The sequence below is a fragment of the Streptomyces sp. NEAU-W12 genome (genome assembly GCF_026242095.1).
Classification (GTDB): Bacteria; Actinomycetota; Actinomycetes; order Streptomycetales; family Streptomycetaceae; genus Streptomyces.
The window spans coordinates 178833-236503 of record NZ_JAPJDM010000002.1; the positions used below are offsets into that span (position 1 = coordinate 178833).

Annotated in this window: 44 protein-coding genes, 1 tRNA gene and 3 pseudogenes (1 of these 48 only partly in view); 25 read left to right on the forward strand and 23 right to left on the reverse strand. The window is 71.5% G+C overall.

Annotated elements, in window-relative coordinates; translation table 11 throughout:
• Nucleotides 1-81: 81 nt before the first annotated feature.
• Together ORI94_RS03050 and ORI94_RS03055 are read right to left on the reverse strand one after the other, a co-directional pair.
• A pseudogene (locus tag ORI94_RS03050) lies at nucleotides 82-868 on the reverse strand (aldolase/citrate lyase family protein).
• Nucleotides 814-1268: pseudogene (locus tag ORI94_RS03055) on the reverse strand (ADP-ribosylglycohydrolase family protein); the annotation flags it as partial. The pseudogenes ORI94_RS03050 and ORI94_RS03055, both read right to left, overlap by 55 nt.
• Before the next feature lie 312 nt (nucleotides 1269-1580).
• Between ORI94_RS03055 and ORI94_RS03060 the strand changes: the two are divergent.
• From ORI94_RS03060 to ORI94_RS03070, 3 genes are all read left to right on the forward strand, one after another.
• Entirely contained in the window at nucleotides 1581-2312 is a 732-nt protein-coding gene (locus ORI94_RS03060; RefSeq protein WP_266072124.1) for a VIT1/CCC1 transporter family protein, read from the forward strand.
• A 477-nt stretch (nucleotides 2313-2789) separates the two neighbouring features.
• Nucleotides 2790-7394 carry a glutamate synthase large subunit gene (gltB, locus tag ORI94_RS03065; protein ID WP_266072537.1) on the forward strand — a complete coding sequence of 1535 codons (4605 nt, stop codon included), beginning with the start codon at nucleotides 2790-2792 and terminating at the stop codon, nucleotides 7392-7394.
• Nucleotides 7387-8850: a glutamate synthase subunit beta gene (locus tag ORI94_RS03070; RefSeq protein WP_266072125.1), complete on the forward strand. Its 1464-nt coding sequence runs from the start codon at nucleotides 7387-7389 to the stop codon at nucleotides 8848-8850. The genes gltB and ORI94_RS03070 overlap by 8 nt, the downstream gene beginning before the upstream one ends.
• A gap of 208 nt (nucleotides 8851-9058) precedes the next feature.
• On the opposite strand, the gene ORI94_RS03075 is transcribed toward ORI94_RS03070, so the two are convergent.
• Complete coding sequence (locus ORI94_RS03075) at nucleotides 9059-9958, reverse strand: chitosanase (protein WP_266072126.1); 900 nt, start codon at nucleotides 9956-9958, stop codon at nucleotides 9059-9061.
• Nucleotides 9955-10884, reverse strand: a complete 930-nt coding sequence (locus ORI94_RS03080) for a rhomboid family intramembrane serine protease (protein ID WP_266072127.1) — start codon at nucleotides 10882-10884, stop codon at nucleotides 9955-9957. Before ORI94_RS03080 ends, ORI94_RS03075 begins: the two co-directional genes overlap by 4 nt.
• Before the next feature lie 145 nt (nucleotides 10885-11029).
• Between ORI94_RS03080 and ORI94_RS03085 the strand changes: the two genes are divergently transcribed.
• The 4 genes from ORI94_RS03085 (at nucleotide 11030) to pyk (ending at nucleotide 16741) form a co-directional block, all read left to right on the forward strand.
• Nucleotides 11030-11752, forward strand: a complete 723-nt coding sequence (locus ORI94_RS03085; RefSeq protein ID WP_266072128.1) for a vWA domain-containing protein — start codon at nucleotides 11030-11032, stop codon at nucleotides 11750-11752.
• 156 nt (nucleotides 11753-11908) lie between these two features.
• Complete coding sequence (locus ORI94_RS03090) at nucleotides 11909-12274, forward strand: chorismate mutase (RefSeq protein WP_266072129.1); 366 nt, start codon at nucleotides 11909-11911, stop codon at nucleotides 12272-12274.
• 249 nt (nucleotides 12275-12523) lie between these two features.
• Nucleotides 12524-15121: an aminopeptidase N gene (pepN, locus tag ORI94_RS03095; RefSeq protein WP_266072130.1), complete on the forward strand. Its 2598-nt coding sequence runs from the start codon at nucleotides 12524-12526 to the stop codon at nucleotides 15119-15121.
• 183 nt (nucleotides 15122-15304) lie between these two features.
• Nucleotides 15305-16741 carry a pyruvate kinase gene (gene pyk / locus ORI94_RS03100; protein WP_266072131.1) on the forward strand — a complete coding sequence of 479 codons (1437 nt, stop codon included), beginning with the start codon at nucleotides 15305-15307 and terminating at the stop codon, nucleotides 16739-16741.
• 18 nt (nucleotides 16742-16759) lie between these two features.
• Here the strand turns inward: pyk and ORI94_RS03105 are convergent.
• Nucleotides 16760-17544: pseudogene (locus ORI94_RS03105) on the reverse strand (helix-turn-helix domain-containing protein).
• Between the two features lie 106 nt (nucleotides 17545-17650).
• Nucleotides 17651-17725 (reverse strand) — tRNA-Leu (locus ORI94_RS03110).
• A 103-nt stretch (nucleotides 17726-17828) separates the two neighbouring features.
• Here ORI94_RS03110 and ORI94_RS03115 point away from each other — a divergent pair.
• On the forward strand, nucleotides 17829-18485 hold the full coding sequence (locus tag ORI94_RS03115) for an ANTAR domain-containing response regulator (protein ID WP_042166083.1): 657 nt from the start codon (nucleotides 17829-17831) through the stop codon (nucleotides 18483-18485).
• A 74-nt stretch (nucleotides 18486-18559) separates the two neighbouring features.
• Here ORI94_RS03115 and ORI94_RS03120 read toward each other — a convergent pair whose 3' ends face one another.
• The 8 genes from ORI94_RS03120 to ORI94_RS03155 form a co-directional block, all read right to left on the reverse strand.
• Complete coding sequence (locus ORI94_RS03120) at nucleotides 18560-19276, reverse strand: ABC transporter ATP-binding protein (RefSeq protein ID WP_042166085.1); 717 nt, start codon at nucleotides 19274-19276, stop codon at nucleotides 18560-18562.
• Nucleotides 19273-20181: an ABC transporter ATP-binding protein gene (locus ORI94_RS03125; RefSeq protein ID WP_266072132.1), complete on the reverse strand. Its 909-nt coding sequence runs from the start codon at nucleotides 20179-20181 to the stop codon at nucleotides 19273-19275. Before ORI94_RS03125 ends, ORI94_RS03120 begins: the two co-directional genes overlap by 4 nt.
• Before the next feature lie 5 nt (nucleotides 20182-20186).
• The gene (locus ORI94_RS03130; protein ID WP_266072133.1) at nucleotides 20187-22013 is read right to left on the reverse strand and encodes a branched-chain amino acid ABC transporter permease; all 1827 of its coding nucleotides are present in this window, start codon (nucleotides 22011-22013) and stop codon (nucleotides 20187-20189) included.
• A gap of 5 nt (nucleotides 22014-22018) precedes the next feature.
• Entirely contained in the window at nucleotides 22019-22951 is a 933-nt protein-coding gene (locus ORI94_RS03135; protein WP_266072134.1) for a branched-chain amino acid ABC transporter permease, read from the reverse strand.
• A 173-nt stretch (nucleotides 22952-23124) separates the two neighbouring features.
• On the reverse strand, nucleotides 23125-24360 hold the full coding sequence (locus ORI94_RS03140) for a branched-chain amino acid ABC transporter substrate-binding protein (protein ID WP_266072136.1): 1236 nt from the start codon (nucleotides 24358-24360) through the stop codon (nucleotides 23125-23127).
• Nucleotides 24361-25299: 939 nt separating this feature from the next.
• Entirely contained in the window at nucleotides 25300-25779 is a 480-nt protein-coding gene (locus tag ORI94_RS03145; RefSeq protein ID WP_266072138.1) for a hypothetical protein, read from the reverse strand.
• A 103-nt stretch (nucleotides 25780-25882) separates the two neighbouring features.
• The gene (locus ORI94_RS03150) at nucleotides 25883-26377 is read right to left on the reverse strand and encodes a PaaI family thioesterase (RefSeq protein WP_266072140.1); all 495 of its coding nucleotides are present in this window, start codon (nucleotides 26375-26377) and stop codon (nucleotides 25883-25885) included.
• 71 nt (nucleotides 26378-26448) lie between these two features.
• Nucleotides 26449-28728 carry an FdhF/YdeP family oxidoreductase gene (locus tag ORI94_RS03155; protein WP_266072142.1) on the reverse strand — a complete coding sequence of 760 codons (2280 nt, stop codon included), beginning with the start codon at nucleotides 28726-28728 and terminating at the stop codon, nucleotides 26449-26451.
• 125 nt (nucleotides 28729-28853) lie between these two features.
• Between ORI94_RS03155 and polA the strand changes: the two genes are divergently transcribed.
• Nucleotides 28854-31580, forward strand: a complete 2727-nt coding sequence (polA, locus tag ORI94_RS03160) for a DNA polymerase I (protein ID WP_266072144.1) — start codon at nucleotides 28854-28856, stop codon at nucleotides 31578-31580.
• Between the two features lie 630 nt (nucleotides 31581-32210).
• Nucleotides 32211-32654, forward strand: coding sequence for a hypothetical protein (locus ORI94_RS03165; protein ID WP_266072146.1), 444 nt, complete (start codon nucleotides 32211-32213; stop codon nucleotides 32652-32654).
• On the opposite strand, the gene ORI94_RS03170 is transcribed toward ORI94_RS03165, so the two are convergent.
• Nucleotides 32572-33432 (reverse strand): DUF4184 family protein, encoded by an 861-nt coding sequence (locus ORI94_RS03170; protein ID WP_266072148.1) that lies wholly within the window; start codon nucleotides 33430-33432, stop codon nucleotides 32572-32574. The two genes, ORI94_RS03165 and ORI94_RS03170, sit on opposite strands and share 83 nt — an antisense overlap.
• A gap of 341 nt (nucleotides 33433-33773) precedes the next feature.
• Between ORI94_RS03170 and ORI94_RS03175 the strand changes: the two genes are divergently transcribed.
• Entirely contained in the window at nucleotides 33774-35591 is a 1818-nt protein-coding gene (locus ORI94_RS03175) for a lytic transglycosylase domain-containing protein (RefSeq protein ID WP_266072151.1), read from the forward strand.
• Nucleotides 35592-35754: 163 nt separating this feature from the next.
• Here the strand turns inward: ORI94_RS03175 and hrpB are convergent, their stop codons facing one another.
• Nucleotides 35755-38319, reverse strand: a complete 2565-nt coding sequence (gene hrpB, locus ORI94_RS03180) for an ATP-dependent helicase HrpB (protein ID WP_266072154.1) — start codon at nucleotides 38317-38319, stop codon at nucleotides 35755-35757.
• A gap of 4 nt (nucleotides 38320-38323) precedes the next feature.
• Entirely contained in the window at nucleotides 38324-39154 is an 831-nt protein-coding gene (locus ORI94_RS03185) for a class I SAM-dependent methyltransferase (protein WP_266072156.1), read from the reverse strand.
• A gap of 427 nt (nucleotides 39155-39581) precedes the next feature.
• On the opposite strand from ORI94_RS03185, the gene rpsA reads away from it, so the two are divergent.
• The 4 genes from rpsA to ORI94_RS03205 all read left to right on the forward strand — a co-directional run bounded on the left by rpsA (nucleotide 39582) and on the right by ORI94_RS03205 (nucleotide 43405).
• Nucleotides 39582-41090 carry a 30S ribosomal protein S1 gene (rpsA, locus tag ORI94_RS03190; protein WP_266072157.1) on the forward strand — a complete coding sequence of 503 codons (1509 nt, stop codon included), beginning with the start codon at nucleotides 39582-39584 and terminating at the stop codon, nucleotides 41088-41090.
• Nucleotides 41091-41345: 255 nt separating this feature from the next.
• Entirely contained in the window at nucleotides 41346-42284 is a 939-nt protein-coding gene (locus tag ORI94_RS03195) for a PAC2 family protein (RefSeq protein ID WP_266072159.1), read from the forward strand.
• Nucleotides 42285-42338: 54 nt separating this feature from the next.
• The gene (gene coaE, locus ORI94_RS03200) at nucleotides 42339-42956 is read left to right on the forward strand and encodes a dephospho-CoA kinase (RefSeq protein WP_266072160.1); all 618 of its coding nucleotides are present in this window, start codon (nucleotides 42339-42341) and stop codon (nucleotides 42954-42956) included.
• A 50-nt stretch (nucleotides 42957-43006) separates the two neighbouring features.
• A complete protein-coding gene (locus tag ORI94_RS03205) occupies nucleotides 43007-43405 on the forward strand; it encodes a tetratricopeptide repeat protein (RefSeq protein WP_266072162.1) in 399 nt (132 codons plus the stop codon).
• 43 nt (nucleotides 43406-43448) lie between these two features.
• Here the strand turns inward: ORI94_RS03205 and ORI94_RS03210 are convergent, their stop codons facing one another.
• A complete protein-coding gene (locus ORI94_RS03210) occupies nucleotides 43449-43712 on the reverse strand; it encodes a DUF6343 family protein (RefSeq protein WP_266072164.1) in 264 nt (87 codons plus the stop codon).
• 161 nt (nucleotides 43713-43873) lie between these two features.
• On the opposite strand from ORI94_RS03210, the gene ORI94_RS03215 reads away from it, so the two are divergent.
• On the forward strand, nucleotides 43874-44575 hold the full coding sequence (locus tag ORI94_RS03215) for a class I SAM-dependent methyltransferase (RefSeq protein ID WP_266072166.1): 702 nt from the start codon (nucleotides 43874-43876) through the stop codon (nucleotides 44573-44575).
• Between the two features lie 44 nt (nucleotides 44576-44619).
• Here the strand turns inward: ORI94_RS03215 and ORI94_RS03220 are convergent, their stop codons facing one another.
• On the reverse strand, nucleotides 44620-45300 hold the full coding sequence (locus ORI94_RS03220) for an RNA-binding S4 domain-containing protein (protein ID WP_266072168.1): 681 nt from the start codon (nucleotides 45298-45300) through the stop codon (nucleotides 44620-44622).
• 123 nt (nucleotides 45301-45423) lie between these two features.
• Here ORI94_RS03220 and ORI94_RS03225 point away from each other — a divergent pair, with 123 nt between their 5' ends.
• The 4 genes from ORI94_RS03225 (at nucleotide 45424) to glpK (ending at nucleotide 49775) form a co-directional block, all read left to right on the forward strand.
• Nucleotides 45424-46206: a uracil-DNA glycosylase gene (locus ORI94_RS03225; protein ID WP_266072170.1), complete on the forward strand. Its 783-nt coding sequence runs from the start codon at nucleotides 45424-45426 to the stop codon at nucleotides 46204-46206.
• A gap of 36 nt (nucleotides 46207-46242) precedes the next feature.
• Nucleotides 46243-47250 (forward strand): prolyl aminopeptidase, encoded by a 1008-nt coding sequence (gene pip / locus ORI94_RS03230; protein ID WP_266072172.1) that lies wholly within the window; start codon nucleotides 46243-46245, stop codon nucleotides 47248-47250.
• A gap of 152 nt (nucleotides 47251-47402) precedes the next feature.
• Nucleotides 47403-48236: an MIP/aquaporin family protein gene (locus tag ORI94_RS03235; protein ID WP_266072539.1), complete on the forward strand. Its 834-nt coding sequence runs from the start codon at nucleotides 47403-47405 to the stop codon at nucleotides 48234-48236.
• A 21-nt stretch (nucleotides 48237-48257) separates the two neighbouring features.
• The gene (glpK, locus tag ORI94_RS03240) at nucleotides 48258-49775 is read left to right on the forward strand and encodes a glycerol kinase GlpK (protein ID WP_266072174.1); all 1518 of its coding nucleotides are present in this window, start codon (nucleotides 48258-48260) and stop codon (nucleotides 49773-49775) included.
• A gap of 89 nt (nucleotides 49776-49864) precedes the next feature.
• Here glpK and ORI94_RS03245 read toward each other — a convergent pair whose 3' ends face one another.
• Nucleotides 49865-50821 carry an expansin EXLX1 family cellulose-binding protein gene (locus ORI94_RS03245; protein ID WP_266072175.1) on the reverse strand — a complete coding sequence of 319 codons (957 nt, stop codon included), beginning with the start codon at nucleotides 50819-50821 and terminating at the stop codon, nucleotides 49865-49867.
• Between the two features lie 238 nt (nucleotides 50822-51059).
• On the opposite strand from ORI94_RS03245, the gene ORI94_RS03250 reads away from it, so the two are divergent.
• Nucleotides 51060-52925 carry an FUSC family protein gene (locus ORI94_RS03250; protein WP_266072177.1) on the forward strand — a complete coding sequence of 622 codons (1866 nt, stop codon included), beginning with the start codon at nucleotides 51060-51062 and terminating at the stop codon, nucleotides 52923-52925.
• Between the two features lie 206 nt (nucleotides 52926-53131).
• Complete coding sequence (locus ORI94_RS03255) at nucleotides 53132-53317, forward strand: hypothetical protein (protein ID WP_042166138.1); 186 nt, start codon at nucleotides 53132-53134, stop codon at nucleotides 53315-53317.
• A gap of 12 nt (nucleotides 53318-53329) precedes the next feature.
• On the opposite strand, the gene ORI94_RS03260 is transcribed toward ORI94_RS03255, so the two are convergent.
• Both ORI94_RS03260 and ORI94_RS03265 read right to left on the reverse strand, forming a co-directional pair.
• On the reverse strand, nucleotides 53330-53758 hold the full coding sequence (locus ORI94_RS03260) for a hypothetical protein (RefSeq protein WP_416237760.1): 429 nt from the start codon (nucleotides 53756-53758) through the stop codon (nucleotides 53330-53332).
• Nucleotides 53755-54447, reverse strand: coding sequence for an ATP-binding protein (locus ORI94_RS03265; RefSeq protein ID WP_416237761.1), 693 nt, complete (start codon nucleotides 54445-54447; stop codon nucleotides 53755-53757). The genes ORI94_RS03260 and ORI94_RS03265 overlap by 4 nt, the downstream gene beginning before the upstream one ends.
• Nucleotides 54448-54710: 263 nt before the next feature.
• Between ORI94_RS03265 and ORI94_RS03270 the strand changes: the two genes are divergently transcribed.
• The 3 genes from ORI94_RS03270 to ORI94_RS03280 all read left to right on the forward strand — a co-directional run bounded on the left by ORI94_RS03270 (nucleotide 54711) and on the right by ORI94_RS03280 (nucleotide 56828).
• Nucleotides 54711-55571, forward strand: coding sequence for a helix-turn-helix domain-containing protein (locus ORI94_RS03270; protein ID WP_266072185.1), 861 nt, complete (start codon nucleotides 54711-54713; stop codon nucleotides 55569-55571).
• Between the two features lie 72 nt (nucleotides 55572-55643).
• Nucleotides 55644-55874 (forward strand): DUF397 domain-containing protein, encoded by a 231-nt coding sequence (locus ORI94_RS03275; protein WP_107068400.1) that lies wholly within the window; start codon nucleotides 55644-55646, stop codon nucleotides 55872-55874.
• A gap of 147 nt (nucleotides 55875-56021) precedes the next feature.
• Nucleotides 56022-56828, forward strand: coding sequence for an SAM-dependent methyltransferase (locus ORI94_RS03280; protein WP_266072187.1), 807 nt, complete (start codon nucleotides 56022-56024; stop codon nucleotides 56826-56828).
• A 56-nt stretch (nucleotides 56829-56884) separates the two neighbouring features.
• Here the strand turns inward: ORI94_RS03280 and ORI94_RS03285 are convergent, their stop codons facing one another.
• Nucleotides 56885-57671: the 3' portion of a glutamate synthase subunit beta gene (locus ORI94_RS03285; RefSeq protein ID WP_266072190.1), read on the reverse strand. Its footprint extends 710 nt past the window's final position; only the last 787 of its 1497 coding nucleotides appear in the window; its start codon lies off the right edge, out of view — the gene reads right to left on this strand; its stop codon occupies nucleotides 56885-56887.

Below are 57671 nucleotides of genomic sequence, written 5' to 3' on the forward strand. Positions count from 1 at the left end.
CCCCGGGGGCCCCGGGCCCCGGGCCCCCGGGGGGGGGCCGCCGGGGCCCGCGGGGCCCCCCACGGCGTGTGTGCGGGAGCCTCAGACGCGGCGGGCCGGGGAGAGGACCCGCTGGGCGGCCGCCACCACCGCCGCGTCGATGGAGCGGCCGTCGGACAGCGCCCGGGCGCCCTTCTCGCCGGCCGCCGCCTCGCCGACCGTCTCCGCCCGCTCGATCTCCTCCTCCGTGGGCAGGCAGACGCGCTCGATGACCGGCAGCTGACGCGGGTGAACGGCGGCGCGGCCCAGAAAGCCCAGGGCACGGCCACGGGCGCAGGAGGCGCGGGAGACCGTCCGGGTCGCGGATGTCGGGAGGGACGGACCGGGCGGGCGGGGCCGGACCCGCCGCCCGCGCGGCGACGACCACGCGGGAGCGGGACCAGTCGGGGCCCGCGTCCTCACGCACGCCCAGGTCGGTCCGCAGGTCCTCCTCGCCGATCGAGATGCCGCGCGGGGACGGGTGGGCGGTGGCCGCGTCGCGCGCACGCTCGATACCGAGGGCCGTCTCCGGCAGCGCGTACAGGGCGAGCCCGCCGCCGTGGGCGGACGCGGTCCGCCGTGCGACCCGGACGACGTCGGCGGGCGAGGACACCTTGGGCAGCCGCAGGCCGGCCAGGCCCCCGGCTCGACGGTCCGTGCCCGCGGGAGGGGTCCGGCTTCCCCGGGTGCCCGGCCTTGACGACCTCCGCGCCGGAGTCGCCGCGCCGGAGTCGCCGCGCAGGGGCGCGGCGAGAGGGCCGGCGAAGAGAGGGTGGCGAGGTCCAGGACGCGCAGGCCGGCCGCGAAGACGCCGTGCGGTGCCGCCCGCATCGCCGGCCCGTCGCTCCAGGCGTGGTGGTGCTGGGCGGAGGCCGGGGCGGCCGGCCCCCGGCGGAGGTTCTCCAGGGTGTCGCGCTCGCTGAAGCCGGTCCCGCGGAACCGTCCCTCCGCGCGGTCCGCGACCCACTCGTGCCAGGCCGCCCCGCCCTGTGCCGGGGTGAGGGCCGATCCGTGCCGGGCCGGCAGCAAGCCGGAGAGGATCGCGTACCCGGTGTCGTCCGTGCCCGCGGGGCGCTCCGCCGCGTACCCGGTGATGCGGCCCCACCGGGCGCGGGTCTCGGACGGCTTCATGTGCTCGGCCGGGGCCCCAGCGCGTCGCCGACGGCCAGGCCGAGCAGTGCGCCGCGTGCCCGTTCGCCGTGCCCGAGACAGCCCCCGGGCACGGGGCCGGGGGGAGGCGGGCGGTCGATGCCGTACGCGGCTCTCCTCCCAGGGGCGCCCCGGGAGGCGCGAAGCCCTTTGCGGAACCGTCCCCGGTGTGATGTCCGGCACAGCCCCACAGTCCTCGGTGTCACCCGGTCGACCTCTGCGCGGATCCTCCCGCACGCGAGCGGTGAGATGGACGAAACCGCAGGTTAGACCAGCCTTTCCTAGCTGGCGGCAAGGGATCCGGAGACGTAGATTGGGTCAAGTCGAGAAGTGGAAACTGTCTAAAACCGGGTCTGCTCAGCCGTGGTCGTCGGCGGCTTCGCAGACACTTTCGCGCACTTCCTGGGGACGGCATGGCGATCATCGAGACCGGGGCGACGCTGCACGAGGCGCACCGCGACAACCACACACACCGCGACGTCAGCGGCGGCTGGCTGCGCCCCGCCGTGTTCGGCGCGATGGACGGCCTGGTCTCCAACCTCGCGCTGATGACCGGCGTGGCCGGCGGCTCGGTCGGACAGCAGACCATCGTCATCGCCGGTCTCGCGGGCCTGGCGGCCGGCGCCTTCTCCATGGCCGCGGGCGAGTACACCTCCGTCGCCTCCCAGCGCGAACTCGTCGAGGCCGAGCTGGCCGTCGAGCGACGCGAGCTGCGCAAGCACCCCGAGGACGAGGAGGCCGAACTCGCCGCCCTCTACGAGGCCCGGGGCGTCGAGCCGGAGCTCGCCGCCGAGGTGGCCCGGCAGCTGTCGCGGGACCCCGAGCAGGCCCTGGAGATCCACGCCCGCGAGGAACTGGGCATCGACCCCGGCGACCTGCCCTCGCCCACCGTGGCCGCGGCCTCCAGTTTCGGCGCCTTCGCGCTCGGCGCGCTGCTCCCCGTCCTGCCGTACCTGCTCGGCGCGAGCGCTCTGTGGCCCGCCGTGCTGGTGGCACTGCTGGGGCTCTTCCTGTGCGGCGCGGTGGTCGCCAAGGTGACCGCGCGGACCTGGTGGTACAGCGGTCTGCGCCAGCTCGCCCTCGGTGGCGCGGCGGCCGGTGTGACGTACGCCCTGGGCACACTGCTCGGAACGGCCGTAGGATGAACCGGCCCGGACGACCGTGCTCGCACGGCCCGGTACCGCTGCCCCGACCGGGTGCCGGTACGGCGCCCGGTACGCGCCCGGCACGGACGAGCAGCCCCGGCGCCCCGGCTCCGCTTCCGCGCGAGGGGCCGCACAAGTAGCTGTTACCCGTTGGTTTCGACCGCGTGACGACGGGGCATGAGCCGAAAGCACTGTGGGCAATGAGGCCCACGGCGCAGCCGCGGGAGTGGGTGAAGACGCCCGCCCCCGCCCTCGGACCGGCGGGCACCGATCTGCCCGCCCCGGTCCCCCCAGCTTCCACCGCCAGGCGCGGAACCCCCGCCGCGACCTGCATGGTGTCCACATGGTGGAACGGGATGTCCCGCTTACCGGGAACCGATCCATCGTGTAACCTGCACGAAATTTTGCAGTCACGCAGAGGGCCAACGTCGTCCCTCGGCACTTTGCACATGCCACATGACGACGACGGGAGAGCCGATGCGTACGCCGCGCCAGCCGTCCCAGCATTCCGCGCAGGGCCAGAACTGGTCCTTCATGGATGCTCGCCCTGCCCCGCAGGGCCTGTACGACCCCCGCGACGAGCACGACGCATGCGGCGTCGGCTTCGTCGCCACTCTCACCGGCGAGGCGTCCCACACCCTGGTCGAGCAGGCACTCACCGTCCTGCGCAACCTGGAACACCGCGGCGCCACCGGCTCCGAGCCGGACTCCGGTGACGGCGCGGGCATCCTCTCCCAGGTCCCGGACGCCTTCTTCCGCGAAGTGGCCGGATTCGAACTGCCCGAGGCCGGCGCCTACGCCGTGGGCACCGCCTTCCTTCCCGCGGACGCCACCGACGAGACCGTCGCCCGCATCGAGGAGATCGCCGCCGCCGAGGGCCTGACCGTCCTCGGCTGGCGCGAGGTGCCCGTCGCGCCCGACCTGCTCGGCGCCACCGCCCGCTCCACGATGCCCGTCTTCCGCCAGATCTTCGTGACGGACCACGCGTCCCGGGGCATCGACCTCGACCGCACGGCCTTCGTGCTGCGCAAGCGCGCCGAGCGCGAGGCCGGCGTCTACTTCCCCTCGCTGTCCGCGCGGACCATCGTCTACAAGGGCATGCTCACCACCGGCCAGCTCGAGCCCTTCTTCCCGGACCTCTCCGACCGCCGCTTCGGCTCCGCGCTCGCACTGGTGCACTCCCGGTTCTCCACGAACACCTTCCCCTCGTGGCCCCTCGCACACCCCTACCGCTTCGTCGCCCACAACGGTGAGATCAACACCGTCAAGGGCAACCGCAACTGGATGCGCGCCCGCGAGTCCCAGCTGGCCTCCGACCGGTTCGGCACCTCCGCCGACCTCGAGCGGATCTTCCCCGTCTGCACCCCCGAGGCCTCCGACTCGGCGTCCTTCGACGAGGTCCTCGAACTGCTGCACCTCGGCGGCCGCTCCCTGCCGCACTCGGTGCTCATGATGATCCCCGAGGCGTGGGAGAACCACGGCTCCATGGACCCCGCACGCCGCGCCTTCTACCAGTACCACTCCACGATGATGGAGCCCTGGGACGGCCCCGCCTGCGTCACCTTCACCGACGGCACCCAGGTCGGCGCCGTACTCGACCGCAACGGCCTGCGCCCCGGACGCTACTGGGTCACCGACGACGGCCTCGTCGTCCTCGGCTCCGAGGTCGGCGTCCTCGACATCGACCCCGCGAAGGTCGTCCGCAAGGGCCGCCTGCAGCCCGGCCGCATGTTCCTCGTCGACACCGCCGAGCACCGCATCATCGAGGACGACGAGATCAAGGCCCAGCTCGCCGCCGAGCACCCCTACACCCAGTGGCTCGAAGCCGGCGAGATCCAGCTGTCCGACCTGCCCGAGCGCGAGCACATCGTGCACACCCACGCCTCGGTCACCCGCCGCCAGCAGACCTTCGGCTACACCGAGGAGGAACTGCGCGTCCTGCTCGCCCCGATGGCCAAGGCCGGCGCCGAGCCCATCGGCTCCATGGGCACCGACTCGCCCATCGCCGCCCTGTCGGACCGCCCCCGGCTCCTCTTCGACTACTTCACCCAGCTGTTCGCCCAGGTCACCAACCCGCCGCTGGACGCGATCCGCGAAGAACTGGTCACCTCCCTGCGCAGCCCGCTCGGCCCCCAGGGCAACCTGCTCGAACCGAGCGCCGCGGCCTGCCGCACCGTCGTCCTGCCCTTCCCCGTCATCGACAACGACGAGCTCGCCAAGCTCATCCACGTCAACGCCGACGGCGACCTGCCCGGCTTCAAGGCCGCCACCCTCTCCGGCCTCTACCGCGTCTCCGGCGGCGGCTACAGCCTCGCCGCCCGCATCGACGAGATCTGCGCCGAGGCCGACGCCGCCATCGGCAACGGCGCCCGCCTGATCGTCCTGTCCGACCGGCACTCCGACGCCGAGCACGCGCCCATCCCGTCGCTGCTGCTCACCGCGGCCGTCCACCACCACCTCATCCGCACCAAGCAGCGCACCCAGGTGGGCCTCCTCGTGGAGGCCGGAGACGTCCGCGAGGTCCACCACGTGGCCCTCCTCATCGGCTTCGGCGCCGCCGCCGTCAACCCCTACCTGGCGATGGAGTCCGTCGAGGACCTCGTCCGGGCCGGCACCTTCCTGCCCGGCATCGAGTCCGAGAAGGCCATCCGCAACCTCATCCACGCCCTCGGCAAGGGCGTCCTGAAGGTCATGTCCAAGATGGGCATCTCCACCGTCGCCTCCTACCGCGGCGCCCAGGTCTTCGAGGCCGTCGGCCTCGACGCGGAATTCGTCGAGAAGTACTTCCACGGCACCGCCACCAAGATCGGCGGCGTCGGCCTCGACGTCGTCGCGAAGGAGGTCGCCGCCCGCCACGCCAAGGCGTACCCCGCCACCGGCATCGCCTCCGCGCACCGCGCGCTCGACATAGGCGGCGAGTACCAGTGGCGCCGCGAGGGCGAACCGCACCTGTTCGACCCCGAGACGGTCTTCCGCCTCCAGCACTCCACGCGCTCCGGCCGCTACGACGTCTTCAAGCAGTACACCGACCGCGTCAACGAGCAGTCCGAGCGGCTGATGACGCTCCGCGGCCTCTTCGGCTTCACCTCCGGCCGGGGGCCGATCCCCCTCGACGAGGTCGAACCGGTCTCCGCGATCGTCAAGCGCTTCTCCACCGGCGCCATGTCGTACGGCTCCATCTCCCAGGAGGCGCACGAGACCCTCGCCATCGCCATGAACCAGCTCGGCGGCAAGTCGAACACCGGTGAGGGCGGCGAGGACCCGGAGCGCCTGTACGACCCGGCCCGCCGCTCCTCCATCAAGCAGGTCGCCTCCGGCCGCTTCGGCGTGACCTCCGAGTACCTGGTCAACGCGGACGACATCCAGATCAAGATGGCCCAGGGCGCCAAACCCGGCGAGGGCGGTCAGCTGCCCGGCCACAAGGTCTACCCGTGGGTCGCCAGGACCCGCCACTCCACGCCCGGCGTCGGCCTCATCTCCCCGCCGCCGCACCACGACATCTACTCCATCGAGGACCTCGCCCAGCTCATCCACGACCTGAAGAACGCCAACCCCCAGGCGCGCATTCACGTCAAGCTGGTCTCCGAGGTCGGCGTCGGCACCGTCGCCGCGGGCGTCTCCAAGGCCCACGCCGACGTCGTGCTCATCTCCGGCCACGACGGAGGCACCGGCGCCTCCCCGCTGACCTCCCTCAAGCACGCCGGCGGCCCCTGGGAGCTCGGCCTCGCCGAAACCCAGCAGACCCTGCTCCTGAACGGCCTGCGCGACCGGATCGTCGTCCAGACCGACGGCCAGCTCAAGACCGGACGCGACGTCGTCATCGCCGCCCTCCTGGGCGCCGAGGAGTTCGGCTTCGCGACCGCCCCGCTGGTCGTCTCCGGCTGCGTCATGATGCGCGTCTGCCACCTGGACACCTGCCCGGTCGGCATCGCCACGCAGAACCCGGTCCTGCGCGACCGGTTCGCCGGCAAGGCCGAGTACGTCGTCAACTTCTTCCGCTTCGTCGCCGAAGAGGTCCGCGAACTCCTCGCCGAACTCGGCTTCCGCTCCATCGAGGAGGCCGTCGGCCACGCCGAGGTCCTCGACGTCACCCGCGCGGTGAACCACTGGAAGGCACAGGGCCTCGACCTGGCCCCCCTCTTCCACGTGCCCGACCTGCCCGAAGGCGCCGTCCGCCACCGGACCGTCACCCAGGACCACGGCCTGGCGAAGGCCCTCGACAACGAGCTGATCAAACTCGCCGCCGACGCCCTCGCCGCCGACGGCGCGAGCGAGGCCCAGCCCGTACGCGCCCAGGTCCCCATCCGCAACATCAACCGCACCGTCGGCACGATGCTCGGCCACGAGGTGACGAAGAAGTTCGGCGGCGCCGGCCTGCCCGACGACACCATCGACATCACCTTCACCGGATCCGCCGGCCAGTCCTTCGGCGCCTTCGTCCCGCGCGGCATCACGCTGCGCCTGGAGGGCGACGCCAACGACTACGTCGGCAAGGGCCTGTCCGGCGGCCGGATCGTCGTCCGCCCCGACCGGGGCGCCGACCACCTCGCCGAGTACTCCACCATCGCCGGCAACACCCTCGCCTACGGCGCCACCGGCGGCGAGATGTTCCTGCGCGGCAAGGTCGGCGAACGCTTCTGCGTCCGCAACTCCGGCGCGCTCGTCGTCTCCGAGGGCGTCGGCGACCACGGCTGCGAGTACATGACCGGCGGCCAGGCGGTCGTCCTCGGCGAGACCGGACGCAACTTCGCGGCCGGCATGTCCGGCGGCACCGCCTACGTCATCGACCTCGACCGGGACAACGTCAACCCCGGACACCTGGACGCCGTCCACGAGCTCGACGACACCGACCGCGCCTGGCTGCACGACGTGGTGCGCCGGCACCAGGAGGAGACGGGCTCCACCGTCGCCGCCAAGCTGCTGGCCGAGTGGGACGGCCCCGACGGGGGCGCCGCCCGCTTCAGCAAGATCATCCCCAGTACGTACCAGGCAGTGCTCGCCGCCAAGGACGCCGCCGAGCGAGCCGGACTCTCCGAGTCCGACACCCACCGGAAGATGATGGAGGCGGCGACCAATGGCTGATCCGAAGGGCTTCTTGAACCACGGTCGCGAGGTCGCCACCTCCCGCCCGGTCACCGAACGCGTCAAGGACTGGAACGAGGTCTACGTCCCCGGCTCCCTGCTGCCGATCATCAGCAAGCAGGCCAGCCGCTGCATGGACTGCGGCATCCCGTTCTGCCACAACGGCTGCCCGCTCGGAAACCTCATCCCCGAGTGGAACGACTACGCCTACCGCGAGGACTGGTCGGCGGCGAGCGAACGCCTGCACGCCACCAACAACTTCCCGGAGTTCACCGGCCGCCTGTGCCCCGCTCCGTGCGAGTCGGCGTGCGTGCTCGGCATCAACCAGCCGCCGGTCACCATCAAGAACGTCGAGGTCTCCATCATCGACAAGGCGTGGGAGACCGGCGACGTCGCCCCGCAGATCCCCGAACGCCTCTCCGGCAAGACCGTCGCCGTCGTCGGCTCGGGACCGGCCGGCCTCGCCGCCGCCCAGCAGCTGACCCGGGCCGGCCACACGGTCGCCGTGTACGAGCGGGCGGACCGCATCGGCGGCCTCCTGCGCTACGGCATCCCCGAGTTCAAGATGGAGAAGCGGCACATCAACCGCCGTATCGAGCAGATGCGCGCGGAGGGCACCAAGTTCCGCACCGGTGTCGAGATCGGCCGGGACATGCCGGCCACCGCGCTGCGCAAGCGGTACGACGCCGTCGTCCTCGCCGTCGGCGCGACGACCGCGCGCGACCTGCCGGTGCCGGGCCGCGAACTGGCCGGCATCCACCAGGCCATGGAGTACCTGCCGCTGGCCAACAAGGTCCAGGAGGGCGACTACGTCGCCCCGCCGATCACCGCCGAGGGCAAGCACGTCGTCGTCATCGGCGGCGGCGACACCGGCGCCGACTGCGTGGGCACCGCCCACCGTCAGGGCGCCGCCTCCGTCACCCAGCTCGAGATCATGCCCCGCCCGAACGAGGAGCGCGACGCCCTCTCCCAGCCGTGGCCGACCTTCCCCATGCTCTACAAGGTCACCTCCGCGCACGAGGAGGGCGGCGAGCGGGTCTACTCCGTCTCCACCACCCACTTCGAGGGCGACGAGGACGGCAACGTGCAGTGGCTGCACCTGACCGAGGTCGAGTTCGTCGACGGCAAGCTCACCCAGAAGCCCGGCACCGAGCGCAGGATCCCGGCCCAGCTGGTCACCCTCGCCATGGGCTTCACCGGCACCGACCGGGACAACGGCCTGGTCGAGCAGTTCGGCCTGGAACTCGACGCGCGGGGCAACATCGCCCGCGACGCCGACTTCCAGACCAGCGTGCCGGGCGTCTTCGTCGCCGGTGACGCCGGACGCGGCCAGTCGCTCATCGTCTGGGCGATCGCCGAGGGCCGCTCCGCCGCCCGCGGCTGCGACCGCCACCTCACCGGGACGAGCGAACTGCACGCCCCGATCCGCCCGACCGACCGCTCCCTGATGGTGTGACCGGCCTGCCCGCACCCCACCACGCGGTCCGGACCGCACCGGCCCGGACCGCGCACGACGGGACCTGACGGTCCCCCACAGAGGTCCCGTACAAAGGCGTACGGAACAACAGGTGGCGCCTGCCCGCCAGTCCCCGACCGGACGAACCGGGCAGGCGCTGCCGCATGCCCCCGCGCGCTCCCCGCACGGTCGGGGAACCCGGAAGGTCTCAGGGAATCCGGAAGGTCTCCCCGTACACCTGCCACGTCAGCGGCGCGGACAGCTCCAGGTTCCCCTCCCGCAGGAACCGGCGCTGGGCGGTGTCGATCCGGGACGTGTCCGCGCCCGCGTCCCGCGCCAGCACCGCGGCGCGGCGCACCTCCAGGAACGCCTCCAGGTACGCTTTCTCACCGCCGCCCCCGCCCGGCGTCCTCGCCTCGCGCACAGCCTGCTCCCGGATGCCGTAGAAGCCCGCGGGAGAGGTGTCGGGGCCGTGCGTGACCATCGCGTCGTAGTACACGAACTGACCGAGCGTACCGAGGCCGTCGAGCTTCGCCATCCGCACCGCCGGCTCGAAGTAGACCCGGTCGCGCTCGGCCTCCTGGGCCGCCCGGAACGCCGGCACCTCCGCCTCGGCCCGCCAGGCGTCCGTGAAGCCCGGATCCAGACCCTCGTGCGAATCCGTGCCGTCCACCTCGCGCAGCGCCGGCAGATACCCCGCCAGACCGTTGCCCGGGTGGTCCTCGGTATAGCCCTCGACCAGGGCGAGCAGGTCGTGGGTGCCGGTGCAGAAACCGACGATGCCGGCCGTGTAGCCGTCCCCGTCACCGGCGTCCTCGATGACGCCGTAGGTCTCCCGCCAGCGCAGCGTCGAGTACTCGGCGCTCGCCAGGATCTGCTGGGCGAGCTCCTTCTTCGCCGGGTCGGCCAGCCCCGGCGGCCGGCTCGCCACCAGCCTGTCGTCCTCGGCCGACTCCGCGCGCTCCTTCGCCAGCTCTCCCGCGTGCGGTGAGGCGGACACGGCCGGGCCCCCGCCCACGGCCGCGCCGTCGGACCCCCCGGGCACCGACAGGTACACGGCCGTCGCCACCACGGGCACAGCCGCGATCAGCAGAGCCGAACGCTTCACCGGGAAACACCTCCACCCTTCAGTTCCGCCACCTTGACCACCGTCAGGACCACGAGCAGCCCGAGCAGCACCAGACACGCTCCCGCCTGCAGCACCATACGGCGCCTGCCCCTGGGCGCGTACGCGAAGGCCACCGCCACCGCACCGCCCGTCAGCAGCCCTCCGAGATGCCCCTCCCAGGACGTGGCCACCGCGGAGATCACCAGCCACAGCAACAGCCCGCCCATGAACCGGTTGACCACCCCCATGTCGGCGCCGATCCGACGGGCCAGCACGTAGTACCCCGCACCCAGCCCGAAGACCGCCCCGGACGCGCCCACCACGGAATCCTGCGGCGCCAGCAGCAGCACCAGCACCGAACCGCCCAGCGCCGACAGCAGATACAGCACGAGACAGTGCACCCGGCCCAGCATCGGCTCGACAACCCGGCCCAGGTTCCACAACGCCACCATGTTCATGATGATGTGCAGGATCCCGAACGTGCCCTCGGCGGGCGGCAGATGCAGGAAGGCACCGGTCAGCAACCGGTACCACTCCCCGGCCACCACGCCCTCCGGACGGAAACCCTCGAACAGCGGCCCCTCGACCCACAGATAGTGACCGCCGTCCGGCCCGACCAGCCCCGCCCCCAGCATCGCGAACCGGTCCACCACCTCCGGCAGCGCCAGCTCCGCCAGGTACACCACCCCACAGACGGCGATCAGCACGTACGTCACCACCGGCACCGCCGAGACACGGCCGCCGGCCACGGTACGGGCCTGCCGCACCGACCGCACGCCCTCCTTCACACAGTCCGGACACTGGTGGCCGACCGCCGCCTCACGCATGCAGTCCGGGCAGATGTACCGGTCGCAGCGCACACAGCGGACACGGCACTCCACCTTCGGGTGGCGGTAACAGGTGGTCACGGTGGACTCGGAATCCACGAGCCGGCTCCTAGCGAAGAACGGGACGGACGAGCCGGTGGGGACGGCGGCGAACAAAATAGCGAACAGTGGGGGAGCGTCGCGGAGGCGGGGTCGAGGTGCCGTACCCTCGGCGCCAGATTCCGGCGACCGAGAGGAAACGCGCATGGCCGCGATCAGCCCGACCAGGATCGAGGAAACCGCGCCCAAGCTGGTCAGCCTGTACAAGACCGCGGGACACGCCGTGTCCGGACACGGACTGGACGGCCTGCGCGCCGCGGTCTACCTCGTACTCGACCACTCAGGATCGATGAGGCCGTACTACAGGGACGGCAGCGTCCAGGCACTCGCCGACCGGGTGCTGGGCCTGTCCGCCCACCTCGACGACGACGGCATCGTCCCGGTGGTGTTCTTCTCCACGGACATCGACGCCGTCACCCACATCACCCTCGCCGACCACGAGGGACGGGTCGAACGCATCGCGGCCGGACTCGGCCACATGGGAAAGACCAGCTACCACCTGGCCATGGACGCCGTCATCGACCACTACCTCGACAGCGGAACGACCGAGCCGGCCCTCGTCGTCTTCCAGACCGACGGCGCCCCCGTCAACCGCCTCGCCGCACAGCGCTACCTGTGCAAGGCGGCGAAACTACCGCTGTTCTGGCAGTTCATCGGCTTCGGCGACCCCGACAGCCGCCAGTTCGACCACCTGCGCACACTGGACGACCTGGCCGTGCCGGACCAGCGGATCGTCGACAACGCCGGCTTCTTCCATGCGGGCACCGACCCCCGCAGGATGCCCGACACCGAACTGTACGACCGGCTGCTGGACGAGTTCCCCACCTGGCTGGCAGCCGCGCGGACGCGCGGGATCGTGCAGCCGTAGCGCGGCGGCCGCAGCCCGCACCCCGGACATGCGGCACAGCGGTGTCCTCCAGCAGCACAGCGGCCGCGGGCTCGGCCCGCACCCCGGGCACGCGGCACAACGACCGCCGACCGCGAACACCCGGCACCCCACCACAGCCCCGTAGGCTGGCTCCCCATGACCACCAGCAACACCGGCACCAGCGACGTCGACCCCGCGGTCCGCGAGGAACTCGCCGCGCTGCGCGACAGCATCGACAACATCGACGCCGCCGTCGTCCACATGCTCGCCGAACGCTTCAAATGCACCCAGCAAGTCGGCCGCCTCAAAGCCCAACACCGGCTGCCCCCCGCCGACCCGGCCCGCGAAACCCGCCAGATCACCCGGCTGCGCGCCCTCGCCGAGAACGCGAAACTCGACCCGGCCTTCGCCGAGAAGTTCCTCAACTTCATCATCGCCGAAGTGATCCGCCACCACGAACGCATCGCCGACGACACCACCAAGACCACCCCCACCGGCGCCCCGGCACCCACCACCGGCTGACCCCGCCCCCACACCGCGACGCGACACCACCACCACGACCTGCCGGGCCGACCCCCACCACACCCCTCCGCGTGCGCCCCCACGCCACCCGGCAGGCCCCCCGTGACGGCACTCACACGCCGCACGCTCCGCAGGCCCCGCACACCCCAAAGCCCCCGCACGCGGGCGCACATCCGGGACCCCGGCCCAGGCCCGGACATAAGCCGTGTACCGATCCGCCTCTGTGCCACACCACCGCCATCAGGCAGCATGGCCCGCATGTCCGTACTGACGCGCGACGAAGCGCAGAACCGAGCACAGCTCCTCCACGTCCACCGCTACGCGATCGAACTCGATCTCACCACCGGTGACGACACCTTCGACTCCCACACCGTGATCCACTTCACCGTCCTCGCAGACCAGGACACCACGGACAGCTTCGTCGAAGTCAAGCCCGCCGAGCTGCGCTCCGTCACCCTCGACGGACACCCCCTCGACCCCGCGACCCTCGACGGCAACCGACTGCCGCTCAAGGACCTCACCCCCGGCCCACACGAACTCCACGTCGACGCCGCCATGCACTACTCCCGCACCGGCGAAGGCATGCACCGCTTCACCGACCCCGCCGACGGCGAGACCTACACCTACACCCAGCTCTTCCTCGACGACGTCCAACGCGTCTTCCCGGCCTTCGACCAACCCGACCTCAAGGCCGTCTTCGACCTCACCGTCACCGCCCCCCCCACCTGGACCGTCCTCGCCAACGGCATCACCGAACACCTCGGCAACGGCCGCTGGAAAGCAGCAACCACCCCCCTCATCTCCACCTACCTCGTCGCCGTCGCCGCCGGACCCTGGCACTCCGTACGCACCGAACACCGCGGCCTCCCCTTCGGCCTCCACTGCCGCCGCTCCCTCGCCCCCCACCTCGACGCCGACACCGACGAACTCCTCGACATCACCCGCGCCTGCTTCGACCGCTACCACGAGAAATTCGCCGAACCCTACCCCTTCGACTCCTACGACCAGGCATTCGTCCCCGAATTCAACGCCGGCGCCATGGAAAACCCCGGCCTCGTCACCTTCCGCGACGAATTCGTCTTCCGGTCCGCCGTCACCGACACCCAACGACAGACCCGAGCCATGGTCATCGCCCACGAAATGGCCCACATGTGGTTCGGCGACCTCGTCACCCTCACCTGGTGGGACGACATCTGGCTCAACGAGTCCTTCGCCGAATACATGGGCTACCAGATCACCGCCGAAGCCACCCGCCACACCGACACCTGGACCGACTTCGGAGTCACCCGCAAACCCTGGGGCTACGACGCCGACCAACGCCCCTCCACCCACCCCGTCGCCCCCGAAGACGTCCAGGACACCGCCTCCGCCCTCCTCAACTTCGACGGCATCTCCTACGCCAAGGGCGCCTCCGCCCTGCGCCAGCTCGTCACCTGGCTCGGCCAGGACGCCTTCCTCACCGGCATCAACACCCACATCGACCGCCACAAGTTCGCCAACGCCACCCTCACCGACTTCATCGACTCCCTCGCCACCGCCACCGACCGCGACGTCCACGCATGGGCCAACGCCTGGCTCACCACCACCGGAGTCGACACCCTCACCCCCGAACTCCACACCGAACACGGCCAGTGGCACCTCACCGTCCAACACGAACCCAGCCCTCCCCACCCCTCCGAACCCGCCCCCACCAAGGACCACGACAGCCGCACACACCCCACCACCCCCACACCGGACACCAGCACCCGCCCCCACCGCATCACCCTCGGCCTCTACGACCACGACCTCCACGACCCACGCGGCCTCACCCCCCGCAAACACCTCGACATCGACCTCCCCACCACCGACACCATCGCCCTCGGCGCCGCCGGCCCCCGCCCCGCCCTCCTCGTCCTCAACGACGGCGACCTCACCTACGCCAAAATCCGCTTCGACCACGAATCCACCCACACCCTCCGCACCCGCCTCTCCGGACTCCCCGACCCCCTCACCCGCGCCGTCGTCTGGAACGCCCTCCGCGACGCCGTCCGCGACGGCGAACTCCCCCCCACCGACTACCTCGACATCGCCCGCACCCACCTCCCCCACGAAACCGACCTCGCCCTCGTCCAGGGCGTCCTCACCTTCGCCACCACCCACATCACCGGCCGCTACGTCACCCCCGGCGGGCGGCCCGCCGCCCTCGCCACCCTCACCGACCTGTGCCGCGACCTCATCCGCCGCACCGAGGACGGCGACAACCCCAGCCTGCGCCTCATCGCCGTACGCCACCGCATCGACACCGCCGTCCATCCCCACACCATCGCCGCCTGGCTCACCGAGGGCACCGTCCCCGGCGGCCCCGAACTCGACCCCGAACTGCGCTGGCGCATCCTCACCCGGCTCGCCGTCCTCGACGCCACCGACGAAGCCGCCATCACCGCAGAACTCGCCAACGACCCCAGCGCCGCCGGCCAGGAAGGCGCCGCCCGCTGCCGCGCCGCCCTGCCCCACGAAGACGCCAAAAACCGCGCCTGGGACGCCATGTTCCACACCGACGACCTGTCCACCTACCTCTTCACCGCCACCGCCCAGGGCTTCTGGCAACCCGAACAGGCCGACCTCACCCGCCCCTACGTCGCCCGCTACTACAAGGACGCCGTCGCCCTCGCCGCCCGCCGCGGCCCCGCCATCGCCGAAGCCGCCGGCCACTGGGCCTTCCCCGCCCACGCCGCCGACCCCGAAACCCTCCGCCTCGGCCAGAAATGCCTCCGCAAGGCCGGCCCCACCCCCGCCCTCCGCCGCAAACTCGTCGACCAGCTCGACGACCTGGCCCGCGCACTGCGCATACAGCAGACACAGGCATAGACCGGCAGGCGCACCGCACAACCGGGGGTGCCGCACCACGCGGCACCCGGCCCGCGAACCGGTGTGCTCACCGGAGCACCCGGTCGCGCAATTCAACACCTGCCCATAACCATTCATGACCAGTCCGCCGAACGGTTACATGCGACCTGATCGCTACCCACCGGTAAGCCCTAGGCTCACACCATGCGCCGAGCAAAAATCGTCTGCACACTAGGGCCCGCCACCCACACGTACGACCAGATCAAAGACCTGGTCGACGCCGGAATGGACGTAGCCCGGTTCAACCTCAGCCACGGCACCCACGCCGAACACGAGGAGCGCTACCACCGGGTCCGAAAAGCAGCCGACGAAACCGGCCGCAGCGTCGGCCTCCTCGCCGACCTCCAAGGCCCCAAAATCAGACTCGGCCACTTCACCGAAGGACCCGTACTCCTCGAACGCGGTGACACCTTCACCATCACCGTCGAAGACGGCACCCAAGGCGACCGCCACACCTGCGGCACCACCCACGCAGGCCTCGCCGACGACGTCACCACCGGCGAACGCATCCTCGTCGACGACGGCAGAGTCACCCTCCGGGTCGACGCCGTCGACGGCCCCCGCGTCCACACCACCGTCATCGAAGGCGGCATGGTCTCCGACCACAAAGGCCTCAACCTCCCCGGCGTCGCCGTCTCCGTCCCCGCCCTCTCCAAAAAAGACGAGGACGACCTCCGCTGGGCCCTGCGCACCGGCTTCGACACCATCGCCCTCTCCTTCGTACGCAGCGGACACGACATCAAAGACGTCCACCGCATCATGGAAGAAGAAGGCCGCCGCCTCCCCGTCATCGCCAAAATCGAAAAACCCCAAGCCGTCCAGAACCTCGACGACATCGTCGCCGCCTTCGACGGCATCATGGTCGCCCGCGGAGACCTCGGCGTCGAAATGCCACTCGAACAAGTCCCCATCGTTCAAAAGCGCGCCATCAAACTCGCCAAACGCAACGCCAAACCGGTCATCGTCGCCACCCAAATGCTCGACTCGATGATCGACAACGCCCGCCCCACCCGCGCCGAAGCCTCCGACGTCGCCAACGCCGTCCTCGACGGCACCGACGCCGTCATGCTCTCCGGCGAAACCAGCGTCGGCAAACACGCCCTCAGCACCGTCCTCACCATGGCCCGCATCGTCGAAGCAGCCGAAGAAGACCTCCTCACCAAGGGCCTCCCACCCCTCACCGAAACCAACAAACCCCGCACCCAGGGCGGCGCCGTCGCCCGGGCCGCCGCCGAAATGGGCGACTTCCTCGACGCCACCCACCTCGTCGCCTTCACCCAGTCGGGCGACACCGCCCGCCGCCTCTCCCGCTACCGCTCGCCCATCCCCCTCCTCGCCTTCACCCCCGACCCCGCCACCCGCTCCCGGCTCAGCCTCACCTGGGGCGTGGAGACGTTCCTCGGCCCCCACGCCGAATCCACCGACGCCATGGTCGACCAGGTCGACGAACTCCTCCTGGCCTACGGCCGCTGCAAGAAGGGCGACATCGTCGTCATCACCGCAGGCTCCCCACCCGGCGTCTCCGGCACGACCAACCTCGTCCGCGTCCACCGCATCGGCGAGGACGACAGCCCCAAGTGACCCGACCGGGGCCCCGGTTCAGTACTTGGGGCCCACGTGGAGATCCATCAGCGCGACGGACGCCTTCTTGGCGACCGAGATGTTGAACGGCACACCGTCACGCGTGCACTGCGTCCACTCGACGCCGAGGCGATCCAGGGTGTCGGTGTAGAGGGCCCGGATGTCGTCGGACTTGTTGGAGAAGAAGTACCGGGGATACTCGTAGCGCTTCCGCTCACCACGCACCATGCGCGTGGCCCAGTTCGTCATCCGGCACCCGTCGGAGTGGATGAGCCCCCGAACGAACTCCCAGGGGTGGTTGCCGACAAGTTCCTGTTGCCAAGGCTTGAGGGCAATCAGCCGCTGGTGCTTTTGCCGGGCCCGTGCTGAGGGAAGAGGCACTGGATGTGCTTCGAGTAGAGCTTGATCTCACGGCAGCCCTTACGGCGCACTCGGCAGACCGAGTTGTTGGGGAAGACGGACCGCATGGCGCTCTCGCAGGTCTCCATGAGCCCGGGCCACGATTCGGCGCACACGACGGAGAGGCTTGGCGTCCGCATGGAACGGTTCTGGACGATATGACCGTCGCCGAGATAGAGCCCCAGCAGGTAGACGTAGGCCACCTCGTCCAAATCGCCCTCACAGCGCGGGCAGACCGACTGGTGGGCTCCTGGGCACTCGCCGCGCTTGGCGCGATCCAGATGCTTCCAGTAGCTGATCGTCCCTACCGGGACGCTGAGGTCCCGGGCCACTTCGGTATTCTTTGCGCCGCCGCGCAGGAGTGTCAGGGCCTTCTGTCGCACCTGTGTGTCATGGACGTACATGGAACCACTGTCGAGTGCCGTCTACGGCGACACGCAGGAGATGGCCCAGGTTCACGAGAACGTGGACATCTGTTTTCCCGTGTGATCCTGGGAATCGAAGGAAAAGTGCCCCCGGTCGGACTCGAACCGACACTGTATGGGTTTTGAATCCATTGCCTGCTGCCAATTGGGCTACGGGGGCCTGGGAAACGAAGGCTGGCGGTCACCCGCCGTGCCCCCACCTTACCGCAGCTAGGTACGCTCTTGTCAGCAGTACCGGCCTGCCCCGCACCAAGGAGCCCCACGTGAGCGTCCCCGAGTCGCCCCAGCCAGTAGACGCGTCCGACGACGACAAGTCGCACGTGCCTCCGATGACGACGCGCGTCGTCATCGCCGAGGACGAGGCGCTGATCCGGCTCGATCTCAAGGAGATGCTGGAGGAGGAGGGGTACACCGTCGTCGGTGAGGCCGGTGATGGTGAGCGGGCGGTGGAGCTGGCCCGTGAGCACCGTCCTGATCTGGTGATTCTCGATGTGAAGATGCCGAAGCTGGATGGTATCTCGGCGGCGGAGAAGATCGCTGAGGAGAGTATCGCGCCGGTGTTGATGCTGACGGCGTTCTCGCAGCGTGATCTGGTGGAGCGGGCGCGGGATGCGGGGGCGATGGCGTATCTGGTGAAGCCGTTCTCGAAGAGTGATGTGGTGCCGGCGATCGAGATGGCGGTGTCGCGGTTCACGGAGTTGCGGGAGTTGGAGCGTGAGGTCGCGGATCTGAGTCTGCGGTTGGAGACGCGGAAGTTGGTGGATCGGGCGAAGTCGGTGTTGCAGACGGTGTACGGGTTGTCGGAGCCGGCGGCGTTCCGGTGGATTCAGAAGACGTCGATGGATCGGCGGATGTCGATGCAGCAGGTGGCGCAGGCGGTTATTGACGACGCGGCGGAGAAGAAGGCGTCGAAGGGGTAGGTGTCGGTGGTGTTGTTGAGGCCCGTGTCCCTGGTGGGGGGCGCGGGCCTCGGTGTTGTGTCGGGTGGGGTGGGTCAGTCGACGCCGAGGTAGGCGTTGCGGACGGATTCGTCGTGGAGGAGGTCTTGTCCGGTTCCGGAGAGGACGATGGTGCCGACTTCCATGACGTGGCCGTGGTCGGCGAGGGAGAGTGCGGCTTGGGCGTTCTGTTCGACGAGGAGGATGGTGGTGCCCTGGGCTTTGAGTTCGGTGATGGTGGCCATGATTTTCTGCATCATGATCGGTGAGAGGCCCATGGAGGGTTCGTCGAGCATGAGGAGTTTGGGCTGGGACATGAGGGCTCTGCCCATGGCGAGCATTTGTTGTTCTCCGCCGGAGAGGGTTCCGGCGGCCTGTTTGCGGCGTTCTCCGAGGATGGGGAAGAGGTCGTAGGCGCGTTGGATGTCTTTTTCGATTCCGGTTTTGTCGGTGCGGAGGAAGGCGCCGAGGCGGAGGTTGTCCTCGATGGTCATGCGGGGGAAGATGTGTCGGCCTTCGGGGGAGTGGGCGAGGCCGTGGGAGACGATTTCGTGGGCGGGGATTTTTTTGAGGGATTTTCCGTTGAATTTGATGTGGCCGCCGGTGGGCTTGAGGAGGCCGGAGAGGGTGCGGAGGGTGGTGGTTTTGCCTGCCCCGTTGGTTCCGATGAGGGTGACGACTTCGCCGGCTTCGACCTTGAAGGATATGCCTTTGACGGCTTCGATTTTGCCGTAGGCGACTTTGAGGTCTTCGACTTCGAGGAGTGCGGTCATCGGTCGTTCTCCTTGCCGGGTGCTGCGTCCGTGGTGGTTTCGGCTGCGGCTTCGGCGGCTCCGACTTCGGCTGCTTCTTCGGTGCCGGGGTCGTTGTCGAGGGGTTCTCCGAGGTAGGCGGCGATGACGCGTTCGTCGGCCTGGACGGTGGTGGCGTCGCCTTCGACGAGTTTTTGTCCTTGGACGAGGACGGCGACGCGGTCGCAGAGGTTGAAGATGAAGCGCATGTCGTGCTCGATGACGAGGATGGCGATGCCCATGTCGCGGATGGCGAAGATGAGTTCTTCGGCGGCGCGGGTTTCCTGGGGGTTCATGCCGGCGGTGGGTTCGTCGAGGAGCAGGAGGCCGGGTTCGCTGGCGAGGGCGCGGGCGATTTCGAGTTTGCGTTGTTCGCCGTAGGGGAGGTTGCGGGAGAGGTGGTCGGCTTTGTCGGCGAGGCCGACGAAGTCGAGGAGTTCCATGGCGCGTTCGCGTGATTTTGTTTCGGCTTTGTGGAAGCGGGGGCCACGGAGGAGGGCGGACCAGAGGCCTTCTTTGGTGCGGGTGTGGCGGCCGACGAGGACGTTTTCCAGGACGGTCATGTTGTTGAAGAGGCGGATGTTCTGGAAGGTGCGGGCGATGCCGGCGGCGGTGACTTTGAAGGATTTGGGGGGGAGGATGTCGCCTTTGTAGCGGACTTCGCCTTCGGTGGGGATGTAGAGGCCGGTGAGGCAGTTGAAGAAGGTGGTTTTTCCGGCGCCGTTGGGTCCGATGAGGCCGACGATTTCGCCGCTGTTGACGGTGAGGTCGACGTCGCGGACGGCGGTGAGGCCGCCGAATCGCATGGTGACGCCGCGGGCGTCGAGGACGGTTTCGCCGGGGGTGGTGCCGGTGGGGGTGTTCGTGGTGGTGGTGTCGGTAGTCATGGTGGTCAGGCCCCTGCCTTGCTGAGGACTGTGGGTGGTTCGGCCTCTTCGTGGAATTCGAGCTGTCGGCGCCGGTTGGGGATGAGTCCTTCGGGGCGGAAGCGCATGAGGAGGACGAGTGCGAGTCCGAAGGCGAGGAGTTGGTAGTCGCCGAGGAACTGGAGTTTGGCGGGGATGAGGTAGAGGAGTGCGGCGCCGACGAGGGGTCCGCTGATGGTGCCCATGCCGCCGAGGACGACGGCGGCGAGGAGGAAGGCGCTGTTGGGTGGGACGACGTGGGCGAACTGGTATTGCTCGGGGGTGACGGTGTAGGTGACGTGGGCTTGGACGGTGCCGGCGAGGCCGGCGAGTGTGGCGCCGAGGGCGAAGGCGATGAGTTTGACGCGGAAGCCGTTGATGCCCATGGCGAGGGCGGCGGTTTCGTCTTCGCGGATGGCTACCCAGGCTCGGCCGATGCGGGAGTCGCTGCTGCGTCGGAAGACGATGACGACGATCAGCGTGATGAGGAGCATGAGCAGGAAGTAGTTGGCGAAGCGGCCGATGGTGAAGCCGGCGATGCTGTGTTCCTGGCCGAAGTCGAAGCCGAGGATGTTGAGGTTGGGGATGGAGGAGATGCCGTTGGAGCCGTTGGTGATGTCGGGTCCGGAGGTGCCGTCGGTGTTGAGGACGGCGATGCGGAAGATTTCGCCGAAGCCGAGGGTGACGATGGCGAGGTAGTCGCCGCGGAGGCGGAGGGTGGGGGCTCCGATGAGGACGCCGAAGACCATGGCGACGGCTGCGCCGAGGAGGGCGCTGAGCCAGAAGGGGAGGTGGATGTCGAAGGGGCTGGAGGGGCTTCCGGAGACCATGGCGGCGGTGTAGGCGCCGACGCCGAGGAAGGCGACGTATCCGAGGTCGAGGAGGCCGGCGAGGCCGACGACGATGTTGAGGCCGAGTGCGACGGTGGCGAAGATGAGGATGTAGACGCCGATGGTGGCGTACTGGTCGTCGGACTGGGTGAAGGGGAAGGCGGCGGCTGCGGCGAAGGCGCCGAGGAGGGTGACGTTGCGGTGTTCGGCGGTGATGGCGGAGATGCGGTTGATGAGCCCGGCTTTGGTGAGGGCGGCGAAGCCGAAGCCGGCGGTGATGAGGAAGCCGATGAAGAGTTCGTCGTATTCGGTGCCGATGCCGTAGGTGAAGACGATCAGGGCGAGGGCGAGGGCGGCGACGATGATGAGGATTTCGGCGTAGGCGGGCAGTTCGCGTGCGGGCCGGGTGCGGCCGGTGGCGATGGATGCGCGCAGGACGGTGATGTTGTGCCGGGTGGTGTGGCGGAATTTTTCCCATCCGCTGTCGTCGGGGTCGTGGGGGTCGGGTGCGGGTCGTTCGAAGGGGAGGGCGTGGGCGCCGAGGAGGGTGGTGAGGGTGGTGAGGGCTGCGATCCAGCCGCCGGGTTCGAGGTTGACGATTCCGCCGAGGTTGATGCTGATGGCGGTGACGGTGTACCAGGTGGTGGCGAAGGTGCCGGTGGCGGCGAGTTTGAGGGCGCTGTCGGCTCCTGCGGGGGTGAGCCACTGGAGGCCTTTGGTGCCGTAGGAGGCGAGGCCGAGGAGGGTGGTGAGGAGGCCGCCGACGAGGACGAGGACCTGGAGGCCGCCGGGGTAGCCGTAGTAGGTGAGGTCGCCGGGGAATTCGCTGGTCCAGGTCCAGGCGAGGAAGGTGGAGAGGGTGGTGAGGGCGGCGCCGCCGGTGGCGAGGGCGCGGCCGGTGTGTGGGGGTATGCCGATGAGGCCTGTGGGAGTGTGGGTGGTGGGGGTGTCGGGGGTCTTGGGGGTGGTGGTGTGTGTGGTCATCGGTGTCACGCCCTGTCCGCGACGCGCTCGCCGAGCAGGCCTTGGGGCCTGAAGAGGAGCACGAGGATGAGGAGTACGAACGCCCAGACGTCGGCCCAGGACTGGCTGCCGAACTGGTTCATGCCGGGGATGTCGGAGATGTAGGCGGTGGACAGGGCTTCGGCGATGCCGAGGACGAGGCCGCCGAGCATGGCTCCGTAGATGTTGCCGATGCCGCCGAGGACGGCGGCGGTGAAGGCTTTGAGTCCGAGGATGAAGCCCATGCGGAAGTCGATCTGGCCGTATTTGAGGCCGTAGGCGACGCCGCCGACGGCGGCGAAGACGGCGCCGAGGGCGAAGGCGACCACGATGATGCGGTCGGTGTTGATGCCCATGAGTTTGGCGGTGTCGGGGTCCTGGGCGGTGGCTTGCATGCCGCGTCCGGTGCGGGTGCGCATGACGAAGTAGCCGAGGATGGCCATGCTGAGGGGGGCGGCGCAGAGGACGAAGATGTCGCCGGTCTGGATGGTGACGGGGCCGATGTCGAAGGGGCCGCCGGGGATGCTGGGGAAGGTGTGGGCGGATTTCGCGTCGGGGTACCAGGCCCATACGGCTTGCTGGAGGGCGAGGGAGAGGCCGATGGCGGTGATGAGTGGGGCGAGGCGTGGGGCGCCTCGGAGGGGCCGGTAGGCGAACCGTTCCGCTCCGACGGCGACGGTGGTGGAGACGAGCATCGCGCCGATGATCATGAGGGGGAGGGCGATGAGCATGGAGGTGCCGTCGGGCAGGATGTAGAGGTAGACCGTGAGTGCGCCGAAGGCTCCGGTCATGAAGATCTCGCCGTGGGCGAAGTTGATGAGCTGGACAATGCCGTAGACCATTGTGTAGCCGAGGGCGACCAGCCCGTACATGGATCCCAGTAGCAGGCCGTTGACCAGCTGCTGCGGCAGTTCGTTCACCGCATGTCCTCCGAGACGTTCGGAATGTTCGACGGATGGGGCCGGATGCGAGCCGCGGGGGGCGGCCGGGGGGGGGGGGGGCCCCCCGGGGGGGGGGGGGGGGGCGGGGGGCCGGGGGGGGGGGGGCGGCGGGGGGGGGCCCCCCCCCGCGGCTCGGTTGGTGCGGGCTTGGGTCAGTCGGTGTAGGTGCCGGACTTGACGTCGTTCCAGTCGCCGTTCTCGACGGCGTAGACGGTGAGCTGCTTGTTGGTGGCGTCGCCGAACTCGTCGAAGGCGACGGGGCCGGTGACTCCGTCGAAGGAGACGTCCTGCATGGCGGCGGTGACCTTTTCGCGGGCGTCGTCGGGGAGCTTGCCGTCGTTGTCCTCGACGACCTTCTTGACGGCTTCGATGACGGCCCAGGCCGAGTCGTAGCTGTAGCCGCCGTAGGCCTCGTAGTCCTCCTTGTAGTTCCCGGCCTCGTAGTTGGCCACGAACTCCTTGGCGGAGGGGAGGTCTTCGACGGGGGCGCCGACGGAGGTGGCGAGGTCGCCGGTGCCGGTGGTGCCGGCGAGCTTGATGAACTCGGTGCTGTAGATGCCGTCGCCGCCGACGAGGGGGATCTTGGCGCCTGCGGCCTTGATCTGCTTGCTGAGGGGGCCGGCCTGGGGGTATTCGCCGCCGTAGTAGACGACGTCGGCGCCGGAGTTCTTGACCTTGGTGGCGACCGCGGAGAAGTCCTTGGTGTCGGGGTTGATGTGTTCGGTGCCCACGACGTCGCCGCCGAGTTTCTTGAACTCGTCGGTGAAGGTGCCGGCGAGGCCGGCGCCGTAGGTCTTCTTGTCGTCGATGACGAAGACCTTGCGCTTCTTGGAGTCGTTGTACAGGTACTGGGCGGCGAAGGGGCCCTGGATGGCGTCCGTGGTCGCGGTACGGAAGTAGGACTTGTAGGTGCGTACCGGCTTGGTCTGCCAGTCGGTGCCCTGGGTGAGGGCGGGGCTGGTGTTGGCGGGTGAGACCTGGACGAGCTTGGCGTCGTCGAGGACCTTCTGCATGGATTCGCCGACGGAGGAGTTCAGCGGGCCGACGACGCCGAGGACTTCGTCGTTGGCGACGAACTTGGTGGCGTTCTGCTGGCCGGAGGAGGGCTGTGCCTGGTCGTCGAGGGCTTCGACCTTGAAGGTGATGCCTTCGACGGTCTTCTCCTTGTTGGCGGTCTTGGCGGCGAGGTCCACGGAGTTCTTGATGCCGAGGCCCAGCGCGGACAGGTCGCCGGTCAGCGGCGCGTCGACGCCGATGACGACGGTGGTGCCGCCGTTGCCGGAGTCCGAGCTGCCGCCGCCGTTCTCGTCGCGCGAACCGCAAGCGGTGAGGGTGAGCGCTCCCGCCGCCAAGGCAGCGGTGACGGCGATGAGTGAACGTTGACGCACGATCCAGTCCTTTCCCCTGACGGTCGTTTCCCGGTGGAAACGGCCGAGTCGAGCGCGGGGCCGAAGTGATAATCGGGGTGCGCGGTGACTGGCCGTGACTCTAAGCGGGTGGGGGGAACGGGGAGGAGGGTCTGGACCAGGCTGTGACTCTCTTGTTATGACACGACGTATTGCAGAGCGGTACCGAGTGGGGGGAACGGCGGAATTCAAACCGTTTTGACCTGTCCGGATGCTGAGAAACCGCAGGACCGGGCGGGGTGTGTTCAGGTGTATCAGGGGTTTTGGTGATTACCGGGAATCGTTGCTGCAGGCGACCTGCAGGCGACCTGCAAGGCCAGGGAGAGGCCCTGTGCGTACCGGGGCCTGAGGATGAGGCTGTGGGTCTGCATTGCGTGCGTATTACGCAGAGTTACGTTCAGGAAAGGGAGTCCGGCGTTCCCCGGCAATCCTCCGCATTCCGTGATGCGCAGGGTGACGGCGACCTTGCGGGGGTCCCGCTCTTGTCCGAAAAAGGGTGCGCGGGCTGGAGGTCGCGGAAAGGCCGGCGTGTGGCCGGGATATGCGGGCGACGGTGGCCGGAGGGCCCGATTCCACGATGAGTTCGATGGTGAAGGTGAAATTCCGTTTGTCCGTGTCCGTGTCCGGGCCTGCGGGCCGCGGTTTCACGTGGCCGGTGGTCGTCGCTCCGGACGGCAACGGCGGTGCGGGCGGCGGGGGTGGCCGGGGCCGGGCGACGTGCAGGAGGGTGCCGGCCGTGAGGACGGCCGCCGCGGTGCGGGCGGCGAGTGCGGTCCGTCGGTGACGCCCGTACCGCCGCGTGAGGCACTCGTGGCGAGAGCCGAGGAGTCCGCGGAGGGCGTGGGGGCGTGGGGGCGTGGGGGAGCGGCGGGGTGGACAGGGGGCGGGTTCCGTCGCCGGGTTCCACGGGGCCGACGGCGTTCACCGCCAGGCGCCTTCGTCCGGTCCGCCGGCGCGGTACCGCTCGGCGCAGGCCTCGCGGACGTGACGGCCGATCACGTCGTGCGCGGCCGCGGTGCCCTGGCGCTCGCGGACGGGGCGGGCGGCGTCCACGGCGTCGCGCAGAATGTCGTACTGGCCGTTGGACAGGCCCATCGACTGGTAGTCGCCGTAGGGGGTGCCGTCCAGCACCTCGCGGGCCCAGTGGGTGACGATCCGTACGCACACGTCCTCGGGGGCGGTCGCCGGCGGTGAGGACGCCGGGGACGCCGACGGCAGGGACGGCGCCGGGGCGCCGGCGCGTCCGGACGGGCCGCATCCGGCTGCGAGGAGGACGGTCACGAGGGCAGCGGGTAACGCGGTCGTGAAGGCCGGCGGGAGGAGGCCGGGGAGCGGCGCCGGTGTGCGCAGGGGGCGGCCGGGGCCCCGCGTGGCGGGCCGGGTGGCGCCTCCCCGTTCCATGTCCGCACGGTAGGACGCCCACGCCTCCCGGGCAATGGGTGGGCGACGGGTGGTGCGGTGCGGTCACGCGCCCCGCACCACCTTGGCCGGCCGGTCCGTCGGGTCAGCCCGTCGCGGTGCCGGAGGTCTGCTGCGCGTCCTTCGGACCGAGGTCGCGCAGCAGGCAGGTCAGGCGCGCGGTGCACACCCGCTTGCCGGCCTCGTCGCTGATGACGATCTCGTACGTGGCGGTGGAGCGCCCCCGGTGCACCGGGGTGGCGACCCCGGTGACCAGTCCGGAGCGCGCGCCGCGGTGGTGGGTGCAGTTGAGGTCGACGCCCACGGCGATCCGGCCGGCGCCGCCGTGCAGCATCGACCCCACCGACCCGAGGGTCTCGGCCAGGACGGCGGAGGCGCCGCCGTGCAGCAGCCCGTAGGGCTGGGTGTTGCCCTCCACCGGCATCGTGCCGACGACGCGCTCGGCCGAGGCCTCCAGGATCTGCACGCCCATGCGGGTGCCGAGGTGGCCGGCGGAGAACAGGGCCCGCAGGTCCACGCCGAGCGAGGCGTACTCGTCGATGACCTCCTGCGGGAACGTGACGTGCTGCTGCTCTCCCATGGGGCCGGGCTCCGTTCGTCGTGATCCCTGAGGCGGTACGGCTGCGCCGTCGTACCGCACTGAGCAAACGCTCAGTCGGTCACGGATTGTTCCAGACGGACCACGACGGACTTGCTGGCAGGGGTGTTGCTGGTGTCGGCGGTGGCGTCCAGCGGCACGAGGACGTTGGTCTCCGGGTAGTACGCGGCGGCGCAGCCGCGGGCCGTCGGGTAGTGCACGACGCGGAATCCGGGGGCCCGGCGCTCCACGCCGTCCTTCCACTCGCCGACCAGGTCGACGTACGAGCCGTCCGCGAGCCGCAGCTCGCGCGCGTCCTCGGGGTTGACGAGCACCACGCGGCGGCCGTTCCTGATGCCGCGGTAGCGGTCGTCGAGGCCGTAGATCGTGGTGTTGTACTGGTCGTGCGAGCGCAGGGTCTGCAGCAGCAGCCGCCCCTTCGGCAGTTCGGGGTACTCGACCGGGGCGGCGGTGAAGTTGGCCTTGCCGGTGGCGGTGGGAAAGCGCCGCTCGTCGCGCGGGGCGTGGGGGAGGGCGAAGCCCGAGGGGTCGGCCACGCGCGCGTTGAAGTCCTCGAAGCCGGGGATCACGCGTGCGATGCGGTCGCGGATCGTCGCGTAGTCCTTCTCGAACTCCTCCCACGGCACCCTGCTGCCGGCGCCCAGGACGCGGCGGGCCAGCCGGCAGACGATGGCGGGCTCGGACAGCAGCCGTGCGCTCGCCGGTTCGAGGCGTCCGCGGGAGGCGTGCACCATGCCCATGGAGTCCTCGACCGTCACGAACTGCTCACCGCTGCCCTGCAGGTCGCGCTCGGTGCGGCCCAGGGTCGGCAGGATGAGGGCGCGCGCGCCGGTGACGGCGTGCGAGCGGTTCAGCTTGGTCGACACGTGCACGGTCAGCCGGGCCCGGCGCATCGCGGCCTCGGTGACCCCGGTGTCGGGGGAGGCGGAGACGAAGTTGCCGCCCATGGCGAAGAAGACCTTCGCCTCCCCGTCGCGCAGCGCGCGGATGGCCCGTACGACGTCGTAGCCGTGTGCGCGCGGCGGGGTGAAGCCGAACTCCTTCTCCAGGGCGTCCAGGAACGCCCCGGCGGGGCGTTCGAAGATGCCCATGGTGCGGTCGCCCTGCACGTTGGAATGGCCGCGCACCGGGCAGACGCCCGCGCCGGGGCGGCCGATGTTGCCGCGCAGCAGCAGGAAGTTGACGATTTCGCGGATCATGGGCACGGAGTGCTTGTGCTGGGTGAGGCCCATCGCCCAGCACACGATGACGCGCCGGGATCCGAGGACCATGCGCAGGCACGTCTCGATGTCCTCGCGCGTGAGGCCGGTCGCGGTGAGGGTGGCGTCCCAGTCGGCGGCGCGGGCGGCCTCGGCGAAGTCCTCGTAGCCGTGGGTGTGTTCACGGACGAAGTCCTCGTCGACGGCGTCGGGCGTGTCGATGATCAGCTTGTTGAGGATGCGGAAGAGTGCCTGGTCGCCGCCGAGGCGGATCTGCAGGAACAGGTCGGTCAGGGCGGCGCCGGTGGTGAGGCCCTTGGGGGTCTGCGGGTTCTTGAAGCGTTCCAGGCCGGCCTCGGGCAGCGGGTTGACGCTGATGATCCGTGCGCCGTTGCGCTTGGCCTTCTCCAGGGCGGAGAGCATGCGCGGGTGGTTGGTGCCGGGGTTCTGTCCGGCGACGATGATCAGGTCGGCCTTGTAGAGGTCCTCGAGCAGGACGCTGCCCTTGCCGACGCCGATCGTCTCGGACAGGGCGGAGCCGGAGGACTCGTGGCACATGTTCGAGCAGTCGGGCAGGTTGTTGGTGCCGAGCTCGCGCGCGAACAGCTGGTAGAGGAACGCGGCCTCGTTGCTGGTGCGTCCGGAGGTGTAGAAGACGGCCTCGTCGGGGGAGCCGAGGGCGTTGATCTCCTCCGCGATGATGTCGAAGGCGCGCTCCCAGGTGACGGGCTCGTAGCGGTCACCGCCCTCGGGGAGGTGGACGGGGTGGGTCAGGCGGCCCTGCTGGCCCAGCCAGTAGCCGCTGCGGCCGGCCAGTTCGGCGACGGGGTGCTCGGCGAAGAACTCGGGGGTGACCCGGCGCAGGGTGGCCTCCTCGGCCACGGCCTTCGCGCCGTTCTCGCAGAACTCCGCCGTGTGCCGCTGTTCGGGCTCGGGCCAGGCGCAGCCCGGGCAGTCGAAGCCGTTCTTCTGGTTGACGCCGAGGAGGGTCAGGGCCGTGCGTTTCACCCCCATCTGCTGGTGGGCCGTGCGCAGACTGTGGGCGACCGCCGTGAGGCCGGCGGCCGCGTGTTTCGGTCCGGCGATCTTCGGCGCGTCCTGGACCGGGTCACCCTTGGGCGGCTTGCTGGCCATCGCGCACTCCTCTTCGCGTACACGTGTGAGGTACGCCTCCGATCCTCGCACGGGAGGCGACGACGGAGGCCGGGCGTGAGCGGGGACGGGGCCGAGTGTCGGTGGGGCGTGGCAGGATCGGGGGCGTGGCAGAGACAGCAGCGAAGAAGACCGACCAGACCTCCGGCGAGGCCCGACCGCGACTGATGCTCATGGACGGGCATTCGCTGGCCTACCGCGCGTTCTTCGCGCTGCCCGTGGAGAACTTCACCACCGCGACGGGCCAGCCGACGAACGCGATCTACGGCTTCGCGTCGATGCTGGCGAACACGCTGCGCGACGAGGCACCCACGCACTTCGCGGTGGCCTTCGACGTCTCCCGCAAGACCTGGCGCTCGGCGGAGTTCGCCGAGTACAAGGCGAACCGCTCCAAGACCCCGGACGAGTTCAAGGGGCAGGTCGAGCTGATCGGGGAGCTGCTCGACGCGATGCACGCCCCGCGTTTCGCGGTCGACGGGTTCGAGGCGGACGACGTCATCGCCACGCTCGCCACCCGAGCCGAGGCCGAGGGCTTCGACGTGCTGATCGTCACCGGCGACCGGGACTCCTTCCAGCTGGTCTCCGAGCACACCACGGTGCTCTATCCGACCAAGGGCGTCTCCGAACTGACCCGGTTCACCCCCGAGAAGGTGTTCGAGAAGTACGGGCTGACACCCGCGCAGTACCCCGATTTCGCGGCACTGCGCGGCGACCCGTCCGACAATCTGCCCGGTATTCCCGGTGTCGGTGAGAAGACGGCCGCGAAGTGGATCAACCAGTTCGGTTCCTTCGCGGACCTCGTCGAGCGGGTCGACGAGGTCAAGGGCAAGGCCGGCCAGAATCTGCGCGACCACCTGGAGGCGGTCAAGCTCAACCGCCGCCTCACCGAGCTGGAGCGGCAGGTCGAGCTGGCCAAGGGCGTCACCGACCTGGAGCGGACGGCCTACGACCGCAAGGCCGTCACGATGATCCTGGACACCCTGGAGATCAGGAACCCGTCGCTGCGCGAGCGGCTCTTCGCCGTCGACCCCGGAGCCCAGGAGGCCGAGACCGCCCCGGTCGTCGCGGACGGCGTGGAGCTGGACGGGACCGTCCTGGGCGCGGGCGAGCTGACCGGCTGGCTCGCCGAGCACGCCACCCGCCCCCTCGGCGTCGCCACGGTCGACACCTGGGCGCTGGGAACCGGCTCGGTCGCCGAGATCGCCCTGGCCGCGGCCGCCGGACCGGCCGCCTGGTTCGACCCGGCCGAGCTGGACGAGAGCGACGAGCAGGCGTTCGCCGCCTGGCTCGCGGACGCGGACCGGCCCAAGGTGTTCCACAACGCCAAGGGTGCGATGCGGGTCCTCGCCGAGCACGGCTGGAGCGTCGAGGGCATCTCCATGGACACGGCGCTCGCCGCCTACCTGGTCAAGCCGGGCCGCCGCTCCTTCGCCCTGGACGCCCTGTCCCTGGAGTACCTGCACCGCGAGCTGGCGCCCGCCGCCGCGGCCGACGGCCAGCTGGCCTTCGGCGCGGACGACGCCGCCGAGGCCGAGGCGCTGATGGTGCAGGCCCGCGCGGTCGTCGACCTCGGTGAGGCCTTCGAGGGCCGCCTGCGGGAGGTGGGCGCCGCGGACCTGCTGCGGGACATGGAGCTGCCGACGTCCGTCCTGCTGGCCCGTATGGAGCGGCACGGCATCGCGGCGGACCGCGCCCATCTGGAGTCCATGGAGCAGATGTTCGCGGGCGCTGTGCAGCAGGCCGTGAAGGAGGCGCACGCGGCGGCGGGGCACGAGTTCAACCTGGGGTCGCCCAAGCAGCTCCAGGAGGTCCTCTTCGGCGAACTCGGCCTGCCGAAGACGAAGAAGACCAAGACCGGCTACACGACCGACGCCGACGCCCTGGCCTGGCTGGCCGGCCAGACCGACAACGAGCTTCCGGTGATCATGCTCCGCCACCGTGAGCAGGCGAAGCTGCGCGTGACCGTCGAGGGACTGATCAAGACGGTCGCCGCGGACGGCCGGATCCACACCACGTTCAACCAGACGGTCGCCGCCACCGGCCGCCTGTCGTCGACCGACCCGAACCTGCAGAACATCCCGGTCCGTACCGACGAGGGACGCGCGATCCGCCGGGGCTTCGTCGTCGGCGAGGGCTTCGAGTCCCTCCTCACCGCCGACTACAGCCAGATCGAGCTGCGGGTGATGGCCCATCTCTCCGAGGACGCCGGTCTCATCGAGGCGTTCACCTCCGGTGAGGACCTGCACACCACGGCCGCCGCGCAGGTGTTCACGGTCGAGCAGTCCGCCGTGGACGCGGAGATGCGCCGCAAGATCAAGGCGATGTCGTACGGCCTCGCGTACGGGCTGTCGGCCTTCGGGCTCTCGCAGCAGCTGAACATCGAGGCGGCCGAGGCCCGCGCCCTGATGGACGCGTACTTCGAGCGGTTCGGCGGCGTACGGGACTACCTGCGCCGCGTGGTCGACGAGGCGCGGGCGACGGGCTACACGGCGACCCTCTTCGGCCGCCGGCGCTACCTGCCCGACCTCAACAGCGACAACCGTCAACGCCGCGAGGCGGCCGAGCGCATGGCGCTGAACGCGCCGATCCAGGGCACGGCGGCGGACATCGTCAAGATCGCCATGCTGAACGTGGACCGCGCGCTGCGCGAGGCGGACCTCAAGTCCCGCTTGCTCCTCCAGGTCCACGACGAAATCGTCCTGGAGATCGCCCCCGGGGAGCGTCCGGCGGCGGAGGAACTGATCCGCCGGGAGATGGCCGACGCGGTCCGGCTCCGCGTCCCGCTGGGCGTCTCGGTCGGCGCGGGCCCGGACTGGGAGTCGGCGGCACACTGACGACACCGGGCGCGGCCGGGAGTGACGGGCGGTGGCAGAGGGAAGCGGGAGGGCTGCCGGCAGGCGCCGGCCGTCACCGCCCGGCCCCTCCCGTCCTCTGCCCGCCCCTGTGACCCGCCGGCGTCCTGTGCGGTTCCCGCGCGGGGACGCCGGTCACCAGCCCCTGATCCGGGCCCTGCGGCGACACGGGGCGGCGCGCCCGAGGCCGCCGGGACCCTCGGGATCGATCACCTGCCGTCAACCGCCTGCCTGCCGCCTGCCGCCACCCGCCGAGGCTCTCCGTCCTCGTGCGGCCGCAGTCGCGTCGCGGTACGGGGTCCGCGGGTGTCGGCTTGCTGCCTGCTGCCTGCTGCCTGTTGCCTGTTGCCTGTCGCCGAGGCTCTCTGTCCTCGTGCGGCCGCAGTCGCGTCGCGGTACGGGGTCCGCGGGCGTCCGCTCGCCGCCTCCGCCTGCCGAGCCGGCACGGCGGCATACACGCCGTGCCGCCGTCCCGCCCGCCCCGCCCTCCTCTCCTCGCACTGCTCACTGCTCACTGCTCACTGCTCACTGCTCTCCCCTTCCGGAGGCTGCTTCACTCGCGTGGACCGTACGGGCAGGCCGTCGGGTGGGCCGGGCGCCAGGATGCGGGTCATGGGTATACGCATGCTTCACCGCAGAGCGGCATCCCCGAGGGCCGCCGCCGACGGACCCACCCCCGAGGCGCCGTCGCCGGTTCCGGTCTTCGCGGCCGACGCGAGTACCGCCCGCACCCCCGTCCTCCCCCTCACCCGCGCGCTGCGCCGTACCACCGCGGGCCTCGGCCACCGCATCGCCGACGGCCCCTGGCGCCCCGGCCGTGCCGCGGGCCCCGCACTCCCACGCCCCGGCGAGCCGTTGCCGTGGCGGCTGTGGGCCGAACTCGCCCGCGGCTGTCTGACGCTCGCCCTCACGCTGCTGCCCCGGCCCCGCCCGGTCCGTACCGTCACCGTGTTCGTGGCGGCAGGCGAGACCCTCAGCGCGCGGCCGTACGGCTCGGCCGCTCCCTCTCCGCACCCCCGGGGGCCCCGGTGGCCGGGGCCGGACGCCACGCCCTGACCGCCCCGGCGTACACCGGCAGCGCGAGGACGAGCCCGGCGCCCGCCCCGAAACACACCGTGGGGATCAGCTCCCAGGGCTTCGCGACCTCGCCCCAGTAGGCCCACCAGCGCGAGGCCCGTTGCACGGCCCCCGCCAGCACGCAGCCGCCGAGCAGCGCGGCTGCTGCCCACCGGTCGGCCGCGGACAGCACCGGCACCCCCGCCGGCCCGGGGCGGGGTGTCGCACGGCGCAGTGCCCGTGCCAGGAACACGACGATCACCACCGCGGCCACCGCCGACCCGCCGTACTGCAGGTACCAGTACAGCGGTGAGCCCGCGATCTCCTGCCCCAGGACGGGGAAGACCCGCGTCCCCCACCGGTCGAGGTGCGTGAACTCGTCCCAGACCACGTGCGTCACCGCGCCCAGCACGGCCGAGACGTACCAGCGCGCCGCCAAGGAGGCGCGGACGCGTGCGCGTGGCGTGCCGCAGCGCAGCAGAGCGGCCGTCCGCCCCTGCCGCGACCGCGGCAGCAGCGCGACGAGCGGTTCGCGGACCAGGAGCCAGAGACCCACCAGCGCCCAGGCGATGCACACATCGACGGTGAGAACGCCCGGGAACGAGTGCGTGACCTTACCGAACTCCATCGCCCCGGACCGGACACCGGCCGCGTAGTAGGTCAGGTCCGGAGCGAGACTGCCCGCCACCAGCACCGCAGGTATCAGCGGCCCCCGGCCGGTCCCGTCGGTGCGTACGGCGGGCAGGACCGCCACCGCGTGGCTCAGTGTGAAAGGCAACCCGGCTCCTCGGGAGGGTGGTTGACCCGGTGGTTCGGCCCGGGCGCTCGGCGGGCCCCAGTATGCGTGACGCGCTCGTCCGTGACCGGGGAGAGAACGACTGTGGTCAACCGGTGAATACCGGGCATGAACGGGTGTCCGGGCAAAGGATGTTGCCGTAGGGTCGCGGGAGTTGCCGTGTCCGGTGCAACCGGCGGGGCGGGCCGCATCGTCGGAACGGATCGGTGCACCGGATCATCGCACCGGTTGGTGCCACCGACGGTCGCGGCCGATCGTCACCACAGGCGAGCGTGTCAGACGTCGACGGATGCTCCGGCGTCCACGGGGAGGGGATTCACTCTATGGCGGCGCATTTCGGCAGGAGGCTGCGCAAGGGAGCGGCGACCACCGCCGTGGCGGCGGCCGCGGTGGCGGCTCTGTCCGCGTCCCAGGCTCCGGGTGCGACGATCGACGGCCCGGGCGGCCGGACCTCGTCCGACGCCGCATCGGCGCCCGAGGAGAGCGCCGGCGATCCCGGCGCGACCGGCAACTCGCCGTACTACACGGACCTGCCGCCGCTCAACAGCCCCAACCCCGCGCCGTCCGCGAGCTCCGACACCATCGCCTCGGGCGCTTCCGAAGCGGGCATACCCGCGACCGTCCTCGACGCCTACAAGAAGGCCGAGGCCGCGCTGCGCGAGTCCAAGCCCGCCTGCAACCTGCCCTGGCAACTGCTCGCCGCCATCGGCAAGGTGGAGTCCGGCCAGGCCCGCGGCGGACGCGTCGACGTCGGGGGCACGACGACCTCCCCGATCATCGGCCCGCAGCTCGACGGCAACGGCTTCGCGCTCATCAAGGACACCGACAACGGCGAGTACGACGGCAACAGCGCCTACGACAACGCCGTCGGCCCCATGCAGTTCATCCCGTCCACCTGGGCGTGGGCCGGCCGTGACGGCAACGACGACGGCCGCGAGGACCCCAACAACATCTACGACGCCGCGCTGGCGGCCGGCCACTACCTGTGCCGCTTCGACTGGGACCTGTCCGACCGGGCGGACCTCGGCAAGGCGATCCTCAGCTACAACAACTCGACGGAGTACCTGAACACCGTCCTGTCGTGGCTGGAGTACTACCGCAAGGGCACGCACGAGGTCCCGGACGGCACCGGCACCCTGCCCGACAACCGCAGCGACGCCCACACCACGGGCCCCACCCCGTCGAGGCCGGGCGCCGGCCCGTCCGAGCCGGACACGCCGTCGACGAAGCCCGGCACCGGGCCCGGCAAGCAGGGCGGCGGCAGCGGCAGCACCAGGCCGCCGGCCTCGCCGGGCACACCGAGCACCCCGCCGGCCACGACCCCGCCGCCGGCCACGACCCCGCCACCGACGACAACGCCGCCGCCGACGACGACCCCGCCGCCCACCACGTCCCCCACGCCCACCGACACGGTGGACCACCTGGAGAACGCCGGTACCGGCAGGCTCACCGCGACGGCGGGCGAGACGTTCGCCGAGCGGATCAGCACCCGCGCGGAGACGGACGAGGGCAGGACCGTCGCGAAGGTGCGGATCCGCTTCACCGTCGTCGGCGACACCGACACCGTCTTCACCGGCGGCGAGAGCGTGGCCACCGTCCTCACCGACAGCTCAGGGATCGCCGTCGCGCCCGCACTCCGGGCGGGTGAGAAGACCGGCGACGTCACCGTCCGCGCCACCGTCGTCGGCCGCGTGGTGCCGGGCCTCGACTACCGGGCCACCGTCACCGAGCGCGTCGCCGACACCGTCGTACGCACCGATGACGAGGCGCTGACCTGCACGCCGGGCGGCGAGTTCGCCCACCGCGTCGAGGTACGGGCCACCCGCGACGGCGATGCCGCCGGCAAGGTCGCGGCCACCGCCACCCTGGTCACATCGGCCGACGACCCGACCGCCAACGACCAGGGCCCCTACTTCAAGGACGCCGACGACAAGGCCGTACGCACCCTCGGCGGCCTGAAGACGGACGCGGACGGCCGGTTGAAGCTGCCCCGGCTGTACGCGGACGACACCACCGGCACCTTCCTGCTCCGCATCACCCTGGCGGGTGGCGTCACCCTCACGGCCGAGCTCACCGTGGCCGCGGACGAGACCGCGACCCCCGGCCCGTCGGCGTCCCCCGGCCCCACCACCGGCGCGTAGCCGCGCCCGCGCGGGCACCCGCACGCACACAGGGCGTCCCCTCCGTCACCCCCGGAGGGGACGCCCTGTGTGCGTGCGACGTGTTCCCGCCCCGCCCGCCGTCACCGCGGTGCCGGCCCCGACGCCACCTGACGGCCCGTCGGTCCGGCCGTGGAGGATGAGGTCACCGCCCGAGCCGCGCGTTGGTGTGCCGGGTCGGTTCGGCGGCGGCGGGGTCCTCGGGCCACGGATGCCGGGGATACCGGCCGCGCAGCTCGGCGCGTACACCCTTGTAGCCGTCCTTCCAGAAGGAGGCGAGGTCGGCGGTGACGGCGGCGGGCCGCCCGGCCGGGGACAGCAGGTGCACCAGCAGGGGCACCCCGGCCACCCGCGGCGACTCCTGGAGCCCGAACATCTCCTGGAGCTTCACCGCGAGGACCGGCTGCCCGGGGTCGGAGTAGTCGATCCGGATCGCGGACCCGCTGGGCACGGTGATCCGCTCGGGGGCGAGACCGTCCAGGCGGGCGGCCTCCCCGGACGCCCACGGCAGCAACCGGCCGAGGGCCTGCCCGGCGTCGATCCGGGCCAGGTCGGCCCGGCGCCGGGCGCGGCTCAGCTCCGGCTCCAGCCACTCCTCCACGCGCGCGTGGAGCGCGTCGTCGGACACGTCGGGCCAGGGCTCGCCGGCCTGCCGGTGCACGAACGCCAGCCGCTGCCGCAGCACGGCCGCCCCGGCCGGCCACCGCAGCAGCCCGAACCCCTCCCGCCGCAGCCCGTCCAGCAACGCGGCCCGTACGAGCGCGGGCTCCGGGTCGGTGCGGGGCCGTACGGCCAGCTCGACGGCCCCCAGCCGCTCGACCCGCCGGGCGAGGACGTCCCCGCCGGCCCAGCGCACCTCCTCGCGCGTCTCCAGCAGGGCGCCGGCCGCCCACCGCGCGGTCTCCTCGTCGACGACCGCGCCGAGCTGCACACGCGCGTGGCCCCGCCCCACGGGCCGGTCGGCCGCGGCGACCGCGATCCAGGGCGCGCCGCGCAGCCCGGTACCCGCCCCGGTCTCGGCCCGCGTCCCGGACACCATCAGGTACGAACCGCCGTCCGCGCGGGCGATCCGCTCGGGGAACGCGAGCGCGGCCACCAGCCCGACCCGCGCGTCCTCCCCGTCCAGGCGCGGCGGGCCGGCGCCCGACGGCGAGGAGCCCCGTGAGGAGCCCTCCGGCGGCGCTGGTGCGGAGGTCCGCGCGGAGGCGTCCGGTGCGAGCGCGCGCAGCCGGCGCACCTCGGTCCGCCACCGCTGTGCGTAGGCGTCGTCCCCGCGCCGCGCGGCGCGCAGCGCGGCGGCGAGATCGTCCCCGTAGCTCCGCGGCGCCTCCTCGCCGATCAGCGCGACCACCTCGGCCGCGAGCGCCGGGCCCACGGCCGGTGCCGCGTCCAGCAGGGCCCGCCCGAGCCGGGGGTGCAGGCCCAGCCGGGCGAGCCGGGTGCCCCGCCCCGTGGCCCGCCCGTCGGCGCCGACGGCCCCGATCGCGGTCAGGACGGCCCCCGCCGCCGCCATCGCCCCGGCCGGGGGCGGATCGAGCAGGGCGAGCCCGGAGGCGTCGGGATCGCCCCAGCAGGCCGCCTGGAGTGCGAACGCCGTCAGGTCGGCCACCTTGATCTCGGGGGAGGGGAACCGCGGCAGCCGGGCGTCCTCCGCCTGTGCCCAGCACCGGTACACCGCGCCCGGCGCCTCACGCCCGGCCCGCCCCGCCCGCTGCCGGCCCGCCGCCTGCGAGGCCCGTACCGTCGTCAGCGCGCTCAGCCCGCGCGCGTGGTCGACGCGGGGCTCACGCGCGAGGCCCGCGTCGACGACCACCCGGACCCCCGGCACCGTCAGCGACGACTCCGCCACCGATGTCGCCAGCACCACCCGGCGCCGCCGTCCGGGCACCAGCACCGCGTCCTGCACGGCGGCCGGCGCCCGCCCGTGCACCTGGAGCACCTCGACGTCCGGGAGCGGCCCCAGCTGCCCGGCGACCCGGGCGATCTCGCCCACGCCCGGGAGGAACACCAGGACGTCCCCGTCCCGTTCGGCCAGCGCCCGCCGCACCACCGACGCCACGTGCGTCAGCAGCGCCGGGTCGACCCGCATGCCGTGCGGCGGCCGCGGCGGACGGCCGGGAGGCGCCCACACCACCTCCACCGGGTGCGCCGTGCCACGCGCCTCGACGACGGGCGCGTCGCCCAGCAGCCGTGCCCAGCCCGCCGCGTCGGTCGTCGCCGACGCGGCCACCAGCCGCAGCTCCGGACGCAGCGTCTCGCGCACGTCCCACAGGAACGCCGCCGCCGTGTCCGCGTCCAGATGCCGCTCGTGGCACTCGTCGAGGACCACGACGTCCACGCCGGTCAGCTCCTGGTCGCGTTGCAGCCGTTGCAGCAGCACGCCGGTCGTGACGACCTCCACGCGCGTGTGCCGCCCGGTCACCCGTTCCCCGCGCACCGTGAAGCCCACCGACTCGCCGGGCTTCTCGCCCAGCAGCCAGGCCATCCGCCGGGCCGCCGCGCGCGCCGCGATCCGCCGCGGCTCGGCGACCAGGACCCGCCGCGCGGGACCGTCACCTGCCAGTCCCGCCAGCACCAGCGGCACCAGGGTCGTCTTGCCGGTGCCGGGCGGTGCGACCAGGACGGCGGTGCCGCGTTCCCGAAGGGCGTCGGTCAGCGGGGGGACCGCCTCGCGCACCGGGAGGGCGTCGAGCGCGTCATGACGGATCACGCACTCAGTCCCGTACGCACACGAAGATCGCCGTCCCCGGGATCAGCCGGCCGCGCAGGGGGGACCAGCCGCCCCACTCGGAGCTGTTCCACTCCGGCCACGGAGGCTCCACCAGATCCACCAGGCAAAAGCCCGAGACGGCGACGTCGCGGACCCGGTCGCCCAGCGTCCTGTGGTGCTCGACGTACACCGCGCGGCCCTCCTCGTCCTGCTCCACGTAGGGCGTGCGGTCGAAGTACGACCCGGAGACGCTCAGCCCCTCCGGGCCGGGCTCGTCCGGGAACGCCCAGCGGATGGGATGCGTGACGGAGAAGACGAACCGGCCGCCGGGCCGCAGCACCCGGTGCACCTCGCGCAGCACCAGCCTCGGGTCGGCGACGAAGGGCAGCGCCCCGTACGCCGAGCAGGCCAGGTCGAAGGAGCCGTCCGCGAACGGCAGGGCGCCCGCGTCCGCGCACACCAGGGGGAACGGGCCCCCGATGCGCAGCGCGTGCTGCAACTGCCGGTGCGAGATGTCCAGGGCCACCGGGCGCGCGCCCTGCGCGGCCAGCCAGCGCGAACACTGGGCCGCGCCGGCACCGAGCTCCAGGACGGCGCGGTCCTTCAGCTCCTCCGGCGGGCCGAGCAGCTCGGCCTCCACCTCGTCGAGTCCCTCGGGGCACCACACGAAGCGGTCGTCGCCGAGGAACGTGCCGTGCTCGACCTGGTACTCGTCCGCGTTGCGGTCCCACCAGCCGCGGTTGGCGCGGGCACTCTCGGTGACGCCGGCGTCCCGCCGGGTCGCCTCCGGTTCGGGCGCTTCGGGACCTTCGGGCTCTTGGATGATCGGCTCCATCGTCGTACTCTTCCGTCCAGTCGCCCGGCTGTCGCCACAGGGGCGCGCGGTGTCCTGCCGCGTGGTGTCCGCGCGGTGTCCGCGGGGCGGGTTCCGTGTGGCCTCGAGGTGGTATCCGCCGTGCGGCACTACCCCCGAACGGGGGGAATTGTGCCGGTTTTGCGGCGATCCGCCCCGGGTGAGGGGCTTCGTGCATTGACCCTGCTCGGCTGCCCCCGTATGCTACAAGTTGCGCTGCGAGCCTGCGCACCTCAGACATAGCAGGTTGTGCTCGCGTCTGTTGTATGTCCCCTCGGTTGTCGAGGCGTCACCGGACACCCGGTGTCTGGTAACGGCGCTTCCTAGGCTGTCCGGCTTCTGCAGAGCGAAACGGGCTCGGGCGTAGCAGTACCTACGACTCACTGTCCGTACCGGAGCCCTTTCCCACATGACGAGCAGCACCGAGACCACCGCCACCACCCCGCAGGTTGCGGTCAACGACATCGGTAACGAGGAAGCCTTCCTCGCCGCGATCGACGAGACGATCAAGTACTTCAACGACGGCGACATCGTCGACGGCGTCATCGTGAAGGTCGACCGGGACGAGGTCCTGCTCGACATCGGTTACAAGACCGAAGGTGTCATCCCGAGCCGCGAACTCTCGATCAAGCACGACGTCGACCCCAACGAGGTCGTCGCCGTCGGTGACGAGATCGAAGCCCTTGTTCTCCAGAAGGAGGACAAGGAAGGCCGCCTGATCCTCTCGAAGAAGCGTGCCCAGTACGAGCGCGCCTGGGGCACCATCGAGAAGATCAAGGAAGAGGACGGCATCGTCACCGGTACCGTCATCGAGGTCGTCAAGGGTGGTCTCATCCTCGACATCGGCCTCCGCGGCTTCCTCCCGGCCTCCCTGGTCGAGATGCGCCGCGTCCGCGACCTCCAGCCCTACGTGGGCAAGGAGCTCGAGGCGAAGATCATCGAGCTGGACAAGAACCGCAACAACGTGGTCCTGTCCCGCCGTGCCTGGCTGGAGCAGACCCAGTCCGAGGTCCGCCAGACGTTCCTCACCACCCTCCAGAAGGGTCAGGTGCGTTCCGGCGTCGTCTCCTCGATCGTCAACTTCGGTGCCTTCGTGGACCTGGGTGGCGTCGACGGCCTGGTGCACGTGTCCGAGCTGTCCTGGAAGCACATCGACCACCCCTCCGAGGTCGTCGAGGTCGGTCAGGAAGTCACCGTCGAGGTCCTCGACGTCGACATGGACCGCGAGCGCGTCTCCCTGTCGCTGAAGGCGACCCAGGAAGACCCGTGGCAGCAGTTCGCCCGCACCCACCAGATCGGCCAGGTCGTGCCCGGCAAGGTCACGAAGCTGGTCCCGTTCGGTGCGTTCGTCCGCGTGGACGAGGGCATCGAGGGTCTGGTCCACATCTCCGAGCTGGCCGAGCGCCACGTGGAGATCCCGGAGCAGGTCGTCCAGGTCAACGACGAGATCTTCGTCAAGGTCATCGACATCGACCTCGAGCGCCGTCGCATCAGCCTCTCGCTGAAGCAGGCCAACGAGGCCTTCGGCACCGACCCGTCGGCGGTCGAGTTCGACCCGACCCTGTACGGCATGGCCGCGTCCTACGACGACCAGGGCAACTACATCTACCCCGAGGGCTTCGACCCCGAGACCAACGACTGGCTCGAGGGCTACGAGACCCAGCGGGAGGTGTGGGAGACCCAGTACGCCGAGGCGCAGAACCGCTTCGAGCAGCACCAGGCGCAGGTCATCAAGTCCCGCGAGGCGGACGAGAAGGCCGCCGCCGAGGGCGTCGACACCGCGGGTGCGGCTCCGGCCGCCTCCAGTGGCGGTGGCGGCGGTTCGTACTCCTCCGAGGGCGGCGACAACTCCGGCGCCCTGGCCTCGGACGAGGCGCTGGCCGCGCTGCGCGAGAAGCTGGCCGGCGGCCAGAGCTGATCGCCGACCGCTGAGGTTCAGCCGTTGACCGAGGGCCCGTACCTTTCGAGGTGCGGGCCCTCGGTGCTGTGCCCTGGGGGTGTGGAGCGCTTCGGGGGTGTGGGGGTGCCTACGGGATCGGTGGGGGCTTGTCGCGCGGTTCCCCGCGGCTCCTGGGGCGTTGTCCCCGCCTCCACGATCATGGTTCTCCTCCTCGGGGAATGCCGACGGCCGCGAAATCGTTGTGGATGACGGACACGAGGAGGAGCGGTCACTGTGCTTGATCCGCAGGATTTGTACGCGTGGGAGCCGAAGGGGCTGGCCGTCGTCGACACGGCGCTCGCCCAGGAATCGGCCGGTCTTGTCATGCTCTACCACTTCGACGGATACATCGACGCGGGCGAGACCGGCGACCAGATCGTCGAGCGGCTGCTCGACTCGCTGCCCCACCAGGTCGTCGCCCGGTTCGACCACGACCGGCTCGTCGACTACCGGGCCCGTCGCCCCCTGCTGACCTTCACCCGCGACCGCTGGACCGACTACGAGGTGCCCGCACTCGAGGTGCGGCTGGTCCAGGACGCCACCGGAGCGCCGTTCCTGCTGCTGTCCGGTCCGGAACCGGACGTGGAGTGGGAGAGGTTCGCCGCCGCGGTGCGGCAGATCGTGGAACGGCTCGGCGTCCGCCTGTCGGTGAACTTCCACGGCATTCCCATGGGCGTCCCGCACACCCGCCCCGTGGGCATCACCCCGCACGGCAACCGCACCGACCTCGTCCCCGGCCACAGCAGCCCCTTCGACGAGGCGCAGGTTCCCGGCAGCGTCGAGGCCCTCGTCGAGTACCGGCTCACGCAGGCCGGACAGGACGTGCTCGGCGTCGCCGCGCACGTGCCGCACTACATCGCCCGCTCCCCGTACCCGGACGCGGCGCTGACCGTCCTGGAGACCATCACGGCCGCGACCGGCCTGGTCCTGCCCGCTGTGGCGCACGCCCTGCGCACCGACGCGCACCGCACCCAGACCGAGATCGACCGCCAGGTGCAGGAGGGCGACGAGGAACTCACGGCCCTCATCCAGGGCCTCGAGCACCAGTACGACGCCGCCGCGGGGGTCGAAACCCGGGGCAACATGCTCGCCGAGCCGGTGGAGATCCCGTCGGCGGACGAGATCGGGCTCGAGTTCGAACGGTTCCTGGCGGAGCGCGAAGGCGACGTCTGAGACGGCCGGGTCCCGCCCGGCCTGCCGCCGGCGGCAGGCCCTAAGCTTTCGGGCATGCTGACCGTGGGACTGACCGGTGGGATCGGTGCCGGCAAGAGCGAGGTGTCGCGGCTGCTCGTCGAGCGCGGCGCCGTACTGATCGACGCGGACCGCATCGCGCGCGAGGTCGTCGCACCGGGGACCCCCGGTCTCACGGCGGTCGTGGCGGCCTTCGGCGAGGAGATCCTCACCGGGGACGGCAGCCTGGACCGGCCGCGGCTCGGCGCGATCGTCTTCACCGACGCGGAGAAGCTCGCCCTCCTCAACTCGATCGTCCACCCCCTGGTGGGTGCACGCTCCCGGGAGCTGGAGGAAGCCGCCGCCGAGGAGGCCGTCGTCGTCCACGACGTCCCCCTCCTCACGGAGAACGGCCTCGCGTCCCGCTACGACCTCGTGATCGTGGTCGACGCGAGCCCCGGGACCCAGCTCGACCGGCTCGTCGGCCGACGCGGCATGAGCGAGCAGGACGCCCGCGCCCGCATGGCCGCCCAGGCGACGCGCGAGCAGCGCCGGGAGATCGCGGACATCGTCATCGACAACGACGTCCCCCTGGACGAGCTGGAACGGCGGGTCGAGGACGTATGGGCCGAGCTCGTGCGCCGGGCCGCGGACCGGCGGCCCGCGCAGGAATAGAGGTCTTCGGCCGGAGCGTTGGACCCGTTCGGCAAGGGAAGGATGCGGCTGTGCCCCAGAACAGTGGTTCGACCGGACGTACGCCGGAGACGCATGTCATCGACTTCCGTGCCGCCGAGCAGCTGCTTGCCTCACGGGACCCGCGAGGTGCGGTGAAGCTGCTGGACGGGGTCATCGACGCGTATCCGGAGAACACGGCGGCGAGGCTGCTGCGCGCGCGGGCGTTCTTCGCGGCGGCCCAGCTGCGTCCGGCGGAGCTGGAGTTCTCCATCGTCCTGGAGCGCGAGCCGGACAACGCCTTCGCGCACTTCGCGCTCGCCCGCACCTACCAGCGGCAGCGGAGGCCCGACCCGGCCAGGCGCCACTTCCGGCTGGCCGCCGCCCTGGACCCGAACCCGGAGTACCTGAAGGCCGCGCGCTTCGACGACGGCCGAGGCGACGAGGGCTGACGACGCGGGCCAGGAGACAACGCCCCGGGAGTGAGCACGCGGGTCACCTCGTGCCCCAGGGCGGATCGTACGGCGGCACATCACGGTCCGGCTGGTAGCGGGGCCCCTGGCGCACATGCCGGACGACCACGATCAGGTCGACGGTGACGACCAGCCACAGCAGCGCGCACACCAGGGCCCAGCCGGGATGCCCGGCGACCGCGAACGCCACCGTCCCGAGGACGGTCCAGACCTCACCCCACACGCTCAGCCAGAACCGCATGCGCAGCGCACTGCGCGCGGTCCTCGGCTCACTGCCCGTCCGCATGCCGTCACCACCGTTCCTCCTTCCACGGTACGTCCGGCGGGCCCACGGCACGTCCGGCCGGCGGAACGGCCGCTGTCGCCGGCCGGAGGCCTGCCGTCACTCGGACGGGTGAACCGGGAGCGTGGGGGAACGGGCGTGCGGATCCGGTCCGTTGGACGGACATGAAGCCGAGAACGCGTGAAGGGTACGAGGGGACGGGCCCCGGGGCGATCACCCCGGACGGCTGCGCGGTGGAACTGTACTCACGGCTGCCCGTCGGGGACGAGCCGGACGTCATCGCCGCCGCGGTACCGGCGGGCGCGCGGATCCTGGAGCTGGGCAGCGGCGTGGGGAGGATGACCCACGCACTGCTGGAACGCGGATTCACGGTCACGGCCGTGGACGAGTCCGCCGAGATGCTGGAGCGCGTCCGCGGGGCGCGGACCCTGTGCGGCCCCATAGAGGAACTGAGGCTGGACGAGACGTTCGACGTGGTGCTGCTCGCCTCGTTCCTGGTGCACGCGGGCGACACGGAGGTGCGGCGGGGACTGCTGCGCACCTGTGCGCGGCATCTGGCGGAGGGAGGGTGCGTACTCGTCCAGCGGGAGGGCGAGGACCACCACACGAACGTGCCGCGCGAGCGGGTGGACCCGGCGGGCTTCACCGTACGCATCGTGTCGGTCGAGCCGCTCGGCGACGGGGTCGACGCGGTGCATGCCGAGTACGTGTTCCCGGACGCGGTATGGACACAGACGTTCCGGTCGAGGGCGCTGTCGAAGACGCGGTTCGAGGAGGCGCTGGGAGAGGAGGGCCTGCGCGTGGACCGGTATCTGACGGAGGACGGGATGTGGGTGAGGGCGGTGGCGGCGACGGCCGAAGGCTGAGCACAGCGCGGTGGCTTCCGTCCCGGGCCGCTGCCGCCATGCGTTCACGGCCGCGCGGCCCCGCCGGAACGTCTGCCACGGTTCCTGCGACCGGCGGACCTTCCCTGATCCGCGAAACCGCCGGCGCCCCCGGGCCTGCCGCCGCCGTCGGGCCTGTCCCGGCCCCCGGGCCCGGCCGGTCCGGCGGAGCCTTCCAGGGCCCCGGGGACGTCGGGACCACCCGGGCCGCCGCCCAGACCGCGCAGGCGTTCCAGTTCCCGGCGGTCGCGCTTCGTCGGGCGGCCCGCGCCGCGGTCCCGGACGCCGGCCGGGGCGACGGCGTCACGGGGCGGGGGCGGAGGGGAGGTGTCGACGTAGCACTGGACCGCGACCGGGGCGCCCACCCGCTTGCGGATCAGGCGCTTGACGACGACGACCCGTTCCCGCCCGTCGTGCCGCAGGCGCACCTCGTCGCCGACGCGCAGGGAGTGCGCGGGCTTCACCCGCTCACCGTTCACACGTACATGGCCACCGCGGCAGGCGTTGGCACCGAGGGACCGGGTCTTGACCAGACGCACGGACCAGATCCAGCTGTCGGTCCGGACGGTCTCGCCGCTCTGCGGTCCGGCGGCCTCGGCAGCCGCCACGGCGGCGGCGGTCTCGGGCCCGGGGGCTGCGGAGGCCGCCGCCCTCGCCGTGTCCCCGTCGCCGCGCGTTTCGCCGTACTGAGCATCCTCGGAAGCCATGGTCCGACTCTAATCCTCCGGGGCGGCCCGGTGAGAAGGGGTTTCGGCCGCCGCACCGCCGGTGGGCAGGCCGAGCGGACGGAAAAGCCGCCGGCGCCGGCCGACGCGCCCTACCGTGGAGGGATGGACCACCCCAGTGGCCTCCCCGACTTCCACGGCCTCCCCGATCTCCCCGCCTCCTCTGGTGTCCGCGACCCTTCCGGCCTTCCCGGCCTCGACCGGCGCATCACCGGCTGTCGCGCCTGTCCCCGGCTGGTGGACTGGCGTGAGGAGGTCGCCCGTACGAAGCGCGCCGCGTTCGCCGACCGGACGTACTGGGGCCGGCCGGTGCCGGGATTCGGGCCGCCGGACGCCCGGCTGCTGATCGTCGGGCTGGCGCCCGCCGCGCACGGCGGCAACCGCACCGGACGGATGTTCACCGGAGACCGGTCCGGGGACGTGCTGTACCAGGCGCTGTACGACGTCGGGCTCGCCTCGCAGCCGATGTCCACGCACACCGGGGACGGCCTGGAACTGTACGGCGTACGCGTCACCTCTCCCGTGCACTGCGCCCCGCCCGCCAACAAGCCGACCCCCGGCGAACGGGACACCTGCCGGCCCTGGCTCGTGCGGGAACTGCGCCTCCTGCGGCCGACGGTGCGGGCCGCGCTCGTCCTCGGCGCCTTCGGATGGCAGGCCGCCCTGCCCGCGTTCGCCGAGGCGGGCTGGACCGTCCCCCGCCCCCGCCCGGCCTTCACCCACGGCGCCCACGTCACGCTCCCCGCCCCGGACGGCGACGACCTGCGCCTCTTCGCCTGCTTCCACGTCAGTCAGCGCAACACCTTCACCGGCCGGCTCACCCCCGCCATGCTCCGGGAGGTGCTGCGCACGGCGGCCGAAGCGGCGGGAGCGCCCACGCGAAAATGAGAGGAGCCCCCGCGGCACGCGCGCTACGGTGCCCCGATGGGCCGCTATCCGGACATCGAACCGTACGACCAGGGCATGCTCGACGTCGGCGACGGCAACCGCGTGTACTGGGAGACCTGCGGGAACCCGCACGGCAAGCCCGCGCTGGTGCTGCACGGCGGCCCGGGAAGCCGCGCGAGCCCCGGCCTCCGCCGCTACTTCGACCCCGACGCCTACCGCATCGTGCTCCTCGACCAGCGCGGCGCCGGACGCTCGACACCGGGCGCCGCCGACCACACCACCGACATGAGCGTCAACACGACCGCCCACCTCATGGCCGACCTGGAACGCCTGCGTGCCCACCTGGGCATCGAGCGGTGGCTGGTATGGGGTGTGTCCTGGGGCTCGGCGCTGGGACTGCGGTACGCGCAGACGCACCCCGGTGTGGTGTCCGAGCTGGTGCTCACCGGAGTGACCACCGGATCCGCCCCCGAGGTGGCCCTGCTGACCCGGGGACTGGGCAAACTCTTCCCGGAGGCCTTCGAACGCTTCGTCGGCGAACTCCCCGCCGGTGAGCGCGACGGCGACCTCGCCGCCGCCTACAACAGACTGCTCGAGTCCCCCGACCCCGACGTCCGGGAACGGGCCGCGCGGGCCTGGACCGACTGGGAGACGGCGATCATCCCCGCCCCGCCGGGCTCGGTCGCGCGCTTCCAGGACCCCGGGTTCCGCAGGGGCTTCGCCCGCACCGTCACCCACTACTGGGGCAACCACCACTTCCTCGGCGACGGCGACGGCGACGGCGGGTGCGACGACGAAGGCGTCGTCCTGCGCGACGCCCACCTCCTGAAGGGCATCCCCGGCACCCTGGTCCAGGGCAGCCTCGACCTCGGCAACCTCCTCGGCATCGTCTGGCGGCTCCACCACGCCTGGCCGGACAGCGAGTTGACGATCGTGGACGAGGCCGGCCACGACGCCGGTGCCGTCGGCGACGACGCACTGGTGGCGGCGACGGACCGGTACGCGCGCGGCGGTGGACGAACACCGCCGCTCTGTGCTCCATGAGGGGGAATTCCGGCTCCCCGCAGGCGTGATGCCCCCGGGGGACATACGCTTCCGGAAAGCGGAGGAAACCGCAGCGGAATTCCAGCCGAGGAGGGCCGGTGGCTAAACGCATCACCCGACGACGTGGCTATCGAGAAGGCATCTTCGGTGAGATGATCGCCGAATTCCTGGGAACATTCGTCCTAATTCTCCTGGGTGTCGGCTCGGTGGCCGTGGCCGTCGTCGGACTTCCCGGATCGGGTCGGCAGGCGGTGGAATTCGGGGCCGACAACTGGCTCATCATCGCATGGGGCTGGGGCCTCGCCGTGGTGTTCGGCGTGTATGTGGCCGGCGGTATCAGCGGCGCCCACATCAATCCCGCGGTGACCCTGGCCTTCGCCGTGCGACGGGACTTCCCCTGGCGGAAGGTCCTGCCCTACTGGCTGGCGCAGGTCGTGGGCGCCTTCGTGGCCGCCGCGCTCGTCTACGCCTGTTACAGGTGGGCGATCGACGCGGCCGAAACCGAGGCGGGCGTCCCGCGGGACGAATCACTGGCGACCTACTCGATCTTCGCCACATTCCCCGCCGAATACTTCGGGAATTCATGGTGGGGGCCCCTGCTCGACCAGATCGTGGGCACCGGAATTCTGCTTCTTCTGATCTGTGCGCTCATCGACATGCGCAACACGGCTCCGATGGCGAATCTCCACCCGTTCCTCATCGGCCTGGTGGTCACCGTCATCGGTCTGACGTTCGGCACCAACGCCGGATACGCGATCAATCCCGCACGGGACTTCGGCCCCCGGCTGTTCACCTATTTCGAAGGCTGGGGCTCGATCGCCCTGCCCGGGTCGTTCCAATGGTTCAGCGGCTACTGGTGGATCCCCATCGTCGGCCCGCTCATCGGCGGAGTCCTCGGGATGGCCGTGTACGACCTGCTCATCAAGCCGGTGCTCAAGGCCCGGGCGGGGATGGGCGAAGAAGGCCCGGCCACCGAAGAACCCTAGGCACACCAGGAGGCGGCAACGATGCCCGAATTCGTCGGCGCGGTGGACCAGGGGACCACCAGTACGCGCTTCATGATCTTCGATCACGCCGGGAACGAGGTGGCGAGGCACCAGCTCGAGCACAGCCAGATCCTGCCGCGGTCGGGGTGGGTCGAACACGACCCGGTGGAGATCTGGGAACGCACCAACACGGTGATCCAGAACGGCCTCCGTGCCGGAGGACTGACAGCCGCCGATCTGCGGGCCATCGGCATCACCAACCAGCGCGAGACGACCGTGGTCTGGGACCCGCGCACCGGCCGTCCGTACTACAACGCCATCGTCTGGCAGGACACCCGCACCGACAGCATCGCCGCCGCCCTCGAACGCGACGGCCACGGCGACGTCATCCGTCACAAGGCCGGGCTGCCGCCGGCCACCTACTTCTCCGGCGGCAAGATCAAGTGGCTGCTGGAGAACGTGGACGGGCTGCGCGAGGCCGCCGAGGCGGGCCACGCGCTGTTCGGCAACACGGACGCCTGGGTGCTGTGGAACCTCACCGGCGGCCCGGGCGGCGGTGTGCACTCCACCGACGTGACCAACGCCAGCCGGACCATGCTGATGAACCTGGAGACCCTGGACTGGGACGACGAACTGCTGGACATCTTCGGCATCCCCCGCTCGATGCTGCCGACCATCCACCCCTCGTCCGATCCCGAGGCGTACGGCGAGGCCCGTACCTCCCGGCCGCTGGGCGCCGCCGTCCCGATCACCGGAGTACTCGGCGACCAGCACGCGGCGACGGTCGGCCAGGTCTGCTTCTCTCCCGGCGAGGCCAAGAACACCTACGGCACCGGCAACTTCCTGGTGCTCAACACCGGCACGGAACTGGTGCGCTCCAGTCACGGGCTGCTGACGACGGTGGCGTACCAGTTCGCGGGCAGCCCCGCGGTCTACGCGCTGGAGGGCTCCATCGCCGTCACCGGCGCCGCCGTGCAGTGGCTGCGCGACCAGCTGAAGATCATCACGAGTGCCGCGGAGAGCGAGCAGCTGGCGCGTTCGGTGGAGGACAACGGCGGGATGTTCTTCGTACCGGCGTTCTCCGGCCTCTTCGCCCCGTACTGGCGCTCCGACGCCCGCGGCGCCATGGTGGGCATGGCCCGCTACAACACCGGTGCGCACATCGCCCGGGCCACGCTGGAGGCCATCTGCTACCAGAGCCGCGACGTGGTCGAGGCCATGGAACAGGACTCGGGCGTGCACCTGGACGTGCTCAAGGTCGACGGCGGTGTGACCGCGAACGACCTGTGCATGCAGATCCAGGCCGACGTGCTGGGAGTGCCGGTCAGCCGTCCCGTGGTCGCCGAGACCACCGCGCTGGGCGCCGCCTACGCCGCCGGACTCGCGGTCGGCTTCTGGCGCGACACCGACGAACTGCGCTCCCACTGGCAGGAGTCGAAGCGCTGGAACCCGGAATGGAGCGAGGAGCGGCGCCAGGACGGATACCAGGACTGGAAACGGGCCGTGGAACGCACCCTGGACTGGGTCAGGGTCACCTGACGGCCGTCCGCGAACGGACCTTGCGGCCCGCCGGTACCGTCCACCCGCGGTACCGCGGCCCGCCGGTACCGCGGGTGGACGGTACCGCGTCAGTGCCGGGCGAACTGGACACGCGTCGGCTGTACGGCGTTTGGCCGCACGGCGATGCCGTCGACGGTCAGCTGCTCCCCGTAGATGTCGGTGAGTCTCAGGGCACCGCCGCATCCGGTGCCGTCGGGGGAGAGGAAGTAGTTGTACTCGGTACGGGTCAGCGGGCGCCATCCGGAGCCGGTGCCGACCTCCAGCCGGGCCAGCGGGTTGCGGTGGCCGATCGCCTGGATGCCGCACCAGTGGCTGCTGGAACCGGTCTTGTAGCGGATCGAGACGGTGTCGGACGTGCCGGGGCTGAGCAGGCTCCAGGTGACCGGGATCTGCCCGGCGGAGAGACCGGCGAGCTCGGCGAAGGCCTCCCTGCTCAGGTCGAGCTGCCCGGGAGCGCAGGGCGAGGGGCACTCGTTGGTGATCCGGACCGTCACGGAGGCGCCGCCGGCCGCGCGGACCAGGACGTACGCCCCGCACGCCCGGGACGTCCCGTAGTCGGCGGTGTTCATCGCCGCGGTCATGCGGTCGGGGCTCGGACCGTACAGGCAGGCGCCGTCACCGTCCCCGGCGTCGTAGTGGGTGGCGACTCCGCTGTAGGTGGCCCCGGGCCTGATCCGCCCCGCCGGCGGCGCCCCGCCGGGAGCCGGGCGCGGGGTGGCCGCGGGAGTGCTCCCGCGCGACGGCTCGGCCGCCGTGGTCGTCGCGGAGGCCTTCGGGGCCGGGGACGCCGTGGACGGCTTCGCCTCCGGTGTCCGCCCGGTCGCCGTGGGCGGGACGCCCGGCCGGGCGTCGGCGTCGACGCCGGTGGCGGACGTGGCCGTGGCCCGCCCGGTGTCGGACCCGCCGCCGGGAGTGAGGGCGACGGCCAGTGATACGAGGAGCCCGGCGGTGGCCACGGCGACGGCCGGCACCAGGGCGCCGCGCCCCTTGCGGCGGGGACGGCGGCGATGGGAGGGGGATGCCACGGATGATCCTTATGTGGTTCGGGAGGACACGCGCTCTTGACCCGGCAGTGGTCACAGCCGGCGGAAAGGTTGCCGGGCTTCCAGGGAGGAACCCCGACTCGGTCCGCATCGTCACATCCCGGAAACGCGCGTGTTCGCCTCCCTCCCCCCGCTCCGCTTACCGTGGACAACGCGTCCCCCGCCCGGTCACCGTCGCCCGCGAGCCCGCCCCCGCCCCCGACGTGACGACTGGAGCCCCGTGTCCCGCACCGCGCCCGCCGTACCTCCGTGGATCGCCCATGCCCTGCGGGCCCAGCGCGGCCCGGTCCCGTGGAGCGCGGTCACGCGTGGGGCGCTGTCGGCCGGACCGGTGCTGCTCGTCGCGGTGCTTGCCGGGCAGCCCACCGCCGGAGTCGCCGCGGCCATCGGCGCCATGCTCGCCGGGGTCAACGACCGGCCCGGGAGCCGGCGGGCCTCGGTCGGGCGGATCGGGGTGCCCGCGCTGGCGGGGGCGGCCGGGCTGGCCGTGGGGACGTATGCGGGGGACCACACCCCGGCCGTCCTGCTGACGCTGCTGATGGCCGGGCTCGGCCTGGTCGCCGGCGGGATCAGTGCCCTCGGGCCGGTCGGTTCCGCCGTCGGCACGCAGTTGCTCGTCGGTGTCGCGGTCGGCGCCGGGATGCCGTTGCCGGAGAGCGGCTGGCAGCGGGCGCTCGCCTACCTCGCCGGAGCCGGCTGGCTGCTCCTGCTGCGGCTGGTGCTGCCCACGCCGGGTTCTCTGACGGGGGACTCCCGGTTCGGCTTCCGGTTCGACGGGGAGCGGCATGCCGTGGCCGGTGCGTACGAGGCCGTCGCCGCGCTGCTCGACGCCACCGGTTCGGACACCGCCACGGCCCGGCGGGCCGCACTCACCGCCGCCCTCGACCAGGCCCAGGACGCGCTCGCCGGACCCCGGCTGCGGCGGTACGCCAGTTCCACGGCCGAACGGCGACTGCACGCGCAGTACGCCGCCGCGCTGCCACTGGCCGAGGCCGCGACCGCGCTGGCCTGGGCGGGGGAGGCCGTACCGGCCCGTGCGTCCGAAGGACCCCGGCGGCTCGCCGTCGCCGTACGCGGCGGCGCCCCCACCGGGGCGCTGCCCGCGCCCTCCCGGTCCGTCCCCGCGCTGCGCGCCCTCGACGACGCCCTCCTGCGCGCCGCCGTGGCCTTCGACCGGGCCGAGGGCGGTGACCTGCACACGCGCCGCCGGTCCCGCGCCGCCCTCACCCGTACCGTCCTCGGCGCCCGGGGACGGGAGTACGGCATGCGGGTCGCCCTCTGCTTCGGCGTGAGCGTCGCCGTCGCCCAGGCCCTGTACCACTCCCGCTGGTACGGGCAGCACGAGCACTGGTACTGGCTGCCCGCCACCGCCGTCTTCCTCGTCAAGCCGGACCTCGGGCCCCTCGCCTCCCGGGTGCTGAACCGCGCCGCCGGAACCGTGCTCGGGGCGCTCCTCTTCGCCGGGTTCGCCGTCGTGCTGCCCCGGCCGGAAGGGCTCATCGCCCTGGTGGCGGTCAGCGGGGCGCTCATCCCCGTCGCCGCGCGGCACTTCGCCGCGCAGACCACCGTCGTCACCGTGCTCGTGCTCGCCCTGGTGATGGTGGGCGGCGAACCGGAGGCCTCCGTCGCGCGGATCGGCGAGACACTGCTCGCCTGCGCCATCGTGCTCGTCGCCGGCCATCTCCCGATGCCGGGGCAGCGCGGCCACGGCATCCGGGCCCGGCTCACCGAAGCGGACGGCGCCGCCCACACCTACCTGGCCCACGTCCTCGACACGTCCGACGACCGCGCCGCCCGCTGGGTCCTGCGCCGCGAGGCCTACCGCACCCTCGCCGAGGCCCGCAGCGCCATCGCCCTGGCCGCCGCCGAGCTGCCCGCGCTCGCCCGGCACTCCCGCGGCACGGACGAGTTCGCCGCCCTCCTCGAGGAACTCGTCGACACCACCACCGCCTGCGCCGTCCACCTCGACGACACGGGCCGGCTCGACCCCCGTCACACCGAGCGGCTCGCCGAACTCCGGACGGAGCTGGCGGCGTGCCGCGAGCGGGTGGGAGTCCGGCTGCCGGAGGTGCCCGTCGCCAGGTGAGCCGGGCACCCTCGCACGGCACGGGACGAATACGACGCGTAGGGGTTCACGTGCGGAAAGCGACTGGATGTTCGGGAGACCGGAGAGCCGGCCCGCCCCCGACGGTGAACGCGTTTCAACTACGTCTCAGTACGGTCTCCGAGCGAGGCGATCACCCCTCGCCGGCGTTTAACTCTACGAGTACGACGCTGGACGAGAGGCTGCCGGTGAACGGGCGAACGGTGCTTGAACGCTTTCCCGCGGGCGGACCGCGCGGGTCCTGGCCCGCGGAGGAGTTCGCGCGGGCACGACGCATGGAGGGCCTGCCCGCCGAGGTGGTCATGGACCTCGCGACCGACACGTTCCTGGTGATCGTCCGCGGCGGCGACGGCAGCGGCGACGTGGTCGCGTGAGGCGCGGGGGCCCTATGCGGTGACCGGGCGGGACCAGCTCGGGGTCGCGTCCGTCAGGCGGCACACCGCCAGGTAGAGCGGTATCGGCGGAGTGTACGGAAGCGTCCCGTCCGGGCGGTGGATCAGACCGGGGAGGTCCGGGGCGTCCGGTACGACGGCCCCCGTGTCGTACCGCGCGGGGGCGGGCCACTCCAGCGCGTAGTCCGAATCGGACGGAACCAGCCACCACCAGTGCGCCTCATCGGCGTACACACACCCCACCCGTGGCAGCCGGGGCATGACCAGCGGCCCGAAACGGGCCGGCACCGCCACCGCGTCGCAGCCCATCGGGGCCGTCATCCCGTCGGGGACGGGCAGGCGCCGGGGCGGTGCGGGCGCGGCGAGCAGCCCGCGCCGGAGCCGGACCAGCGTGTTCAGGCTCAGGGTCCGAGAGCCCGTCACACCCACCCCCCGTCCCGGCGGTACCGGCGCGGGGCCGTGTGCTGACGAGGAGGCGTGCGCGGGACCGTCGGATCCGCTGTGGGGCGGTGCCGCTGCTCGGGCACCTCGACGTCGTCCCGGCCGTCGGCCGGTCCCGGCTTGGGGCGCTCGCCCCAGCCGAGGTCGTTGTGCGGTCCGTCGGGCGGGCGCGGCGTGTCGGCCTTGCGGGGCAGCTCGGCCCAGACCAGCAGGCCGGGACCGTGCTCGTGGGCGCCCCAGGCGTGACACATGGCGTCGACGAGAAGCAGCCCCCTCCCGTGCTCCTCCTCCGGCTGCTGCCGGGTGTTCGCACGGGGCCGGCCGGGCGCGCAGCCTTCGTCGCGCACGGCTATGCGCACCAGTTCGTCGCCGTCGTGCAGCTCGCAGACTATGTGGCTGCTCGCCGTGTGCACGATGGCGTTGGTGACGAGTTCGGAGACGACCAGAGCCGCTGTGTCGCAGGTGTCCTCGCAGACCGACCAACCGGTCAGCCGGGCCCTCGTCAGGCGTCTGGCCTGCGCGGGAGAACCCGGATGGGCGGCCAGTTCGAAGCGGAACCGGCGCTGGGCGGCAGCCCCTGCGGGGTCGGCGGCTCCCTGGGCGGGGCCGGGACCGAAGGGGCGCGCAGCGGCGTCTGTTCCTAAGGGCACGGACGGAATCACGCTTGCCACTATCGCCCCGTCGTGCACACTTGGCAAGTGTCACTCTGAAAAATCCAGAGTGCTGTGTGACGGTCTGGACGGCCGTGGCACACTGCTCGCAACAGCACTCCACGCGGCGCCAGTTGAGGTCATCGAAGAAGTGTTCGAGCCAAGGGGCTTGAGCGAATCTTCGGACGGCTCTCGGATTGGCGCCGCAGAGCTGTGGGGGCTGTCGGTGCTGCCGGTGTCGGCAACGCCGGGAACGTCAGGAAACCTTTTCGGGGAGGTGGAGCGTGAGCGAACCGCGGTCCGCGCCGACGGTCGGCCAGGTCGTCCTCGGCCGGCGACTGCTGGATCTGCGGGAAAGCGCCGGCCTCAAGCGCGAGGAGGCCGCACGTCTCCTGCGCGTCGCCCCCGCCACGGTCCGGCGCATGGAGATGGCCGAGGTCGCGCTCAAGATCCCGTACCTCCAGCTCCTGCTGAAGGCCTACGGGGTCTCCGACGAGGAGGCCGACGCCTTCGTACAGCTGGCGGAGGACGCCAACCGGCCCGGCTGGTGGCAGCGCTTCCACGAGATCCTGCCCGGCTGGTTCTCGATGTACGTGAGCCTGGAGGGCGCGGCTACGCTCATCCGCAGCTACGAGCCCCACTTCGTCCCCGGACTGCTGCAGACCGAGGACTATGCGCGTGGCGTGCTGCGCTCGGGTGCCATCGGGCAGACCAGGCCCGAGGACATCGAGGGTCACGTCGCCCTGCGCATGCAACGGCAGGATCTGCTCACCCGTGACGACGCACCCCGGCTGTGGGTCGTGATGGACGAGACGGCGCTGCGCCGCCCGGTCGGCGGCCCGGAGGTGATGCGTGCCCAGATCGACAGACTCATCGAGGCCACGAAGCTGCCCAACGTCACGCTGCAGGTCGCCCCGTTCGCCAGCGGGCCGCACCCCGGCACGTACGGGCCGTTCGTGCTGTTCCGGTTCGCCATGCCCGAACTGCCGGACATGGTCTACAGCGAGTACCTGACCGGCGCCGTCTACCTGGACGCGCGCTCCGAGGTGGCGACCCACCTCGAGGTCATGGACCGCATGGCGGCGCAGGCCGCCACAGCACATCGCACGAAGGCGATCCTCAGGGATCTCCGCAAGGAGCTGTGAATGAATCACATCAAACCCCTGTCCCTGTCCTTGTCCCCCCTGCCGGTGCCCCCACCACGGGTCCGCACCGGGATGATCTACAACGGCATGCCCGCGCGGGAGCTGGGCAGCGAGGGCTGGCACAAGCCGTGGAGCGGTGGCAACGGCGGCAACTGCCTGGAGGCGATGAAGCTCGACGACGGCCGGATCGCCGTCCGGCAGTCCACCGACCCGGACGGACCGGCGCTCATCTACACCTCGGCCGAGATGACGGCCTTCATCGAAGGAGCCAAAGCGGGAGAGGCGGATTTCCTGCTGTCCTGACCTTCGTCGACCGCTCTACCGTTGCTTGCCGACGTCCACCCAACGTTGCTTGTTCCCCCCTTCGGCCCCCTCCCCCCCGCTCCGCTCACCCCCCTGCTTGGCACTGAAATTGATCACTAACAGTTGCAGACACTTACGGAGTTCGTCATGAGCGGGCAGCAGCACCCCGTCGAGATCGACACGAGCAAGCCGCACACCGCGCGGATGTACGACTGGTACCTCGGAGGCAAGGACAACTACCCCGTCGACGAGGCCATGGGCCGGCAGATGCTCGCCCTCGACCCGAGGGTGCCCGTGATGGCGCGGGTGAACCGCGCCTTCATGCAGCGCGCCACGCGCTGGCTCGTCGGCCAGGGCGTACGCCAGTTCCTCGACATCGGCACCGGCATCCCCACCGAGCCCAACCTCCACCAGATCGCCCAGGAGGTCGCACCCGACGCGCGCGTCGTCTACTGCGACAACGACCCGATCGTGCTGGCCCACGCCGGCGCGCTGCTGCGCGGCACCGACGAGGGGGTGACCGAGTACCTCCAGGCCGATGTGCGGGATCCGGAGAGCATCCTGGAGGGCGCGCGGAAGATCCTCGACTTCGACCGGCCGGTCGCGGTCTCCCTCATCGCGCTGCTGCACTTCATCCCGGACGAGGACGGCGCACACGAGCTGGTCGGCCGGCTGCTCGCCGACCTTCCCTCCGGCAGCCACCTCGTGATCTCCCATGCGACGTCCGACTTCACCCCCGAGGAGTCGAAGGCGGCCACCGAGAAGCTCAAGGCCGCGGGCGTCAACCTGTCCCTGCGCTCCCGCGAGGAGTTCACCCGCCTCTTCGGCGGCCTCGAGCTGGTCGACCCCGGCGTCCAGGTGCCCCAGCTGTGGCACCCCGAACTGGGCGAGCCCGTCCCCGGCCAGGACGACGGGGTGATCCCGGGGTACGGGGCGGTCGGGCGCAAGGTGTAGGCCCGGGCGGGGCGAGGACCCCGAGAGCGGGGGCGGGCGTTTCCCGCCGGTGCGCGTCACGCCCTCATCGGGCGGTCGTACGGGCCGATGGGGGCCGGGAGCCGGGTGGTGCCGTCGGTCAGGTGACGGTCGACGGCCGCCGCCACCGCCCGGCCCTCGGCGATCGCCCACACGATCAGCGACTGGCCGCGTGCGGCGTCCCCGGCCGCGAACACGCCCGGCACGTTCGTGGCGAAGCCGGCGTCGCGCGCGATCGTGCCGCGCGGCTCCAGCTCCAGACCGAGCCCGGCGACGAGCCCGTCCCCCTGGTCGGGGCCGAAGAAGCCGAGCGCGAGGAGGACGAGGCCGGCGGGCAGCACCCGCTCGGTGCCCGGCCGGGGACGGCGCTCCGCGTCCACCTCGACCAGGTGCAACGCCCGCACCCGCCCGTCCGCGTCGCCGGTGAGGCGCAGCGTGGACGCCGCGAACAGCCGTGCGTCCGAGTCCTCGGCCGCCTCCGGCGCCGTCCGCAGCGCACCGGCCTCCTCGTGCGAGGCGGACGGCCGGTACAGCTTCGGGTACGTCGGCCAGGGCTCGGTGACCTCGTCGCGCTCGTCGCCCGGCCGGTCGTAGATGTCCAGCTGCGTCACGGACGCGGCCCCCTCCCGCACGGCCGTGCCCAGACAGTCGGAGCCCGTGTCACCGCCCCCGACGATGACGACGTCCCGGCCCGCGGCGGACAGCGGGGAGGCCTCCAGGTCCCCTTCGCACACCCGGTTGGCCAGCGGCAGATATTCCATGGCCTGGTGAACGCCGCTCAGTTCCCTTCCGGGCACCGCCAGTTCGCGCCACGCGGTCGCCCCG

Coding starts and splice junctions, on each gene's coding strand:
- rpsA (WP_266072157.1), top strand. CDS start 39,582: ATGACGAGCAGCACCGAGACCACCGCCACCACCCCGCAGGTTGCGGTC.
- gltB (WP_266072537.1), top strand. CDS start 2,790: ATGCGTACGCCGCGCCAGCCGTCCCAGCATTCCGCGCAGGGCCAGAAC.
- ORI94_RS03150 (WP_266072140.1), bottom strand. CDS start 26,377: ATGGGAGAGCAGCAGCACGTCACGTTCCCGCAGGAGGTCATCGACGAG.
- pyk (WP_266072131.1), top strand. CDS start 15,305: ATGCGCCGAGCAAAAATCGTCTGCACACTAGGGCCCGCCACCCACACG.
- ORI94_RS03090 (WP_266072129.1), top strand. CDS start 11,909: ATGACCACCAGCAACACCGGCACCAGCGACGTCGACCCCGCGGTCCGC.
- glpK (WP_266072174.1), top strand. CDS start 48,258: ATGCCCGAATTCGTCGGCGCGGTGGACCAGGGGACCACCAGTACGCGC.
- ORI94_RS03145 (WP_266072138.1), bottom strand. CDS start 25,779: ATGGAACGGGGAGGCGCCACCCGGCCCGCCACGCGGGGCCCCGGCCGC.
- ORI94_RS03220 (WP_266072168.1), bottom strand. CDS start 45,300: ATGGCTTCCGAGGATGCTCAGTACGGCGAAACGCGCGGCGACGGGGAC.
- ORI94_RS03175 (WP_266072151.1), top strand. CDS start 33,774: ATGGCGGCGCATTTCGGCAGGAGGCTGCGCAAGGGAGCGGCGACCACC.
- ORI94_RS03215 (WP_266072166.1), top strand. CDS start 43,874: ATGAAGCCGAGAACGCGTGAAGGGTACGAGGGGACGGGCCCCGGGGCG.
- ORI94_RS03225 (WP_266072170.1), top strand. CDS start 45,424: ATGGACCACCCCAGTGGCCTCCCCGACTTCCACGGCCTCCCCGATCTC.
- ORI94_RS03275 (WP_107068400.1), top strand. CDS start 55,644: ATGATCTACAACGGCATGCCCGCGCGGGAGCTGGGCAGCGAGGGCTGG.
- ORI94_RS03155 (WP_266072142.1), bottom strand. CDS start 28,728: ATGGCCAGCAAGCCGCCCAAGGGTGACCCGGTCCAGGACGCGCCGAAG.
- ORI94_RS03280 (WP_266072187.1), top strand. CDS start 56,022: ATGAGCGGGCAGCAGCACCCCGTCGAGATCGACACGAGCAAGCCGCAC.
- ORI94_RS03235 (WP_266072539.1), top strand. CDS start 47,403: ATGATCGCCGAATTCCTGGGAACATTCGTCCTAATTCTCCTGGGTGTC.
- ORI94_RS03070 (WP_266072125.1), top strand. CDS start 7,387: ATGGCTGATCCGAAGGGCTTCTTGAACCACGGTCGCGAGGTCGCCACC.
- ORI94_RS03060 (WP_266072124.1), top strand. CDS start 1,581: ATGGCGATCATCGAGACCGGGGCGACGCTGCACGAGGCGCACCGCGAC.
- ORI94_RS03130 (WP_266072133.1), bottom strand. CDS start 22,013: ATGACCACACACACCACCACCCCCAAGACCCCCGACACCCCCACCACC.
- ORI94_RS03165 (WP_266072146.1), top strand. CDS start 32,211: ATGGGTATACGCATGCTTCACCGCAGAGCGGCATCCCCGAGGGCCGCC.
- ORI94_RS03125 (WP_266072132.1), bottom strand. CDS start 20,181: ATGACTACCGACACCACCACCACGAACACCCCCACCGGCACCACCCCC.
- pepN (WP_266072130.1), top strand. CDS start 12,524: ATGGCCCGCATGTCCGTACTGACGCGCGACGAAGCGCAGAACCGAGCA.
- ORI94_RS03210 (WP_266072164.1), bottom strand. CDS start 43,712: ATGCGGACGGGCAGTGAGCCGAGGACCGCGCGCAGTGCGCTGCGCATG.
- ORI94_RS03185 (WP_266072156.1), bottom strand. CDS start 39,154: ATGGAGCCGATCATCCAAGAGCCCGAAGGTCCCGAAGCGCCCGAACCG.
- ORI94_RS03120 (WP_042166085.1), bottom strand. CDS start 19,276: ATGACCGCACTCCTCGAAGTCGAAGACCTCAAAGTCGCCTACGGCAAA.
- coaE (WP_266072160.1), top strand. CDS start 42,339: ATGCTGACCGTGGGACTGACCGGTGGGATCGGTGCCGGCAAGAGCGAG.
- pip (WP_266072172.1), top strand. CDS start 46,243: ATGGGCCGCTATCCGGACATCGAACCGTACGACCAGGGCATGCTCGAC.
- ORI94_RS03085 (WP_266072128.1), top strand. CDS start 11,030: ATGGCCGCGATCAGCCCGACCAGGATCGAGGAAACCGCGCCCAAGCTG.